Source organism: Yersinia sp. 22-579 (assembly GCF_030433455.1).
GTDB classification, from domain to species: Bacteria; Pseudomonadota; Gammaproteobacteria; order Enterobacterales; family Enterobacteriaceae; genus Yersinia; species Yersinia enterocolitica.
This window is the reverse complement of record NZ_JAUJTZ010000021.1, coordinates 1-57,671: the sequence shown is the minus strand read 5'-3', so window position 1 is coordinate 57,671 and position 57,671 is coordinate 1. Positions and strand designations below refer to the sequence as shown.

The following is a 57,671-nucleotide window of genomic DNA, read 5'->3' as shown; positions in this document are numbered from 1 at the left end:
CTGGTGGCCGAAATTCTTTGGTTTCCACTTACTGAAGATAGGCCATTTGAGTGCTGAAATCGCCAGCGATAAATGCGCTATCTCCCATCAGGTGAATGTAGGGGAGCAGGGCAAAAATATGCAGGTGTTTGCCAGCCCATATCAGTTACCTTTTGCTGAAAAATCGGTAGATGCTTGCTTACTGTCCCATACTTTAGCCTATGCTGCTGATCCACACCGCATTTTACGTGAGGTGGATCGGGTGCTGATTGATGACGGCTGGTTGGTTATCAGCAACTTTAATCCAATGAGTCTCTTAGGGGCAGGGAAGTTGGTGCCGTTATTGCGCCAGCGGCAACCCCATGTTAGCCGCATGTTTACTCAAATGCGCTTATTGGATTGGCTCAGTTTATTAAATTATGAAGTTTTATATTTGTCGCGCTTTCATGTGTTGCCGTGGCATAAAGAAGGTGGGCGCTTTATCAGCACCCATCTACCGGCGTTGGGGTGTGTCAGCTTGATTGTTGCCCGCAAACGCACTATTCCGTTAACGTTTAATCCGATGAAGTTCGGCGCGCGTAAACCGTGGTTCAGCCGAGCTGTTGGGGCAACGAAAAGCTATCGTGATCAACCTTGATGGTGCAGTCACATTAAGGTTGAAAGGTTAATTGGGGTTATAACCGGTATCTTCTAACGTCGGTGAGTTTGCGCCTTCACGGGCCAGTTCATCACAACGCTCGTTTTCCGGATGTCCCGCATGGCCTTTTACCCACTCCCATTGTATTTGATGGGTTTGAATAGCCAGATCCAGTCGCTGCCATAAATCGACATTACGCACCGGTTTGCGGTCGGTGGTTTTCCAGTCGCGCTTTTTCCAGTTATGAATCCACTGAGTAATCCCCTGGCGCACATATTGGCTGTCGGTGCTAAGAGTGACTTCGCAAGGTGAGGTCAACGCTTCCAGCGCCACGATAGCAGCCATTAGTTCCATGCGGTTGTTTGTTGTCAGGAAATAGCCAGCGCTAAAGGTTTTTTCATGCTGTTTGTAACGCAAAATTGCGCCGTAACCACCGGGGCCTGGATTGCCAAGGCAAGATCCGTCGGTGAAAATTTCTACCTGTTTAGTCATCTCTGGTAGACTCTTCCTATCTGATTAAAAGTTAAGTCTGACATAAACGAGCGCTATGAGCACTGGCAATATGCAAGTTACACCGACCAGACAGATTGTTCTGGATACTGAAACCACCGGTATGAATAAGCTGGGCGTTCATTATGAAGGCCATAAGATTATTGAAATCGGCGCAGTTGAAGTGATCAACCGTCGTCTGACCGGCAGAAATTTTCATGTTTATATCAAACCTGACCGTCTGGTCGATCCGGAAGCTTACGGGGTTCATGGTATCAGCGACGAGTTTTTAGCTGATAAACCCACTTTTGCGGATATTGCACCGGAGTTTATCGAGTTTATCCGCGGTGCTGAGTTAGTCATCCATAACGCGGCGTTTGATATCGGCTTTATGGATTACGAATTCCGAATGTTGCAGCAGGACATTCCGAAAACTGAAACCTTCTGTACCATTACCGATAGCTTGTTACTGGCGCGCCGTTTATTCCCAGGCAAGCGCAATAACCTTGATGCCCTGTGCGATCGCTACCAGATAGATAATACCAAGCGAACATTGCACGGCGCGTTACTCGATGCCGAAATTCTGGCAGAAGTTTATCTGGCGATGACCGGCGGGCAGACATCACTGTCTTTCTCAATGGAAGGTGATCAGTCGCAAAATAATTCCTCAGACGATATCCAGCGTATTACCCGGCCAGCATCTGGACTGAAAATAATTTATGCCGCTGAAGATGAGTTAGCCGCTCATGAGTCACGTCTGGATTTGGTGATGAAAAAGGGCGGTAGCTGTCTCTGGCGTATGCCACTAGAGACGGACGACAGCATAAACGCTGAATAAAGTGATATCCAGATGAAAAACTGTGCAAACGGTTTATTTTACTGGAAAAAGTGTTGACGAGATTGTATTGCATACGTAATATTCCACTCGTTCTTAACCGGAACAGCAGCGTGGTGCGGTAGTTCAGTCGGTTAGAATACCGGCCTGTCACGCCGGGGGTCGCGGGTTCGAGTCCCGTCCGCACCGCCAACATTCAGAAGCCCTGAGTTATTGCTAACTCAGGGCTTCGTTGTATCTATGCCCTTCGTACTTGAAGCCGCAGGGGTGTTAGCTACGCTCACTTACCCACATCACTTACCGGTGTAAGCTCATTGGGATGCATTCGCTTGCTGCCTACCTGCAACTCCAATTACTTTAGGTATACCCCTGGTACTTGAAGCCGCAGGGGGAAAAATAATAGAACTCCCCCTTGGCTAACAGCTCAATAAATCCATTTAGAATTTACTGCGTAGCTTTCGTATTACCCGCTTCAGCGGCTGTTTTCACCCAGCCATCAAAGGTTGCCTGATGAGCTTGGATCCAACCATTCACATGACGTTCGATATCGGCATCTGAGGATTCACCGGCATGCATCCGCATGTTCTGAGCATTCACATCATTAATTGATAACTTCATAATGGAGAACAGCTTGGCGGCGGCAGGGTTAGCTTCAGCCCATTTTTTGTTGGCGACAATATGCATCACACTCGGTGGGAAGCCGTAGTTCGCACCGTTAGAAAGCTGGGTGTCGATAGTTTTATCCGGCAGGGAAGAGAACGGCACCTGTAACCACACCACATCACGGCCGGGAACCAGTACGTCGCTGACCCAATATGGCGTCCAGGTGTAATACAGGATTGGCTTGCCTTCTTTGTAGCGCGTGATGGTATCGGCAATCATGGCGGCATAGTTACCCTGATTGTGGGTTACCGTATCGCTGAGGCCATAGGCTTGGATCTGGTGGTTAATCGGAGCTTCACAACCCCAGCCAGGATTACAGCCGGTGAGATCCGCTTTGCCGTCGTTATTGGCATCAAACAGTTTGGCAATTTTCGGATCTTTTAGCTGCTCAATATTAGTAATATGATATTTATCAGCAGTTTTTTTGTCGATCAAATAGCCCTGCGCCAGCCCTTCAATGAAGTTACCCTGACGGTAGAATTTGGCATCGCCACCTGCGGCTGCGTATTGATCATTATGCAGCGGCTCCCAGTTTACGGCCAGATAAGTCGCATCACCTGCGGCAATAGAAGAGTAAGCGACATTGTAATCAACTTCTTTGGTTGGCTGGACGTCGTAACCGAGCTTCTCCAGCGCTTTATTGACCAGCGAGGTCTGGAAGGTTTCTTCCGAAATGGTGCTTTGCAGTGGTTGGACAGTGATGCCTTTGCCCGGTAATTCTGCGGCGGATAACTGAGTGCTTATCAGTGTGGTGAGGGCCAAGGCCCAGATTCCAGTCGTGCGCATAATTTTCCCCTTATCCCCTTCGTCCTTGACACTGCAGCTGTGTTAGCGGCGCTCACGCACCCGAATCACTTACTGATGTAAGCTCATCGGGATTTACTCGCTTGCTGCCTTGCCGCAGCGCCAATGACTTTGGGGATGACATTGAGCGTAATGAATTGAGATTACTTAGTGTTACGGAATGGTTTGGTGATTAGCCCGATAGGGCCAGTGGCATACCAGCGGCCAACGCCTTTGCTGCGGCGGTCACGGCCTAATGATTGGGTCAGGCGGTCAAGGATAATCGCCAAAATTACGATACCGACACCACCGACAGCGGCTAGCCCCATATCAAGGCGACCAATGCCGCGCAGCACCATCTGGCCTAACCCACCAACGGCAATCATTGAAGCAATAACAACCATCGATAATGCGAGCATTAAGGTCTGGTTGACACCCGCCATGATGGTTGGCATCGCCAGCGGTAATTGCACCTTGAACAGCATCTGGCGTGGATTAGCACCGAAGGATTCCGCAGCTTCTATAAGATCTGCTGGTACTTGCTTGATCCCCAAAATAGTCAGGCGAACAATTGGGGGTAGGGCAAAGATAATGGTTACTACGACACCCGGGACATTACCAATACCGAACAGCATGACAATGGGCACCAGATAAACGAAGGCTGGCGTGGTCTGCATCGCATCCAGTAAAGGCCGAATAATTCGTGCAGCGTTATTACTGCGCGCCAACCATATCCCGAGGGGTAGCCCGATAAGAATACAGAAGAACAGCGAAGTCAGAACCAGTGCCAGCGTCACCATCGCTTGCGACCAGGCACCAATCGCGCCGATGGCAATCAGGGAAACCAAGGTTGCCACCCCCATCCCCAGGGTAGAGAACTGCCAGGCGATCAAGGCGAAAACCAGAATCGCCACCGGTGCTGGCATACCCAGCAATAAGTGTTGGAAGCCACTGAGAATGAAATCAACTGGCACGCGAATGCCTTGGAACAGCGGGCGGAAATGCAGCACCACCCAATCAATACCGTGGGTAACCCACGAATCCAGTGGCACCCAGGTGTTATGGAATGGGTCCATCAGACTAAAATGTTCAGGCGCTGCTGCCGGAGCGCTGTTTAGCCAATCGGTACTTTGTGCCGCTTGGCTCTGTACGGCCTGAGAAGCAACCTCATGGCTCGCGCTGCCTGCGGCACGGCTACCCTCGGCCATGCTCGCTCCCCAGGGGTCAGCAGCGGCTGACAAGGTCTGAGTGGCAGAGTCGGTCGCGACCGGTGCTGCTGAAGTTGCTGCATCCGTCGCCCACGGGTTGCTGTCTACGGGGGTGCTACTTTGGATTTGATCACTCATTTGGCGTCTCCTTATCTAAGGCCTGCAACAGCATGGCTTTGGAAATAATACCGATATAGCTGTTGTCTTCACCGACCACAGGAACCGCGCACGGAGCTTGTGCAACCAGTGAAATCAACTCACTGAGAGGCATATCTGCCGGAACCGGTGCTGGATCAGCCAATAGGGCACTATCCAGTGATTGGTTCTCTGCCAATGCTTTTTTCAGTGAATCTATCGATACCACGCCAATAAACTTCTGCCCGCGCTCCAGCACATAGCCGTAATCGCGGTCTTCATCCTGAAGCAGTTTTAACGCTGAACGAGGGCCGAAACCCGGTGTTTTACGGATCAAGGATACCGGACGACGACGCGCGATATCTTTGGCACTAAAGACGTGGCTGATGTCGACACCACGAAAGAAGGTGCGTACATAGTCATTTGCCGGATTATTAAGTATTTCATCCGGTGTTCCGACTTGTACTACTTCGCCGCCTTGCATAATGGCAATGCGATCGCCGATACGCATGGCTTCATCCAGATCATGAGAAATAAAGACAATCGTTCGTTGATGCCTGGCCTGTAGCTTGACCAATTCATCCTGCATTTCAGTACGAATTAATGGGTCGAGTGCTGAGAAGGCTTCATCCATTAATAGGATATCGGGGTTATTGGCCATCGCGCGGGCTAAACCTACGCGCTGACGCATCCCACCTGACAACTCGTCGGGATAAGAATGAGCGTAGCTTTCCAGACTCACCTGGCGTAAGGCTTCCAAGGCTTTTTCATGACGTTCCGCTTGCGGCACGCCAGCTAACTCCATACCGAATGCTGTGTTATCGAGCACATTCAGATGGGGCATTAATGCAAAGGATTGGAAGACCATGCTTATCTTATTTCGGCGTACGGTGCGCAGGGCACTATCAGATATTTTGGCAATATCTTCGCCATCGATGAGCACTTCACCACGAGTGGGTTCTATCAGACGATTGAGAAGGCGTACCAGGGTGGATTTACCGGAACCGGATAACCCCATGATGACGAATATCTCGCCTTCTTCAATGGCCAGATTGGCATCTTTAACGCCAACGGACAAACCAGTTTTGGCAAATATCTGCTCTTTATTCTTACCTGATTCAAGCAGTTTAAAAGCCCGTTCTGGATGCTCACCAAATATTTTATATAAGTTCTTTACTTCGAGTTTAATTGCCATGCAGCTGGTGTATTCCTCTGTCAATTTTGAATTATGTTTATTCGATCAATATTATCCTGATGAAAAAATAGAGCGCCATATACCCTAACACAATGAGAATCTGAGACAACCCTCAATGTTCCTATAATCATTTTTGCAATAGTCCTCATCCCAATATATAAGTTTTTAACTTGTTAATTTACCTGCGTTAATACTATGGTTTTTTACTTTAGATAAATTGGCTAATATTGATAATGAATCTAATGGCTAATTAGAGTGTTAATAGTGTGAATATTGCACATATATAGGCAATATATTTTCTATATTATTGAGAATGTATTTCCTGCAATGAAAGTGCTGAATCCCCCTGATACTCTGGCCTGTAGCCAAATGGGGGATAAGATGAAGTTTTAGATTTGGCTGGGGGAATCTGGCCATCCTGCTCTGGTCGCAAGGGAGGGAGAACTCCCCTTTGTTATATTAGCGAAAAGGGGAGTTTTTGTGAGGTGGAAAAGCTTAGAAATCCCAGTCTTCGTCCTCAGTATTGACCGCTTTACCGATCACATATGACGAACCAGAGCCAGAGAAGAAATCGTGATTTTCATCAGCATTGGGTGATAAAGCTGCCAAAATGGCCGGGTTAACATTAGCCTGACTAGCGGGGAATAGGGCTTCATAACCCAAATTCATTAATGCTTTATTTGCATTGTAATGGAGGAATTTTTTGACATCTTCTGTCCAGCCAACCCCATCATATAGGCTCTCCGTATAGTGCACTTCATTGTCATATAAGTCCTGCAACAAATCGAAAGCGAAATTCTTTATTTCCTGACGGCGATTATTATCTACTTTCTCCAATCCTTTCTGGAATTTATAGCCGATATAATAGCCATGAACTGCCTCGTCGCGAATAATCAGCCGAATAAGATCTGCGGTGTTGGTTAATCTAGCGCGGCTTGACCAATACATAGGTAAATAGAATCCGGAATAGAATAGAAATGACTCCAGAAATACACTGGCAATTTTCTTCTTCAGTGGGTCGTCATTATTATAATGCTGAAGGATAATATCGGCTTTCTTTTGCAGCGGGCCATTCTCCTCACTCCAGCGATAGGCCTCGTCCACATCCGATGTCATACACAGGGTAGAAAATATGGAGCTATAAGAGCGGGCGTGTACGGCTTCCATAAAGCTGATATTGGAAAATACTGCTTCCTCATGGGGAGTGATGGCGTCTTTAATCAGTGCCGGTGCACCCAGCGTATTTTGAATAGTATCGAGCAATGTCAGCCCAGTAAAAACCCGAATAGTCAGTTGCTGTTCATCAGCCGTTAGTTTAGCCCAAGAAGGAATGTCATTTGATAGCGGGACTTTTTCCGGCAACCAAAAGTTAGCCGTCAGGCGGTTCCATACTTCCAGGTCTTTATCGTCTTCAATTTTATTCCAATTGATGGCACTAACGTGTTTTATCGTTTTTGTTGTATTCATATCATCACATCCTTATTAGCCATTTTTATTTATTACAGCGAGCAGGAAACACAGCCTTCAACTTCCGTCCCCTCAAGCGCCATCTGACGCAGTCGGATGTAATAAATGGTTTTAATCCCTTTCTTCCAGGCATATATCTGCGCTTTATTGATATCGCGGGTCGTGGCGGTATCGCGGAAAAACAGAGTCAGCGACAGCCCCTGATCGACATGCTGGGTCGCTTCGGCATAGGTATCGATGATTTTCTCCGGCCCGATTTGATAAGCATCCTGATAATATTCAAGATTATCGTTGGTCATATAAGGCGCTGGATAATACACCCGGCCAATCTTGCCTTCTTTGCGGATCTCGATTGGAGAGACAATCGGGTGGATGCTGGAGGTCGAGTGATTGATATACGAAATAGATCCAGTCGGAGGCACCGCCTGTAAGTTCTGATTATAAATCCCGTGCTCCATCACGGACTGGCGCAGTGCTGCCCAATCTTGTTGATCCGGAACGGAAATACCCGCTTGGGCAAATAGCGCACTCACTTTAGCTGTTTTAGGTTGCCAGCTTTGCTCGATATATTTGGTGAAATAGTGACCCGAAGCATAAGTCGATTGGTCGAAACCTTTAAAGTGGCTGCCGCGTTCTATCGCCAGCTGGTTAGAAGCGCGGATGGCGTGATATGCCACGGTGTAGAAATAGATATTGGTGAAATCCAGCGCTTCTTCTGAGCCATAGAAAATACGTTCGCGCGCCAGATAGCCGTGCAGATTCATCTGCCCGAGGCCAATAGCATGGGATTCCTGATTACCTTTTTCAATTGATGGCACTGAGCGGATATTGCTCATATCAGAGACAGCCGTCAGCCCGCGAATGGCGGTTTCAATCGATTTACCAAAGTCTGGTGAATCCATTGTGTGGGCTATATTCAGTGAGCCAAGATTACAGGAGATATCCTTCCCAATATGGCGATAGCTAAGGTCATCGTTGTATTCGGTTGGTGAATTAACCTGCAAAATTTCCGAACACAGGTTACTCATATTAATCCGGCCTTTGATCGGGTTGGCCCGGTTCACTGTATCCTCAAACATCATATAGGGATAACCGGACTCAAATTGGATCTCTGCCAGTATCTGGAAAAACTCGCGTGCTTTAATTTTGCTTTTACGGATGCGCTTATCATCGACCATCTCGCGGTATTTTTCACTGACACTGATTTCAGACAGAGGAACGCCGTAAACCTGTTCTACGTCATAAGGCGAAAACAGGTACATTTCTTCATTATTCTTCGCCAACTCAAAAGTAATATCGGGGATAACCACACCCAGTGACAGGGTTTTAATCCGTATTTTTTCATCGGCATTTTCGCGTTTGGTGTCGAGAAAACGCAAAATATCCGGATGGTGAGCATGGAGATAGACTGCCCCGGCCCCTTGGCGTGCACCCAGTTGATTGGCATAGGAAAAAGCATCTTCCAACATTTTCATGATAGGGATGACGCCAGATGACTGATTTTCAATACGTTTAATCGGCGCGCCGACTTCTCGAATATTAGTCAATAGGAAAGCGACACCGCCGCCACGTTTAGATAATTGCAGTGCCGAGTTAATGGAACGACCAATGGACTCCATATTGTCTTCAATGCGCAGCAGGAAGCAGGAGACTAGCTCACCGCGCTGTTTCTTGCCGCAATTGAGGAAGGTTGGCGTGGCGGGTTGGAAACGGCCAGTAATGATCTCTTCGACTAAATCTCGCGCAACTTGCTGATTACCCGCAGCTAATGTCAGGGCGACCATACAAACACGGTCTTCATAGCGCTCCAGATAGCGTTTACCATCAAAGGTTTTCAGGGTATAGCTGGTGTAGTACTTAAACGCGCCAAGGAAGGTCGGGAAGCGAAACTTTTTGCTATAGGCTTGTTGGAATAAGCTCTTGATAAAGCTGAAGTCATACTTTTCCAGCACTTCTTTTTCGTAGTATCCCTCTTCCACCAGATAATCGAGTTTTTCCTGTAAATTATGGAAGAACACCGTGTTTTGATTCACGTGTTGCAAGAAATATTGCCTTGCAGCCAGGCGGTCTTTATCAAACTGGACACGCCCATCAGCATCATAGAGGTTCAACATCGCATTCAGTGAGTGATAGTCAAGTTCACTGCTGGATGAATCGGTGATTCTCAGTTCTGTCGTTGCCAAAATTCAGTTACTCCCTTGCGCACGTTTGCCACATCTTCTGCTGTACCCAGTAGTTCAAAGCGATACAGATAAGGAACCTGACATTTTTGGGAAATAATTTTCCCCGCCAGGCAATAGGCGTCGCCAAAATTAGTGTTACCCGCAGCAATCACACCGCGGATCAATGAACGGTTATGGGGATCATTGAGAAATCTAATCACCTGAATAGGCACCGCGCCGACTGGGCTGCCTCCACCATAACTGGGTACCAACAAAATATAGGGCTGCTCCATTCGTAACTTTTCCCGCGCCCCCGCAATGGGAATACGTATTGCCGGTAGCTCCAGCTTCCCGACAAAACGGTGGGTGTTCTCCGAAGAACTAGAGAAATACACCAACGGATTCATTTTTTGACCCTCATCAGGCACTGACTGCCTGAGCCAATGCGCTTATTTTGTCTGGGCGGAAACCAGACCAATGATCCTCACCGGCGACAATCACCGGAACCTGCTGATAACCAAGAGATTTAACGTGGTTTAAAGCCTGTGAGTCTTCAGTTAAATCAATAACCTGATAAGTGATCCCTTGTTTATCGAAAGCGCGATAGGTTGCATTGCACTGGACACAATCAGGTTTACTGTAAATAATAATACTCATGATTCGTATTCTCATCTTATCTTAAGAAAAGGCAGGCTTAGCAGATTGTTGGTGTGTCTCGACCTCCAGCCCCTGATTATCAACCCCGATTTCATTCTCGCGAGTGATAAATTAGATACTATATCTAGTGTTTATTTAATTCAACCACACTATATGTAGTCATTTGCTATGAGTTATGCACATTTGAGAGATGAAGCCGCCAGCACCGGGCTGGCGACAAATTCCAAGGGAATAAAGGGAGGTAAAATATTTTATTGCCGGGCGGCGATGGGGAAGTGCTTACTGACGCAGACTGACCGCTAATCGGTTAAATGCATTCATGATGCTGATAGCGAAAGTTAAATCAGAAATCTGAGCATCAGTAAAATGCGCTTTCAATACATTAAAGGTGCTATCAGGTGTGCCGCTGGTGGTGATATGAGTCACTGCCTCCGCCCAATCTAATGCAGCACGCTCATCTTCACTAAAAAGATTGCTGAGTTTCCAGCCCGCGATGACATCCATTTTAGCGTTATCAAAACCATGGTCGCGCAAGAATTTGCCGTGCATATCCAGGCAAAATGCACAACCGTTGATCTGTGATACCCGCATAAAAATCAATTCTATCAGCGTTTTTGGCAACGAACTTTTATCGAGAGACATAGAGGCGCTCACCAGCGCTTTGTAGGTAGTCGGTGAGAGTTCGGAAAAATACAGACGTTGTTCAACCATGATATGTACCTATGATGTTGGCCCTTCAATAAGCCGCTACTCTAGCAACACCATGACCTATACTATAGGGCCATAAATGACTTATTTTAGTGGGCCATGATGAAGATGTTTTCACATCTGCTTAAGCTGGATCGCCAACATAACGACCCGGTATATCGCCAGATTTATCAGCGTATTAAAGATGCAATTGTGCAGGGCACTTTGCTACCGGATACGCGCTTGCCTTCGGTGAGGGTGCTGGCCAGCGAAGTGGGTGTGGCGCGGGGAACGGTGGAAAATGCCTATGCCCAACTGATTGCTGAAGGTTTCTTGCAAAGCCGCGGGCAGGGGGGGACTTATGTTTCAGCTCAATTACTCGATGCGCCTCTATCACCATTGAAAATTGTAGAACCAGACGAACAACCCGTAGTGATTAATCATTCTCTCTCGGCTGATCGTATGATGGCACGCCCTTTCCAGCTGGGGCTACCCGCGTTGGATGCTTTTCCACGCGCGCAATGGGGGCGACTCATCACCAAACAGGTGCATAATCTGACCATCACCTCACTCGGGCACCCTCCCGCCGCCGGATTACCGGCGTTACGTGAGGCAATTGCCCATTATTTGCAGTTATCTCGTGGTTTCAACTGCCAACCTGAGCAGGTATTTATTTGCTCGGGTTATCAGTCGGTACTGGATCTAGTGGTTAATACGGTATTGAAGCCGGGAGATAGCGGTTGGCTGGAGAACCCCGGATATCCTGCCACTCAGCAATTGATCCGTGAGGCCGGGCTTATTTCGCATCCGGTCAATGTGGACAGCGATGGTATGGATGTGACGGCTGCTATCCATGATTGCCCCAATGCTCGCTTTGCTATTATCACGCCAGCGCATCAAAGCCCGTTGGGGGTGGCACTCAGCTTAGCGCGGCGCATTGCACTGCTGGAGTGGGCTGAGCAACAGCAGTCATGGATTATTGAAGATGATTATGATAGCGAGTTTCGCTATCAGGGGCGGCCGCTTCCCCCGTTAAAGAGCCTGGATAGACATGGGCGAGTGCTGTATGCCGGGACTTTCAGTAAAGTGATGTTTCCGGCACTGCGGCTGGCTTATCTGGTGGTACCGCCTGAGCAAGTGGCTGTTTTTAACCACCGTTGCCAACTGCGTAGCTGTGCCAGCCCGCCACTGATACAGGCCAGTGTGGCGGAGTTTATTGGTCAGGGGCACTTTTATCGCCATCTTAAACGTATGCGTCATTTATATGCTGAGCGCCGTGAAATATTGGCCGCCAGCCTTATGCGGCAACTGGTGGGAGTTGTTGAGGTTGAACAGCAGGCGGGTGGTATTCAATTATTGGCGCGGTTGGATAAGCGTTTTTCTGACAGCATGGTTGCCGCGCGGGCACAACGCCAGGGGCTGGCGATTGAAGCGGTATCAGATTGGGCATTAGAAAAAAATAGCCGGGTGGATAATGCACTGCTGATGGGATTTACCAATTTTATTTCTGAAACCGAGGTCGATAAACAGGTGGCAAAGCTGGCAAAGGTAATTTTAGCGGGGCGTGAAAATGAAAATTATTGAGGTTAATAAAAATCATTTGGCGTTATAAAAACATGGCCCGCAGTGAATATCACTCGGGCCACCGATAAGCAAACAGCAAAAACTACAGTAGACACAGCAATGAGGGAGCTGTCAGTTTATCGGTCTGCGAACAGATATCAGCGGCGGGCCAGCAGCACACCCAGTACCAGGCCTATGGCAGCACCAATACCGACACCTTGCCAAGGTTTGTCATGCACATAATTATCAGCATTACCGGCAACATCACGTGCATGCTGTTTCAAGCTGGTCGAGCCGCTAAAACGCGCTCGTGCATCACGTAATACACCTTCAGCATTGTGGCGCACCTTGGCCAGCTCTTCTTTTGTTTTGTCGCCCGATGAGCGTAAAACATCGTCGAGAGTATCTGCCAGAAGGGTCACGTCCTGATCGAGATCTCTTGCTACTTTTTCTGATTTCTTGAACATTTGACTCTCCGTTTTGCTTGATGAACATTAAGCGTAGACCATCACAGCAAGGGGCAATCAGCTTCAGGAGTAATCCGAATAGACTATAAATAGTCAGAACATGCTTTGTACATTTGGTTACTCAGCGAAACCAATCACTCACGGAAAGAAAAAATCCATTCCTCTATGATTCTTCCAACGGCCCCACCGGGGGCTTAGCGAAACAAACTCTGAGGATTTTAAAATGAAAAAAGTATTAGCGCTGATCGTTGCTGCAACCATGGGTCTGTCTTCTGTTGCTTTCGCTGCCGAAACAACTGCGGCCGCTACAGCAGCACCAGCTGCAACCAGCACTACTGCTGCTCCAGCCGTAGAAAAAGCTGCACCAGCTAAAGCAACTCATCATAAAAAACACAAAGCGACTAAACAAACTACCGAACAAAAAGCACAGGCTGCTAAAAAAGCTGTGAAAAAAGCACCGGCTCAAAAAGCACAGGCCGCTAAAAAAGCAGTGAAAAAAGCCCCAGTTCAAAAAGCACAAGCCGCTAAAAAAGCTGTGAAAAAAGCCCCAGTTCAAAAAGCACAGGCTGCTAAAAAACACGTGAAAAAAGCACCAGCACAAAAAGCACAAGCCGCTAAAAAACACCACAAAACTGCTAAAAAATCAGCTACAGCTCCAGCTGCATAATAACGCCGGAATGCGGGCGACATTGTCCCGCACAGTCTAGCCAATTCCAGGCACCCGGTTAATACCGGGTGTCTTTTTTTGTAGGCTAACCATCATGATCAATCGCTATCTGTTCGAACTGATTTTTAGTGTGATGACTCTGTGTGGTGTATTACTCGCCTGTGCGTTGTTCCTCACTGATTCTGTTATCTAATCTCAATGTAAAATATGTAGTTGCTGAAGGTAAGTGATTATTTGTTGAACCGTCTGCTGATGTATTTTCTCCCTTTCAATTGCCGGTGTTGCACAAATAAAGGCTTCTCCTTCTTCTGCCAAAATAGCTGCCGCCGCCGGTTTACATAGCGGTAGAAAATCAAAATGCCCACTATTGGTTAACGTCACAGCGGTAATACCTGGCTGATTCAGTTGTTTTACCCATGTTGCTCCGCCCAGATTCAGGGATTCACTCGGTGAAATAAAATAGCCGGCGTTGATCAGTAGCAGTGGAGCGCTTAAGTGAAGCAAGCTGCTTTTTTGGTAAAAAGGAATCATCCCCGGATCTAACGCAATCGCAAAACGCAGGCGTTTATCTGCATAATTTCCTTCAAGTTTATCAGCAGACAACTGGTCTAACTTCACGCCTGCACGGGTATAAAACTGGCAATTAGGCTGGTCAGGTTGTTGCTGACAGCTTGCAATAAAATACGGGCGGGAAAGTGTAGCTCCTAATGCCGCGATAGCACTGTAGCCTCCTTTTGAATGGCCTATCACCCCGATAGCTTGCTCATCCAAGGTTGACTTCCAGCGCGGGTCTGACAGTAACGAACTGATGATAAAAGAGATATCTTCAGTTTGTAACCATAATTGAGCTGATTGTGCTGGGATTGAATCTCCGGTGGTACTGCCCGGATGATTAGCGGCTACCACCACCATACCTTGCTGCACCAGTTTATCGGCCAACCACGCCAGGCTGGTATTGTTGCCTCCACTGCCATGACTGAGTACCACCAACGGGAATTTACCCTCAGCAAGGGGAGCGTTGGGTAAAACAGAAATGCCCCGGAAAACGGCAGTATCACTTAGCAAGTGGGTTTCCCCTTGATCAGCCGTGGGGGTGTAAATGATGCTATCAAGTTGTCGATTGCGTTGGAGGTCATGGAATGAAATATGGGTCACTGCTGTTTGCCAGCTGTAACCGGTCAGCGGAAAAAACAGCAGAAAGCAGAGAGACAAAAACGTAGTTTTCATGGTGTAACATCCTGATTGATTGGGTTTCCCATCACCGTAGCGAGTCATAAATTCTGTTGCGACCTCGATCATGATCCAGTCCCTGATCCTGCTTGTTTTCAATCATCTGGCTGTCTACACTGCAAAACAGCTATTCACGATATCTATTTGTTAAGGCAATGGTATGCCGCTGATCCCGGTCTCTTTTCTACTGTCTTTATTATGTTTTGGTCTGTTTTTTTATTTGATTAGAGCCCATCGGCAAGGCGTTTTCCTGCTGTTGCTATTGTTGGTTTGTGCATTACAAAGTGTTCTGATTGGGTTGCGCTATGGTTATCACCTGACTCTGTTTAATGGCCTACAACCGATAGTTGCCATGACTATTCCGCCACTGACCTATTTAGCTTTATTAAGCACCGCGAAAGGGAATGTGGGGATGGGGCAATGGTGGAAACACTGCCTGGCACCTATTGGTACCGTGGTTTGTGTATGGTTGGCACCACAGTGGCTTGATGCGGTTGTGATTATTAGCTATTTGCTATATGGCGCGGCAGTACTGCTTTATTTGCGCCCCGGAGAGGATCGCTTACAACAGGTTTCGTTAGAAAAAAGTTGGCTCAGCTATCGTTTATGGTTACTGATGGCTCTCTTGCTAATGGGGTCTGGGGTGGGCGACATCATTATCAGTGTGGACTATGCCTTTTTTGCCGGAAATCAAGCAGGGGTGATAGTCAGTATCAGTAATTTATTGATTACATTGGTAATGTGCTACACGTTGTTCACCAGCGCTCATCGTGCTGATCCTATCACCGAGGTAGCAGTAAATGGTAAACCGGAGAGCGAACCGCTGGATGAATTGTTCGCAACTATTTTATCGACCTTAAAACACCATAATCTGTATCTGGACAGCCAACTCAACTTATCTAAATTGGCACGTAAAGTCGGGGTACCCACACGAAAAGTATCCCAGGCGATTAATCAGCAAACCGGGCAAAATGTCTCACAATATGTCAATCAGTTACGCATTGAACAAGCTGCGCAGTTATTGGCGACAACCGATCTGCCGGTGATCGATATTATGTTGGAGGCAGGGTTTCAAACTAAATCTAACTTCAACCGTGAGTTTATGCGGGTCAAGGGGATGACTCCGTCACTGTGGCGTGAGCATCAGCAGGCACGGAATAATAAGTAAATAATATTTTATTATACATATTTGATTCAGACTGAAAGCTGATCGGCGTATTGTGAGAACACGTTCTTTTTTGTTTGAGCCCTGTTTATGTCTACTGATTCAGCCCCTGCGGTGGTGAATAGTGCGCCACTTAGTACTCGCCAAATCAATAAACGTATCCTCTCGATTGTTATTTTTACTTTTGTTTGTTACCTGACAATTGGCCTGCCGCTGGCGGTATTACCCGGTTTTGTTCATAACCATTTGGGTTACAGTTCACTGCTGGCCGGTTTGGTTATCAGCGCCCAATATTTTGCCACTTTGGTTAGCCGCCCACATGCCGGGCGATATGCTGATTTATTAGGGCCAAAAAAAGTCGTGTTATTCGGTTTGAGCTGCTGCGGGATTAGCGGGATATTCTGCGGCTTGGCTTTTTGGTCGGAGAACCAGCCATTAATCAGTGTGTTGATGTTGGTAATTGGCCGATTCTTTCTGGGAGTAGGCGAAAGTTTTGCCAGTACCGGATCGACCTTATGGGGCATGGGTGTCGTGGGGTCTATCCATACGGCGCGGGTTATTTCCTGGAATGGCGTGGCAACTTATGGCGCGATGGCGATAGGTGCCCCGCTTGGTGTTTATCTTAATCTACATTGGGGATTAGCGGGTATCGCCTGGCTTATCTGCCTTGCCGTGTTGTTGGCGCTAGTGTTAGCCAGCCGTAAAGCAGCGGTTTCGGTGGTAACGGGCAAACGCATTGCTTTTCGCGCAGTACTGGGGAAGATCTGGCTTTACGGTTTGGGGCTGGGTTTTGGTACCGTGGGTTTCGGGGTGATTGCCACCTTTATTACACTTTTCTATGCCGACAAAGGGTGGGGCGGTGCTGCATTCTCCCTGACTTTATTTAGTGTCGCATTTGTCGGTATCCGCTTGCTATTCAGCAACAGCATTGGCCGCCACGGTGGCTTGAAAGTGACCGCGGTTTCTTTTTTGATAGAAATCGTCGGTTTGTTGCTGATTTGGGGGGCGGGAGCCCCTTGGATGGTTCAAGTCGGTGCATTTCTGGCCGGTGCCGGTTTCTCGCTGGTCTTTCCTGCCTTGGGCGTTGAGGCAGTTAAACAAGTGGAACCGCAGAATCAGGGCACCGCGCTTGGCACCTATTCCGCATTTCTTGATTTGGGGCTGGGGATTACCGGCCCATTGGCGGGGTTGGCTATTGGTCAATTCGGCATACCGGCAATTTATCTGGGGGCCGCCTTGATGGTGGCCTTCGGGGTGTTGCTCACCTTGCGGTTATTACAGCAACAACAGCGTCGGGATAATGCCGCTCGGCTTGATGGCGTGTAGACTATTCCGAAATAGTCGCTTTGAGCCAATAAATACGTGGTTTCCCTTATTTATTACGGTAAGGTCGCTCAATAGTAGTTAAAAAGAGGGGAAATAAATGTATTTACGGCCAGATGAAGTGGCTAGGGTCTTGGAGAATGCCGGTTTTGAGCGGGATTATACTGTTGATCAGGCTTACGGTTATCGGAAAGCGGAGCATTACGTTTATGTCAACCGGGAAGCTCGCATGGGCAGGACAGCATTGGTTATCCACCCGGCGCAAAAAGATAAAAGTTTGTTGTTTGCCACACCGACAGCAACACTTCGCATCAGTGACAAGTATCTGGAGTTTCCGCTTTATCTCGCGGGAGAAACAGAAGATCGCTACGGTATCGCCCACGGATTTAGCTCAAGAGAAATGTTATTGCGCTACCTAAACAGCATGTTCCCGTAAAGTTTTCCCGCCTTTGCCGCCATTAATTTCGTCGCGCCGTAATGCCTTTATCAATGCAATACGGCGTCAGCTTCCTGATTAAATTGCAGATTATAATTGCGGCGAAATTGCGCTAATTCGAAAGCATCCAAATCCAGTTCAGCAAAATAGAACAAAGCCGCTTCAGTATGTTCAGCAGTTAGTATGGGGGAAATATGCGAACGAATGAGCGTATTTCGCCATTGCATCACATTTTCATCGGAAGGATCTTTGATAAAGGTTTGGTAGATAAAAACCAGATAAGCTGCCTTTCTGACATCTTCAGCATAGCCATTGCTGGTGGAGCGAATAAACATTTGTGTTTGACGCTGCCCCATCTCTTGCAGCATGGATTCAATATAAATCGGTTTTATCTTCAGTAAATTAGCTAGTGTATCTACGGCCTTGCGGGTATCTGAAGTCAGTACACGATAACCCACAATAAAAACCACGATCAAAACAGCAATAATTATCCACGTCATGTAGTGTTTCTTTGCGCCATAAAAGGTGAAATTGACAACGTAAAATTATCAGGCTGCTCAGCCGCCGCTATCGATAAATTAACGAAGTGTTTACTGATTATCGCCACTAAAATTATCGCTGTTTTTCTGCTGATTATTCAGATGATGATTAAACGCGGCGGCATCTTTCGCCAATGCATCAAGGTGTGCACCTAGCATTTTGATCTGTCTGACCAGTGAATGTTGTTCAGGCAAGGTATTAGCTGTGTTGAGCTTTCTCAGCAGCATATCATTTTTAGCCCGCAATGCAGCTTCTCGTGCTTTTGACTGTTCCAGTTCATGTTGCAGCGCGTTGTAACTGGCCTGCCATGTCTGATGTTGCTTCTCAAAAGTTGACTGCAATTCGCTCATTGCATTAAGAAACTTTACTTCAATCTCACGCATTGTCATTGCTTTTCCTTTATGACGGCTTCCGATTTTCAGTGGCAGTATAGCGAAATCTGAGCATAACCTCATCCGCTAGAATGTGTCATTTATTGCCGATGTAAGCCATATCAATGTTAGTTTTATCATAATTCGTTTTCATCATTCATTAATGTGCGAAATAAATAAGCCTTGCTATTAATATCTCAGCATGCGTTAATAGCTTCATCGGTTTGTAGTACAGACCTATTTATGTAAGCCATTTAAGTAAAGTAGTTCCTAGTTAAAGCGATATTTTTAGACATCACTTCTCCGACGAATTTCCTTCTTTAGTGCCCCCATAAGTAACTCTTGATAAGCAGACCTCAATTGCCATCTATTGGCACAAAATAATGAAGGAAATACCCTATGTCTAATAAAATGACTGGTTTAGTTAAATGGTTTGATGCTGGTAAAGGTTTTGGTTTTATTTCTCCTGCAGACGGCAGCAAAGATGTATTCGTACATTTCTCTGCAATCCAGGGTAATGATTACAAAACTCTTGATGAAGGCCAGAACGTTGAGTTCAGCATCGAGCAAGGCCAGAAAGGCCCTTCAGCTGTAAACGTAGTCGCACTGTAATTTATACAGTCATAAGAAAACCTCGCTATATAGCGGGGTTTTTTACTTTCTACGGTTTATATAATTTTATTCTTATAAGATAGTGACGCTAATTATATTTAAACTGTCGTCGATATACCGCAGGCGTAATACCCACTATTTGGCGAAATGCATTTCTAAAACCTTCAATCGTCTGAAATCCACAATACTCCGCAATGCCAGCAATATTAATCTGATCCCTTTCCAGTAACGCTTTCGCTTTGTGCATTCTCTCGTGTTGTAGCCATATTTTAGGTGTTTGACCGGTAGTAGCGCAAAAATGTCGCAAAAAGGTTCTTTCACTAAGCGCCAATTCGGCAGCCATTTGGCTGATGGTCCAATTTTGGCCTAACTGCCCACGGACTCGCTCCATCAGTTTTGCCATATCCCGATGGGATGCTTTAGCGACCGGTGTAGGAATAAATTGCTGTTGCCCACCACGGCGTTGTGGAGCCATGACTAATCGCCGTGCTACCTGATTGGCGACTTGAGCACCAAAATCACGGGTTATCAGGTGCAAGCAGGCATCTATTCCGGCACTGCTACCTGCTGAGGTGATAATTTGCCCTTCATCGACATACAGCACATTCGCATCGACATGAATATCGGGATAGCGTTGCGCCAAATAGTCGGTATAGCGCCAATGAGTGGTGGCGCTTTTGCCGTGCAATAATCCCGCCGCTGCCAGCACAAAAACACCGGAACAGATAGATAGAATACGCGCGCCGCGTGCAGCTGCTCGTTGCAAAGCCTCGGTAAGTGCTGTTGGAGGGAGAGCGTCAGGACTGCGCCAGCCGGGGATAACAATAGTTTTAGCTTGTTCCAGTAAAGCCAACCCGGCATCCACGTGAATGTGTAGGCCACCATTGGCCGCAGAAATGTGTTTATCCACACCAACCACTTGATGCTGATACCAAGGGAAATCAAATTCTGGGCGAGCCAGACCGAATATTTCCTGTGCAATACCAAACTCAAACAAGCACAGACCATCATAAGCCAAGGTAGCGACCAGACCTGGCTCTTGTTTCACACTCCCGGTGGCTGAATGATTCATTGGCGTATCTCAGTGGTTTATTGTCATTTCTGCCACTGTAATCGGCTAGCACCATTTCATAAAGTGATGCTTCGGATTATTTAATGGAGAAATCATATGAGTAGTTTAGTTAGTCAGATTCCAGCCGCATCTCCAGGGCGGGCATTGCAGCACTTTTCTCAGCGTTTGGCATTTGAAACGGATTGTTCAGATGTTTACTCCAGTCAGCAACAGGGGACTGTGGACTTTGTTTTGGTGGATGTACGTAGTGAGGCTGCATTTGCATCGGCTCATGTGCCAGGAGCTATCAATATTCCCCATCGATTAATGACGGCAACTTTGCATTCTCATTATCCAATGGACACGCTATTTGTGATTTATTGTGCCGGGCCGCACTGTAATGGTGTTCATCGTGCCGCAATCAATCTATGTCAGCTTGGCTACGCGGTTAAAGAGATGCTAGGAGGGGTGACAGGATGGCGTGATGAGGGGCTACCTTTGGTGGGTTCCACGAATGAAAATGCAGATGTGGTTAGTTGTGGTTGTTCTATTTGAGTTTGGCTTTGTATCCCTCGTATCATTGTTATTACCGCTATTATTCTTGGCACTTATAACGAGTTAGCTGGTAGAGTAATAGCGGTTTTATCCATTGCAGGAATTCTGTATGCGTTCTGTTTATCTGTGGGTGGTCGTGGTCGCCATTGCTGTCACCGCGTTCGTATCGCAGCTCAGTTTCTTCTTTATCGAACCGCAGGCGGCAGTTAGCGAGGGCAAAGTTTTGGTGCTCAAACGAACGCCTAAAATGGGTTTTATTGATAGCCCACGGGGTTATTGCCAGCGCGAATATCCAACTGAAGATTCCACTCGCTGTGAATCGAGGGTTCTTCCCCCGCTATTGGAGAGTACTCATGCTATTTATGAACTGCCATTTAGTGATTATTTTTACGAAATGACGTATCAAACTCCCTAGTGAGCTTTCCGGCAAAGGCCTTGATTCTGACGGATTGGCAGTTGATTAAGATTTTTAATATAAGTCACAGTTAAATAGTTTCACTATTTTAATATTTATAACATAAAGGAGTGGGTTGTGAATTGGACGGAGGTCTTGATATCTGCTGGTGTTGCTGCAGTTTTAGGTCTTATCACCACAGGATTACGTAACAGAAATAAACTGGGCAAGTTAGGCGCTATTTTATGGGTTATTATCCCCATTATTGTTGGGAATATTATTTATTATCATTATATTAATCCTAATGGGCTTCGAAGCACTGATAGAGCGCAGATAGAGCGTTCATTTGAAGGGTATCCTGTCTTCCAAACACTGAAACAGCAAGAGCCAGACCTTTATAATCAGTTGATTGACAACTTCCTAAAATCAAAGAAAGAAGGACATTCTGAGCAACAACTGATTGATGAGATGAAGCAGACTGTCTCAGGCCTAATCGTACAACGAATCCGACATGCACCCGATAAAGACGTTATCGATTATATGAATATTATCCTGGAAGAGTTGCGTTATTATCAGGCCAATAATCGCAGCGAACATCTTTGTTTCAAGGCATTATTTCCACAAGTGAGTGGGGGCGTTAATGCCACAAAAGCTCTACCTAAAGAGTTGCAATTACGTGATTTGGACTCGATTAACCGTCTGTTTAAAGCCTCCTCTGGTGGGATTATAAAACCGAAAAATCAAGAGCATGAGAACAAGCTTAGTATTATTGTGGTGAGAATGCAGCAACAGTATGGAGATGATTTGCAGATGTTCTCAAACCCTGCCAGCCCTGATGTCGATCGTGAAAAGATCTGCGATATGTCTATTGATATGTACAGCCAAATATTGAAACTTCCCCCTGATGATGCAGGCGCTATTTTACGTTCAATGTTGGGTGGTGAATAAAAAACAGTCAATTTAAGATTGGTTATTAAAGACATTTCTATACTCAGGAATGTCTACCTAATCACTCTCTTCTCCCTTCTGTTATGGTAAGTTTCAAGCAGTGGATACTCATCCTCGATTGGGGTTTACCTTATTATTGGCCATTCTTTCTGATTATTTTAAATAAACAATAATATCTAAAGGGATTAAGATATCATTTATCTGCTTGATTAAGCCTACTTAACTAGTAAGCAGCCTAACTAATAGGTTATATCTCTTGGTGAACTCTGACTAATAGGTGATTCTGTTGTTAATCCGCCCTTTAAAGATTATTTCTATCATTTTAATCTCTCTATTTTTTTTAACTTTTATAGATGTAGATCAATTTTATTTATAAGGCATTTTATTTCTACCTTGGTTTTTTTTGATTTGCCTCATCTAAACCTGATATTTGTCACATAAATGCTTTAAATATCTAATAAGTGAGTGGAAAATTAGTCATTAATGCTAAATAAGATGCACATTACCCATATTAATGTTTAGTGCTACGCTTAATTACTTGTTGAATCTTTGTCTGACAGGCAATGCCTTATATTCGCTAGCTAATTTATCAAAGGATGATTCATGTCTAAACGTCTATGGCTCCGAAATACCTTGCTGACAGCCGCTCTATTAAGTGCTTTTTCTGTTCCAGTCAGTGCTGCAACGCCAACTCACACACTACAACTGGCTATTGGTGACGAGCCAACCGAAGGTTTTGATCCCATGCTCGGTTGGAGTCATGGCAGTTATCTTCTGCTGCACAGCCCGTTACTCAAACAAAATGAAGATCTCAGTTGGAATGGTTTTTTACTTAGCGATTATAAAACCAGTGATGACGGCAAAACCTGGACTCTGACACTCAAACCAGACCTCAAATTTTCCGACGGCTCGCCTCTGACCGCCAAAGATGTGGCGTTTACCTACAACAATGCGGCTGCCAGTGGCGGCAAGGTTGATATGGGTAACTTCGTCAGTGCAGAAGTCATTGACCCTCTTAATGTTCGCATTCAATTGAAAGCGCCACAAAGCACCTTTGTGAACGTATTGGGTTCACTGGGGATTGTTTCAGCGGATAAATATGATGCTAAAACCTATGCGCAAAAACCTATTGGTGCCGGCCCATACCGCTTAGTGAGCTTCCAGCCGGGTCAACAAATGATTGTCGAAGCAAACCCTTATTATGCGGGCAACAAAAATGATTTCGACAAGCTGATTTTTGTGTTTCTTGATGAGGACAGCGCTTTTGCTGCCGCGCAAAGTGGGCAGTTAGGCATAGTTCGTATTCCTCCATCAATGGCAGTTGGCCCGGTTAATAACATGAAATTATGGGTCAGACCGAGCGTGGAAAACCGAGGCATTGTGTTCCCGACCGCGCCAGCGGGTAAAAAGGATGCACAAGGTTACCCAATTGGTAATGATGTCACCGCCGATGTCGCGATTCGTCGCGCGATTAACTACGCCATTGACCGCCAACTGCTGGCTGACCAAATCATGGAAGGCCATGCCATCCCTGCCTATAGCGGCGTGCAGGGGTTGCCATGGAATAATCCGGACTCAGCCATCAAAGATGGTGATATTGAAACAGCCAAACAGATACTGGAACAGGCTGGCTGGAAGTTGAACAGCGCGGGTATCAGAGAGAAAAATGGTGTTCCGGCTAAAATCACACTTTGGTATGCCAGCGGTGATACCACTCGCCGCGACTTAGCGCAGGCGGTACGTTCCATGCTCAAACCTATCGGTATTGAGGTTGATTTGAAATCCGGTAGCTGGGAAACGGTAGAACGGAATATGCACGCCAACCCGACCTTGTTTGGTTGGGGCAGCCTTGACCCGATGGAGTTGTATCACCACTACAGCAGCAAAGCTGCGGGGGTGGAATATTATAATCCGGGCTACTACCAGAACCCGGTGGTTGATAAACATCTGCAACAAGCGCTGGATGCCAAAACTTGGGAGCAAGCCGTGCCATTTTGGCAACAAGTGGATTGGGACGGCACCACCGGTACCGGTATTCGGGGCGATGCGGCATGGGCATGGTTACTGAATATTCAGCATACATATCTGGCCAATAATTGTGTCGATTTAGGCAAAGGTGCGCCGGAAATCCACGGCTCTTGGTCACTGCTTAATAGCCTCGATAGCTGGAAATGGACCTGTCAGTAATGAAGGGGATTTCGCTATTTACCCTGCGTTTAGCTTGCCTGCTGCTGGTCACGGCAGTAGGCACCTTTACGCTACTGAGTTTCTCTCCCGTTGACCCAATACGCGCCTATATCGGCAGTGATTTACTGCATGTGCCACCGGAGCAGTATCCACTGATTGCAGCACGTTGGGGACTGGATTTACCTTTGTGGCAGCGGTTCCTACATTGGTTTACCCAAGTATTACAAGGGGATTTCGGTTATTCGATGTTATATAACGCGCCGGTTTCACACGTTATCGGAGAGCGTTTTGCTACCTCGTTCGCGTTACTATTTTCGGCATGGTTATTCTCCGGCATTGTCGGGTTATTACTCGGGTTGACGGCGGGGCGCTATCTTAACCGCTGGCCGGATCGTGTTATCTCAAGTCTGTCCTATTTATTAGCCTCATTGCCGACTTTCTGGATTGGCCTATTACTGCTGTCATTATTTGCAGTGAAACTGAACTGGGCGCCGATTTGCTGTGCGTGGACTCCAGGGAGTAATGCAGAAACAGCCAGTTGGAGTGACAAGCTGCATCATCTTATTTTGCCAATGTTGGCGCTAGGATTACTGGGGGTCGGTAATATTGCGCTGCATACCCGTGCCAGGGTGGCTGAAGTGATGAACAGTGAGTTTATTCGCTATGCACAAGCGCAGGGGGATAAAGGGTGGCCATTGGTCAATTTCCATATTTTGCGCCATGCCATTACCCCCGCGCTGTGCCTGCAATTTGCCTCGGTGGGCGAATTGTTGGGTGGATCTTTATTAGCGGAGAAAGTTTTTGCTTACCCTGGGTTGGGGCAGGCGACCATTGATGCCGGGTTACACGGCGATATTCCGTTATTGATGGGGATTGTGATGTTTTGCGCCATCTTGGTCTTTTGTGGTAACAGCATCGCCAATGCCCTGTTACACCGCTTGAATAGAGGGGCCGCACGGCAATTATGACTTATAACCCAAACCGAGCTTTATTCCGGCTTTTTGTTTCCTTAGCACTATTAGCTACATTGGTCGTTTACGGATGGGCAATATACCCCATTGAAATTCCAATGGATTTAATGGCTCGCCGCCAACCGCCGTCACCCGCTTATTGGTTTGGCACCGACAGTTTAGGGCGTGACCTGTGGTTGCGCTGTTTTCAGGGAATGACTACCAGCCTGCAAATTGGTTTGATTGCTGCCTTTGCCAGTGGCCTGTTGGCGATGCTCACCGCCAGCTTATGTTCAATAAATAAAACACTGGATTATCTGATTCGTGGATTGATTGACAGTATGCTGGCTTTACCGCATTTACTCTTATTGGTACTGATCTGTTTCACTTTGGGAGGAGGGAAGCACGGCGTTATTTTGGCGGTGGCATTAACTCACTGGCCAAAACTTGCCTTGATTTTGCGCGCCGAGATTTTACGTATTCGTGAAACTGATTATGTGATGCTCTCACATCGATTAGGTAATAGTAATTTTTACCGTTGGCGTCATCATCTGCTACCGTTATTACTACCACAATGGATTGTTGGCACGTTGCTGATGTTCCCCCATGCGGTGTTACATAGTGCGGCACTGAGTTTTTTAGGGTTTGGGTTGTCTCCTCATGAGCCGTCATTGGGGATTTTATTGGCCGATGCACTTCGTTATCTGAGCAGTGGAGCATGGTGGCTGGCATTCTTCCCTGGCCTGATTTTGGTCGGGTTGGTACTGATATTTGACCAGTTTGCCCGAGCACTGCAACAACTGTGGGTGAGGATAGCCTGATGCTGAGATTTTCAAGGTTTGCCATTGATGTTGCCCATTATCGCTGGCTAGGTCGGAAAAGCTGGCACCCTTTGCTGAATAATATTTCTTTGGAAGTAAACCCAGGGGAATTGGTCGCGTTGGTCGGGGGGAGTGGTGAAGGGAAGAGCCTGTTACTGCAAAGTGTATTGGGCTTGTTACCAGAAAACATGCGTTGCCGTGGTGAGATTATTCTGGATGGTGAAGTTCTGTGCGCCCAAGATAAAATTGAACGGCGCGGCAAGACCTTATGTTATGTCCCGCAAGGGGTTAGCGCCCTGAATCCTCTGATAAAAGTGGGGTCACAGATGACCCGAGCCGCCCAACTCAGCGGGGTAAAATTGCGGCTGGAAGATGTCGCGCTGCAACTGCAAACCTACAATCTCGCACCGGGGTTGGTTCATGACTTCCCTCGACAACTCTCTGGCGGCATGGCAAAACGGGTGCTGACCAGTTGTGCAACCCTAACTAATGCTCGTTATATTCTGGCGGATGAAGTGACTTCATGGCTCGATGATGAGCATGCTTGCCAGCTACTGACCCATTTACGCGCTTTTTGTCAGCAAGGGCGCGGCATTTTATGGGTCACTCATGACTTAGCTCTGGCGGCGCGCTTTGCCGATAAGATTGCGGTATTACATCAAGGCGAACTACACGAAACGCTAAGCGCTGAAGAGCTGAAAAATAACGGCGGCAGCCCGTGGTTACAGTCACTTTGGGCGGCTTTGCCGGAGCAACAGTTTGTCAGCCAGAAAATGTCACCGGCGGAGGTGGCTGAGTATGTTTAGTGTCGATAATCTGACCATTGATCAAGGGGGAAAACGGCTATGGGATTCGGTCTCATTTTCGTTGAAACAGGGAGAGAGATTGGGAATTTCCGCACCCAGTGGGTTTGGCAAAACCACCTTGGGGCGAGTATTAGCACAATGGCAGTCGGCAACATCTGGGCAAATTCTAATAGGCGGCGCACCACTGGCTAAAAAAGGTTATTGTCCGGTTCAATTAGTGCCACAACATCCTGAACAAAGTTTCAATCCTTACCGGACAACCGGCGAGAGTTTGCACGATGCCTGGCGACCCGATGCACAATGGCTTGAACGAATGGCAGTAAACCCGGTTTGGCTAAAACGCCGACCTGATGAATTATCTGGTGGGGAACTCGCGCGAATTGCTCTGCTGCGCGCCCTGGACCCACGGACCCGCTATTTAATTGCCGACGAAGTCACCGCACAACTTGATGCTCATATTCAGGCTCAAATTTGGCAAGTGTTATTGGAAGAAGCAGCTCGTCGGCCGTTAGGCCTAATTGTTTTCAGTCATAATAAATCTTTATTGGAAAAGGTGTGCTCACGTATATGGATACCTGAGCGAGAAAGTGAAAAACCTCTTTATCCACGGCCAGTGGTTAAGCCTCATCTTGGTTTGGCGATGATAAAAACAGGGTGAATTCAATGATGATTAATTAGAGGTAAATAAAATCTTAACAATAAAATAATAATGTGACGTGATAATAGAACTCTGGGCGAGTAGTTTTTAACTAGTATCATATTATAAATGTATTGATGGAGATTATATTACTTTTAAATAGATAAAAATAGATATTCACCACGTGATGGAATAACCGTTAACACAGCGGGTAGAGAACTTTTCACCGGCAGATGATTGGCTGGTAAATATATCCCTTGGTTAATTTAAACTCATTTTTTGACGTAGTGATGTATTTTTATACACTATTACATAAAGTGAGTGCTCTTGTAATTTGTACTGATTTGTTTTTATTTTATGGTTTTTTTCTGCATAAATTTTCAATGCGAATACGTTATTTACTTTATTTGCGGCAAATATAAACTCTCTTGAAATTAACCATAACTTATTGATTTCACTTTATATTTTACATTTCATGTATTGTTGCATATAGCAATTTTTATTAAATCTGCAATTAATGATGAATTTTTCAGGTTTTGGTCTATATTGATCATAGACGATTTTTATAGCAATCGGTGGATTTAACGGTATCTCTATTACAAAAAAACCTACTGAAGTTAGGTGTTAAATAAAGGGATTCAATAGCTATGGCATTAGCTATAGAACGCAAACGATTAATTAGCTCTTCACTATATTTTTTACTGTGGATAATTGCAGTAATGCTTTTCTATTTTAGTAAAAAAATATTAATAAACACTAATTCACGGTTGCTTGAGATAACTAAAAGCGGTAAAAAATACCTATCCGGAAAAATCATCATACAAATAAACCTAACGGGATAATGCCCTATAGCCTGTCGCGGTCATTTGCGATGGGAAGGGACAGTGGCCGTCGTTTTTAGTCTGTTTCGCGATATTAAAGGTTACAGAATAAATATCTGGCAGCAGATTGATAGTAATAAAAATGTAAAGTCAGAATTCAAACGAAGAATCTCACAGGATATACAGGAGGATACGCTTCAATTCTGAAATATTCTCATTTAACAGGCGTCAAAAACCTACTTTTATCAGCAATAACAAGGGATAACCTTTATAGGCAAGGCAAGTTATAAGGCTAGTAGGTTGTTTTTCTCACTTTCACTTTCTTAACCAGATACAGGAGGGCTTATGCAGCTCACCCCAAGAGAAGTTGAAAAGCTCATGATCTACACGCTGTCTGATGTGGCGTTCAAACGCAAAGCGCGTGGCTTGAAACTCAATTATCCGGAAGCCGTTTCTATTATCACAGTGACTGCAATGGAAGGGGCCAGAGATGGCAAATCCGTAGAGGATGTGATGAAAGAAGCCAGTAAAGTTCTCACAAAAGATGATGTGATGGACGGGGTGGCTGATCTGATTCCGAATGTTCAGGTCGAAGCAATTTTTACCGACGGTAGCCGTTTGGTCACAGTGCACGACCCTATCAAATGAGTGACGGCAACATGCGAGTAAAAACCTGAACTGAATTTTGCAGAGGATCAAAGCATGAGCGCAAAGAAAAGCACTAAAGATAATGCAGAACAAAATACCCCATTGGGTGGTTGCATTTTAGCCGATACACCGATCACCTTTAATGAAAACAAGCCCGTTACCAAAGTAAAAGTTCGCAATACCGGTGACCGGCCAATTCAGGTGGGCTCACATTTCCACTTCTTTGAAGCTAACCGGGCACTGGAGTTTGACCGTGCTGCGGCTTACGGAAAAAGGCTGAATATCTCTTCAACAACCGCCATCCGTTTTGAACCCGGTGATGAAACCGAAGTTCCGCTGATTCCTTTTGGTGGTAAGCAAACACTATATGGCTTTAACAACCTGGTGGATGGTTGGACCGGTGAAGGCGTCGTTCCCAATAGCGAACGTCCGGATAAGCTAGAGGCTATTCGTCGTGCGGCTGAACGTGGTTTCAAATCGTCTAAATGACACCTTACCTAACTAAAAATCATCGAAATTCGCATACGTGTAATTAGCTATAACCAATAGATTTCAAGTTTCAGGAAGGCGGCAAACGAGAGAGTTCCGATGAGCTTACACAGGTAAGTGATTCGGGTGAGCGAGTGTAGCTAACACACCTGCAACTTGAAAGATGAAGGTTACGCGTACCGGAAAAAGAAAGGAGCGACAGATGCCTCAAATTTCTCGGCAAGAATACGCGGGTCTATTTGGCCCAACGACTGGCGATAAAATCCGTTTGGGTGACACCAATCTGTTTATCGAAATCGAAAAAGACCTGCGTGGATATGGTGAAGAGTCGGTTTACGGTGGGGGCAAGTCATTGCGTGACGGGATGGGCGCGAATAACCATCTGACCCGCGATAACGGTGTACTGGATTTAGTCATAACCAACGTCACTATCGTTGATGCTCGTTTAGGGGTTATCAAAGCCGACGTCGGTATCCGTGATGGTAAAATTGCCGGTATCGGTAAAAGTGGTAACCCAGGGGTGATGGATGGCGTGACTCCCGGCATGGTCGTGGGCGTAAGCACCGACGCTATTTCCGGTGAGCATTTGATTCTGACCGCCGCCGGTATTGATAGCCACATTCACTTAATCTCCCCACAACAGGCTTATCATGCGCTATCTAATGGCGTGGCAACCTTCTTTGGTGGTGGGATTGGCCCAACCGACGGTACTAATGGGACTACAGTGACACCTGGCCCTTGGAATATTCGTCAGATGTTGCGCTCAGTTGAAGGGCTGCCAGTCAACGTGGGTATTCTGGGTAAAGGTAACTCTTATGGCCGTGGCCCGCTGTTGGAACAGGCGATTGCCGGTGTTGTCGGCTATAAAGTTCACGAAGACTGGGGCGCGACAGCTAATGCCCTGCGTCATTCATTACGGATGGCGGATGAAATGGATATTCAGGTTTCCGTGCATACCGACAGTTTGAACGAATGTGGTTATGTAGAAGACACCATTGATGCCTTCGAAGGCCGCACCATCCATACCTTCCACACCGAGGGTGCGGGCGGGGGCCATGCGCCGGACATCATCCGTGTTGCCAGCCAGCCTAACGTACTACCAAGTTCGACTAACCCAACCCTGCCATACGGGGTTAACAGCCAGGCCGAACTGTTCGACATGATCATGGTGTGTCATAACCTCAACCCGAATGTGCCTGCTGACGTCTCCTTTGCCGAAAGCCGTGTGCGCCCGGAAACCATCGCGGCAGAAAACGTTCTGCACGATATGGGGGTTATCTCCATGTTCTCCAGTGACTCACAAGCCATGGGGCGTGTTGGGGAAAACTGGCTGCGTGTGATGCAAACGGCTAACGCAATGAAAGCATCACGCGGCAAATTGCCAGAAGATGCGCCGGGTAACGATAACTTCCGCGTCCTGCGCTATGTGGCAAAAATCACCATAAACCCAGCGATTGCACAAGGTGTCAGCCATGTCATCGGTTCAGTTGAAGTGGGCAAAATGGCCGATCTGGTGTTGTGGGATCCACGCTTCTTTGGTGCGAAACCTAAGATGGTTATCAAAGGCGGCATGATCAACTGGGCGGCAATGGGGGATCCGAATGCCTCATTACCAACTCCACAACCGGTGTTCTATCGTCCAATGTTTGGCGCCATGGGTAAAACCATGCAAGACACCTGCGTCACCTTCGTTTCTCAGGCTGCGCTGGATGACGGTGTGAAAGAGAAAGCCGGGCTGGATCGCCAGGTTATTGCGGTTAAAAACTGCCGTACCATTTCTAAACATGACCTGGTGCGTAATGACCAAACACCAAACATTGAAGTGGACCCTGAAACCTTTGCGGTGAAAGTGAATGGCGTACATGCCACCTGTGAGCCTATTGATACAGCGTCGATGAACCAACGCTACTTCTTTGGTTAATAAGAGCTTTGGTTAATAAGGGCTTTGGTTAATAAGAGCTTTGGTTGATAAAGGCTTTGGTTAACGGATAAATCTGGACTCAAATCCAGTTTATTAAGCATTCAGTTTGCTCATGGTAAGTGTCATCTGGTTGTTGGATGGGGCGACCAACGATGGCCGGGATGTGTGGCACAGAAACGGATTTCATTACTGTGGGCAACTGGCTTTTGCCAAAAATACAGGCAAGGAGTCAATACATGATTTTGATAGAGCACATTCTTGGCAATGTGAAAAAAGATCCGGTTTGGCAAGAGAAACTCAAAGACGCCACTTTTGATCTCTTGGTTTTGGATCAACGGGAAGCGCAAAAAAGCCGTTGCCGTAAACTCAGTACGCAGGGGTTAGATCTGGGTATTTCGCTCGACCGACACGTCGTTCTGGCTGATGGAGATGTGCTGGCGTGGGATGAAAAAACCAATGTCGCGGTGGTGGTACAAATCAATTTGCGCGATGTCATGGTTATCGATCTGAGTGAACTGAAAAGCCGTTCTCCGGATGAACTGATTAAAACCTGCTTTGAGCTGGGGCACGCACTGGGTAACCAGCACTGGAAAGCAGTGACGAAAAATAACGAGGTCTATGTGCCTCTGACGGTTGCCACCACCATGATGGATTCCGTGATGAGAACCCACGGCTTCCAGCATTTACCTTTCCGTTTTGTTAAAGGGGCGGAAATTCTACCGTTACTCAGTAATTCTGAAGCGCGCCTGCTATTTGGCGGGGCTGAAGATACCGATACTCATGTGCATGTCGCCAGCCCTTTGGATGAACCTCATGGCTCCGGCTTACATGTTCACGCGATTCATTCCCACGGCGATGGGCATACACATAGCCATGACCACGACCACAGTCATAGCCACGGCGACCACGACCATAAACACTGATTCTGGCAGGGAGGCACCGCAATGAATGCATCAGATCTGATTCGTATCATGCAATTTGGTGATTCCGTACTGCCGGTCGGGGCCTTCACGTTTTCCAATGGCGTGGAGTCCGCCATTCAAACTGGCGTGGTACGCGACGTGCCGACGTTAAAAGGCTTCGTGTTAACCGCCTTAAAACAAGCGGCTAGTTGTGATGGCATGGGGGTAGTTGCTGCCCATCGGGCTGTAGTAGCCGATGATCGTGACGGTATTATCCGTGCTGATTGGGCGGTGAATAACCGCAAACTCAATGAAGAAAGCCGCCTGATGGCAACCCGAATGGGGAAAAAACTGGCGGAGATGTCAATCCATGTGGTGGAGCATCCGCTGATCAGCTGGTGGCTGGAACAGATAAAAAATGGCAATACCGCAGGGACTTACCCGGTTACTCAGGCGGTGGTGATGGCCGCACAGGGGATTGGGCAGCGCGAAGTGGTGGTGATGCACCAATATGGCGTGGCGATGACGATATTAAGTGCGGCGATGCGTTTGATGCGCGTTACCCATTTCGACACTCAGCATATCTTGTTTGAATTAAACCACGACATCGAGAAGTTCTGCGATATTGCCGAAATTGGCGATATTGACCAGATGTCTTCTTATGTCCCTATTGTGGATGTTTTGGCGGCGGTGCATGTGAAAGCGCACGTTCGCCTGTTTAGTAACTGATCGACTACTTAACTGATTGATAAAAATGACTTCTGAGTGCTGGGTGAGTGGGCTCGCTGAGGACAGCCTATTCGCCAACTACTTGGCCAATATCAGATAAAACTAAGAGGATTACCCCGTGAATAGCCATTCAACCGATAAACGCAAAAAGATCACCCGCATTGGTATTGGTGGCCCGGTGGGTTCAGGTAAAACCGCCATTATCGAAGTGATCACCCCTATTCTGATCAAACGGGGTATTAAGCCGCTGATCATTACCAATGACATCGTCACCACCGAGGATGCTAAACAGGTGAAACGTACCCTGAAAGGCATTCTGGATGAAGAGAAGATCCTCGGGGTCGAAACCGGTGCTTGCCCGCATACTGCGGTGCGTGAAGACCCAAGTATGAATATTGCTGCGGTGGAAGAGATGGAAGAGCGCTTCCCTGACAGCGACCTCATCATGATTGAAAGCGGTGGCGACAACCTGACACTGACCTTTAGCCCGGCCTTGGCCGACTTCTATATCTATGTCATCGATGTGGCGGAAGGGGAAAAAATCCCGCGTAAAAATGGCCCAGGTTTGGTTCAGGCGGACATTCTTGTCATCAACAAAATTGACCTCGCCCCTTATGTCGGTGCCAGCCTGGATGTGATGGAAAGTGACACCAAAGTGGTTCGTGGCGAGCGCCCTTATATTCTGACCAACTGCAAAACCGGGCAGGGCATTGAAGAGTTGGTGGATATGATTATGCGCGACTTCTTGTTTACCCATGTGCAGCCACAAGGAGAACATGCATGACATCGCAGAGCCAGAATATCGTGGAAACTCCTTCACGGGTTCGCGCTCACGCATTAGGTCTCAACGCGCCGGAACTCGCGGAATACCAAGATGAACCGGCGCAAATGCGTAGCGGGGCGGTAGGGAAAAGCGGCTATCTTAAACTGAGATTTGCCAAACGTGAACATCGCAGTATTTTGGCCGAAATGGAAAGACGGGTGCCCTCAATGGTGCAAAAAGCGCTGTACTGGGATGAAGAAATGCCCGAACTGCCGTGTGTCACCATGATCTCGACGTCAGGATGCATTTTACAAGGTGACCGTCTGGCCACTGACGTGATTGTGGAGGCGGGGGCTTGCGCCCATGTCACTACGCAATCGGCGACCAAAGTTCATATGATGAATGCCAACTACGCGTCGCAGATACAGAATTTTACGGTGGAAGAGGGAGGGTATCTTGAATTTATGCCAGACCCACTTATTCCACATCGTAATTCGCGTTTTATTACTGATACCACCATTAATATTCATCCTACGGCGACGGCGATTTATTCGGAAGTGCTGATGTCTGGGCGTAAATATCACCATGCGGACGAACGCTTTGGTTTTGATGTTTATTCCTCCCGAGTGGCTGCGCACGTTTTTTTGGGTAAAGAACAGCCAGCAGGTAAAGAGCTGTTTGTTGAGAAATATGTGTTGGAACCGAAGTCAGAAAGTCTTGATGCCATTGGGGTAATGCAATCATTTGATGCGTTCGGCAATGTGATCTTGTTAACCCCCAAAGAGCATCATGATCGCATTCTGGCGCGGGTACCGGCCCACTTTGATATTAAAGGCGGTATTGCCAGTGGGGCAACGCGCTTACCAAATGATTGCGGGCTGGTGTTTAAAGCACTGGGAATCGATAGTGCCGGTGTGAAAAATGAAATTCGACAGTTTTGGAAAATAGCTCGTGAGGAAATTCTCGGTGTGACATTGCCGGAAAAATTCTTGTGGCGCTAGGGTGTTGCTCAAAGTTATTGGCGTTGCAGCAAAACATCGCTGCAACAATAAATAGGTGCAAAGACGAGAGAGTGCAGCTAATACAGCTGTGGCTTCAAGTTAGAAGGGTAAAATAATGAACGCGAAAACGGGCAATCAATCCGGCTGGGCACAACTTAGTGCTTCGAATGTTTTCATTGAATTTATCGATACAACGCTGCGCGGCTGTGCTCAAGTCATGTTCCAGAATAACCCTCTGACTGGGTTATTCTTTTTTATCGCAATATTTGTCGGAGCCTATGGCGAAGGGAATCCGGCAGTGGCTTACGGTTGTGTGCTGGGAACAGTAGTGGCAACACTCACCGGGCTAACGATGCGCGACCGTAAATCATGGCGCTCAGGGTTATACGGCTATAACGGGTGTTTGGTGGGGGCGGCATTACCGACATTTTTGGTTGCCACACCGATAGTCTGGGCGTGTATTGTTTTAGGTAGCATCGTGTCGGTCATTGTTATGGTTTGTATCGCCGATATTTTAAAAACCTGGAAAGTTGCGGCATTAACTGCACCTTTTGTTCTCACAACCTGGATGATCTTGCTGGCTAGTTACGCCTTTGCCGGTTTACATAGCAGTGGATTACCTACTCCGGCTCTACCTCATCCGTTGGTTTTAGATAGTGGAGCAACTGCGGGGGGTAATCTTTTCGTCAGCATGTTCAATGGTGTTTCTCAGGTATTTTTATTCAGTAGTTTGATTGGCGGCATTCTTTTTATCATCGGTCTGGCGGTTGAATCGCTCTGGGCCGCCGTATTTGCCGTAGGTGGTTCACTATTGGCGCTTTTCACCGCTATATTCCTTGGGGCAAACCCGAGCAGTATTGATGCCGGACTTTATGCATTCAGTGCGGTATTGACGGCGATCGCTTTAGGTTCGACATTTAACAAGCCCAGTTGGCGCGTTTTGGCTTATACCATCGTCGGTGTTATTTTTACGGTCATCGTGCAGGGCGCTTTGAATATTCTATTGTCCCCTATCGGTATTCCAACCTTGACGATGCCATTTGTTCTCGCTTCATGGTTATTCCTGGTTCCTAATAAAGATGTGATGCCAGCACATAGACAATAGCGATTTTATTCTGGAGTATGAATATGACGACTGGAATAGAGAAACGTAGTGCATTTGGCAACCAGCAAACTAAGCGTCGCGCCATTTACTTATTGATTGGCTTACTGGTGATTAATGGGCTGGCATGGGTTTGGGCTTTTACCGAATTTAATGATAATGCAGTGTTAATGGGGATGGCATTTCTGGCTTATAGTTTTGGTTTGCGTCATGCCGTAGATGCTGATCATATTGCCGCTATTGATAATGTAACTCGTAAATTGATGCAACAGGGGAAGACCCCGATTGCGGTTGGGACATTCTTCTCCCTTGGTCATTCGACTATTGTCATATTAGCGTCACTGGCTATCGCAGCAACCGCCATGGCATTTAAGAATAATATGGCGTGGTTCCACGAAACCGGCGGTTTGATTGGTACGTTGGTTTCGTCACTGTTTTTATTGTTGTTTGGTTTTCTTAATTTAACCATTCTGATTTCAGTATATAAAAAGTTTAAACAGGTTAAAGCAGGGCATGTCTATAAAGACGAAGAACTTGATCTATTGGTGACCAATAATGGCGGTTTCCTGGCCAGAATATTCAAACGTGTGTTTAACATGGTGAATAAAAGCTGGCATATGTACCCTGTTGGTTTTTTATTCGGTTTAGGTTTTGATACTGCTACCGAAATTGGGGTGTTAGGGATCTCAGCGGCTAGTGCAACTCACGGCATGAATTTGTGGTCAATTATGGTTTTCCCTATTTTATTTGCTTCCGGGATGGCTTTGATCGACTCACTCGATAACTTTGTCATGATTGGTGCTTATGGTTGGGCCTTTTCAAAACCGGTACGGAAATTGTATTACAACATTACTATCACTGCGGCTTCAGTTATCATTGCATTCTTTATTGGTGGAATTGAAGCATTAGGGTTAATTGCGGATAAACTTAATTTGACTGGCGGTATTTGGACACCAATAAATAATATCAGTGAAAACTTAGGTGAGATAGGTTACTGGATTATTGGTATGTTTATACTATGTTGGATAATTTCTGCGGTTAATTATTATGTTCGTGGTTATGATAAATTGAGTATTACCCGTTAGTTATTATTCAATAAAATAAAAAGGCGCTTATTAAGCGCCTTTTTCATAAGGTAGACATTTACACGTTACATATGTTTTTTAGCAAAGCCTAAAATATCCTGTTTAATTTCAGAGAGTTTGCTTTCAGGTGCTTTCTTGCAGACTTCGACTACTTTCGGTGTCACGATAGTGTCAGTCTCGTGCAAGTCAACATAATCACCTTTCTTATATTGAGTATCATCATTTAATACCCAATAAACAACCGGAGTAAATGACTTCGGATTCAGATCCAGGAACTCTTTGCAGGTCATATCACTCGGGGTAGTCGCCGTTGCGCTAGTAGTTGCTGCAAAGCTTGTTGCGGCAGCGGAAAGTAATAAACCAGTCAATGCAATATTACGAAGTGATTTGTAGGACATGCTTATTTCCTTATTTATCTGTTAAATATGATGAAATATTTAAGACACTTAAATTAAGGGTGATAGATATCACTCAAGTCTACGAACGCTGGCATTTCCGATATGCCAGTGAACCTATATATTATTAACCAAAATGATATTAATGCAACTATAGGATTATTATTTTATTCATTATTGAGTATGGATAACTTTACAAAATGTAAAATGGCCAGAGTGATGTTGTCCTTATAGTAATAACCGAATTATCATTTGATTTTAGTCAAAAATAATCATATTTGACCATGATTTTTATCGTTTTTTATCTATACTTGATTCACCTATAACAATTTTAGTCACTCTATTGATGAAAATATTACAGGAAATTAAAACTAAGGTTTCAATACCGCTTTTGTTGGCTATTTTGGTGGCCATTAATGGGTATCTGGTGTTAAGCCCTGTGCTTTTCCGGGCACTATCTCATTCAACAGATGCGATAAACAATTTCAGTACTTGGAAGGAGGCGCTAAGTTTTCTTGAATTATTTGAAATTCCAAGATTTATGATCGGTCTGCTATTGATATTAATGGCATTTTCAGTTGCGATGAAAATCCGTACTGCATGGTTTCTTACAGTGTTATTGCTGTTTACACTCGTTGCTATCAATATCTTTATTCTGAAAGATCAAGATAAACTGACCACTTATTCCCTTATTGTCCTTGTTGCATTGCTATTTTATTGGCGTGAGTTTGATCATTACAGTCTTGGGAGTGCAACATTCTTTGCGATCGCAAGTATTTGTTCATTAATCGTCTATAGCATGCTGGGCACACTTTACATGGGGGATGAGTTCGCACCGGTGGTGACCGATTTACCTACAGCGTTCTATTTCGCGATTGTTTGTATGTCGACAGTGGGCTTCGGGGATATTATTCCGCATACCACTGTGGCGAGAATGTTCACTCTTACGGTGATTATTGCTGGCATTACAGTCTTTGCTACTTCGATTGCTTCTATTGCCGGCCCGATAATCAGTAATAATATTAAACGCATTGTTAAAGGTAGGATTTCTCACGTGGAACGTAAAAATCATTTTATTATTGTCGGTTCCAGTTCTTTGGCGCTGAATGTTTATAACGGTCTGCGTGACCGGGGTGATGATGTTACTGTGGTTTGCGCAGTTGGCAGCCAACACGGTTTTCCTCCACATGCAGATGTTATTGAGGGGGATCCCTCTTCGGTCGAAACACTGAAATTAGCTGGTGCCGCCAGGGCAAAATATATTATCGCATTGTGCAACAATGATGCCGATAATACCTTTACCATTCTGGCAGCAAAAGAGATTGCCGGTGAGGGTACGAAAACACTAGCTCTGGTTAATGAAACGCAAAATATGCAAAAAGTTAAACGTGTTAACCCTGATATGGTGTTCTCATTGCCATTGTTAGGTAGCGAACTGCTGGTCAGAACCTTAAATGGCGATACGATTAATAATTCTCTTATTACCGAGATGTTCTTTGGTAATTGCCAGAAATTAGATTAAATCTATTGATCAAGTCGAATGAAGGGGAATCGTGCCGTTGGGGTCGTAACGGCGTAAGCCGTCGGAGTGCCCCGAGGTGCGGTAACCCCTTCACTCACTGAGTTATCAATAGTTTTTCTATTAACCTTACACCCTCATGGTGAGGGTGTTTTTTATGCCTTAAGATATTACTGCATTTTCTTATTGCGTGGCAGTTTGTGAGTCTTTAGGTTTCTCTTTTGGTCCCACCATTAAACCCAATTCAACAGCAATAAAACCAACAATCAGGCTGATAACCAGGTAACAAATTGAGACTAAAACCTCTCCGGGGGTTTTCATCATTTCAACGGCACCAAATACGAAACTAGAAAATGTTGAAAGACCACCCATAATACCGGTACCTACCATCAGATGGACATATTGATTAATTTTACCGTTTTTAAAGAAAGAGGTGGCTAACCCTAATAAAAATGCGGCGATGATATTGGCTATAAAGATATCCATTGGGAAACCATCTGCCAGTCGTGGAACTGATAACATAATAAATTCACGACACATGGCACCAAAAGCCCCACCCACAAAAACTAAAATAATAAGATTCGGCATAACAACTTTCTCCTATTAATAACGTTCTCCGATTAACAACGCTCTCCGATTAATAACATTATCCGGTTAATAAATTGTCCCTCTGATTAATAGGCCAGCCATGCACCCAATGCGGCTGCAGCTAAACCGACTAATACAGAAATAATCAGATATCCAGCAGCAATAGCTCTGCCCCGGGCTGTAGATAGTTTTGCCGCATCTAATTGCATGCTACTAAAGGTGGTATAACCGCCTAAAATACCGGTTAACACGGCGGCATTCATGAGATCGCCATAGCGATCGCGCCAGTCGACACTAAAAAGAATGCTTAGATAACCAATTACAAATGCACCCGAAATGTTAATTAGAAAAGTGCCGAGGGGAAAATTACCTTTATATATCTTGCCGACACCGAGTCCTATCCACCATCGTAATAATGAGCCAATCCCTCCACCTAGCCCAACCCACATTACATCGATTGCAGTCATAAAAAGCCCTCCATAGTTATTCACTAGAGTGGTAATAATTGTAGTACAAATAAGTTATAGGATCATTCTGATAGCAGAAATATAGAGTAAGAATTTTTGCAATCAGAGGGGTTTACTTGCTGTGGTGGAGGATGGCACGGCTCGAGCCTACAAGGATACTTGTTTTAACAAAAGAAGTACGGCATCTTTACGATCTACCTGTTTTCACCGTTACGAGCACTTTGTCATTAACCTCAGCCGGAATATTATCCGGCTTTTTCTTTGGAAATTTGTGGCTACTAAGCTAATTATTAGTCGCAAGACCGACTTTGAGTAGCTTACCGTCGCTCTCGTCCGTCAACAGATAAACATAGCCGTCAGGCCCGATGCGTACATCGCGGATTCTTTCACCACGATCACCCAACAGGCGCTCCTCCGCCATGACTTTATCGCCATCCAGTTGTAAACGAATCAACTCTTTTTGCGCTAATGTGCCGATAAATAGCGAGTCCTGCCAGCCAGGGAATCGGTCGGCATCATAAAAGGCCATCCCACTGATACCTGGTGATTTTTCCCAGTAATAGACGGGCTGTTCAGTCCCATCTACATGAGTACCTTTCGCTTCAGGGATCGGCAAACCGGAATAGTTCACCCCGTGTGTTGCCAGTGGCCAGCCGTAGTTTTTTCCCGCTATTGGGATGTTTATTTCATCGCCGCCTTTCGGCCCATGTTCATTGGACCACATCAAGCCACTCCATGGATTAAGCGCCAACCCTTGTGGATTACGGTGGCCATAAGACCAAATTTCGGGTCTTGCCGGTGACTGATTGGCAAAGGGATTATCTTTCGGCACTTTACCATCTGAGGTTAGACGTACAATTTTACCCTGGTGCAAGCTCAGATCCTGAGCGGTCAGGCGCTGATTATTCTCACCCAAAGTGATAAAAAGATCCCCTTGCTTATCAAAAGCTAATTTGCCGCCAAAATGGTTGCCGGTTGATAACTTGGGCCGTTGGCGGAAGAAAACGGTGAAGTTTTCAACAGCAGTGCCTTGCGGATTAAGGCGACCATAGCCCACCGCAGTACCGGCTTTTCCGTTCTTTCCCTCTTCAGCAAAACTAAGGTAGACGCGCCTGTCTTGGGCAAATTTAGGTGATAATGCGACTTCCAATAAGCCACCTTGCCCCTTGGAATACACTGCGGGCACGCCTTTCAAGGGTTCTGACAGCGGTTTTCCCTGTTGCCATAACCTAAGTTGCCCGGATCGTTCGGTGATCAAAATCCCCTCATTATCCGGTAGAAATGCCAGTGACCAGGGGTGATCCAACCCATTTTGTAGCTCAGTTATCGTCACTGTGGAGGTTGGGGCGGCGATGGCCGATGCGGAGATAAACACACTCAGCAAAAGTAATTTTAATAGTTGAAAATACAGTCGAGAGGCTGGTGTTTTATTTTCTAATAACGTCATTAGTCACTCCATAAATAGGCAAGCACCTGTTAACTTTAGAGTATTAAGTCGGAATCGGCTATTTTTGCCCCTAAAGGACTGTGTATTGGCTGTATGTGGAGGAGGACGGCGGCCATGCTCTTCGCTTCACGAATAAAGCTGTTGCGCTGAACCTGCCGAAAAAGTGAGAAAGTTTGGATGAAACGATTATCAAACCAATAAGATTTCCTAATTTATTCTTTTATCGATTTCAATCGATTTTATTGTAGTGCCTCGCTGTTCCAAAATCAGCTAATAATAACTAACTATATGAAATGAAAATGAATTAAACTTAATTCGCCGAGCAAAAAAATAATCATTTTGCGATAACCATCACATTGTAATAACTGAGAAATGTGAAGGCTATCAATGTGAAAAGTCAATATTAGACGATTATTGCTATGCTTGAATTACTGGATTGGCTGTCAACTCCGTATACTGCCGACAACCAGAAACAATGGGGCTGGGCAAGGGGCACGATAAAGTACAGGTAAACGGAATTCACCATTGCACTGGCATATGAATAACTTGTGTCTTTTGAACATCAAAAGGTGTTGGGTATGGAAAAGAAAAAAATTTATCTATTTTGTTCTGCCGGTATGTCTACCTCATTACTGGTTTCCAAAATGAAAGTACAAGCAGAGAAGTATGAAGTGCCAGTGATTATCAATGCTTACCCGGAAGCACTGGCCGCGCAGCATGGGATTGAAGCCGATGTGATCCTCTTAGGGCCACAGATTGCTTATATGTTGCCTGAAGTCACCAAAATGTTCCCTAACAAACCCGTCGAAGTGATTGATTCTATCCTGTACGGCAAGGTCGATGGTTTAGGGGTATTAAAAGCTGCTGTTGCCGCAATAAAAAAAGCAAAACAATAAGGGGAGCACTGTGAGCGCATTTATTAATTCTCTGGAAAGGGCCATATTGCCCTTCGCCATTAAAATTGGCAAACAGCAACATATTAATGCCATCAAGAATGGGTTCATTCGGCTGATGCCGCTAACCCTGACGGGTGCTATGTTTGTACTTATCAATAACGTTTTCTTGAGTTTTGGTGAAGGGTCATTCTTTTTCTCGATGGGTGTTCGGCTAGACGCCGATACCATCACCACGCTCAATGGTTTTAAAGCGATAGGCGGCAACGTTTACAACGGTACTCTCGGTATCATGTCGTTAATGACGCCATTCTTTATCAGTATGGCTCTGGCTGAAGAGAAAAGAGTCGATCCGCTGGCTTCAGCACTGCTGGCGATTGCTGCCTTTATGACCGTGACCCCATACAGTGTTGGCGATGCCTATGCGGTTGGTGCCAACTGGTTAGGTGGTGCAAATATTATATCCGGTATCATTATCGGCTTGGTGGTGGCAGAGGTCTTCGCCTTCATCGTGCGCCGTAACTGGGTTATCCGCCTGCCAGACAGTGTCCCGACTTCAGTTTCCCGTTCTTTCTCTGCACTGATTCCTGGTTTTATCATTCTGTCCATCATGGGGGTGATTGCCTATGCCCTTGGATTACATGGCACCAACTTCCACCAGATCATTATGGACACCATTTCAGCTCCTCTGTCTAAGATGGGCAGTGTTGTAGGATGGGTGTATGTGATGTGCTCTTCACTACTGTGGTTCTTCGGGATACACGGTGCGATGGCATTATCTGCATTGGAAAGTGGCATTATGATGCCATTTGCATTGGAAAACGTGGCGACATATACCCAATATGGTTCGGTTGCTGCGGCCTTGGCTGCTGGCAAAGAATTCCATATGTGGGCCAAGCCTTTTGTTGATTCCTATATCTTCCTCGGCGGAACCGGGGCAACACTGGGGCTGGTTATTGCTATCTTTATTGGTTCTCGCCGTGAAGATTATCGTCAGGTGGCAAAACTGGGTGCTCCAGCCAGTATCTTCCAGATTAACGAACCAATTCTGTTTGGTTTACCGGTTATTATGAACCCGCTGTTCTTTATTCCGTTTATCCTGGTTCAACCGGTATTAGCCATTATCACTTCAATTGCGTATTACACCGGTTTTATTCCGCCAATCACCAATATTGCACCTTGGACCATGCCTGTCGGATTAGGGGCTTTCTTTAACACCAACGGCAGTATTGCGGCGATGCTATTAAGTTTGTTCAACCTTGGTATTGCCACAATGATTTATCTACCCTTTGTGATTATTGCCAATAAAGCACAAAACGCGATAGACAGTGAAGTTCAAAGCGAAGAAGAAATAGCAGATAGCTTGAAATTCTAAGGGTAAAACCCATTTAACGTATGAGGTTGGAGGCTGGAATGAAATATCAATTTCCCGAGAATTTTTGGTGGGGTAGTGCCACTTCTGCAACCCAATCTGAAGGGGCGTCATTGCGGGATGGTAAAAGCCAGAATATCTTTGATTATTGGTATGACATCGCACCAGAACGTTTTCATGGCCAAGTTGGCCCGGAAAACACCTCCACCTTTTACGATAATTATCAGCAGGATATTTTGCTGTTAAAAGCATTAGGTCATAACACTTTCAGGACATCGATTTCATGGTCGAGACTGATCCCAACCGGTGACGGCGAGCTTAATCCTAAAGCCGTCACCTTTTATAACGCGGTCATTGACGCCTTACTGGCAAATGGCATCACGCCATTTATCAACCTCTACCATTTTGATATGCCATTGTGCATGCAAGAGAAAGGCGGCTGGGAAAGCCGTGCGGTGGTTGATGCTTATGCTCGCTATGCCAAAATCTGCTTTACCTTGTTTGGTGACCGGGTAAAACACTGGTTTACCTTTAACGAGCCAGTGGTGCCGGTTGAAGCTGGCTATCTGAACGACTTACATTATCCTTGTGTGGTAGATTTTAACCGAGCGGTAACTGTGGCCTACCATAGTGTCCTGGCACACGCCAAAGCCGTTGAAAACTATCGGGAACTGAAGCAGGGGGGTGATATTGGCATCATTTTGAACCTCACCCCAACCTATCCTCGCTCTGATAGTATTCCCGATAATGTGGCTGCAAATCACGCCGATCTGCTACTTAATCGTAGCTTTCTCGATCCCGTCACTAAAGGTACTTACCCTGACGAACTGATTGCATTGTTGCGTGAGCATGACTTGCTACCCAATATCGAACCCGGCGATTGCCAACTTATTACTAACGGCGTCGTTGATTTATTAGGCGTTAACTATTACCAGCCAAGAAGAGTCAAGGCGAAAGATATTACAACCCCTATGGGCCAGGTGAAAACGCCAGAAGACTTGTTTAGCTTTTATGAGATGCCGGGGCGGAAAGTTAATCCGCATCGTGGCTGGGAAATTTATGAAAAAGGGTTGTATGACATTCTGACCAACCTGAAACAGAATTATGGCAATATTCCCTGCTATATCTCTGAGAATGGTATGGGGGTTGAGGGCGAAGAGCAATTTATCACCCCATCTGGCCGGGTTGAAGATGAATATCGCATTGAGTTCATTCGCGAGCATCTAAAATGGTTACATCGAGCCTTGGAAGAGGGCTGCAATTGTAAAGGCTATCATCTGTGGACTTTTATTGATTGCTGGTCTTGGCTTAATGCTTATAAAAATCGTTATGGATTAGTGCGATTGAATATCGCAGATCAATCGCGGGTCATAAAGAAAAGTGGTTATTGGTTTGCGGATGTTGCCAGGCAAAACGGCTTTAATTAACGGCTTTAATTTACGGAGTAGCAACAGTATGTTTGATTTAGATAAAATCGTTGATGATGTGCAACCTACCGATGAACTGGAAGATGTGGTCATGGGGTTGATTATCAACGCAGGGCAAGCCCGGAGTTTGGCCTATAAAGCATTGAAACATGCCAAAACAGGTGATTTTGCCCAAGCAGAAGAGCTGATGGCACAATCGCGCAAGGCATTGAACGAAGCGCATCTGGTACAAACTCAGCTTATTGAAGCAGATCAAGGTGAGGGTAAAACCCGAGTCACGTTGGTATTAGTGCATGCCCAGGATCATTTGATGAATGCGATGTTAGCCCGAGAGTTGATTTCAGAACTCATTGAATTACATCAAAAAATAAGCTAATCGCTACAAATGGCTGTTGGTTTTTAAAATAAAAGAGTGAAGGTAAATAAGATGGAAGTCAGATTAGTACGTGAAAAAGACTTTTTTAACGGAAAAGAATTCCATCTGTTTATTTATAACAAAACGGAGAGCGCGACAGGCTTACACCAACATGATTACTATGAATACACCCTGATATTAACCGGTATGTGTTATCAGGAGATTAATGGTAAGCGCGTTTTTTTAGAACGTGGCGATTTTGTTTTTATCCCCATGGGTTCTCATCATCAAAGTTTCTATGATTTTGGTGCCACGCGAATATTAAACGTTGGGATCAGAAAATCTTTCTTTGAAGAGCACTATTCCCATCTACTCTCCCGGCCTATTGTGGCTTCGCAGGCTTATCGCCTGAAAGGTGATTTTCTTTCTTATATTGAATCAGCTATTTCTGCGCCACATTTTAGGGAAGATGAGCTGACAGAATTAGTCGAACTGCTGACATTCTATGTGACTAACCGTATCAGCCATTATAAAGAGACTGAAACTAACGATGACATACCGCAGTGGTTAAAAAACAGTATCGACAAAATGCATGATAAATCGATGTTTGGTGAGAAAGCCTTGGTAAACATGATTGCGCTGTCGGGAAAAACGCAAGAATACCTGACTCGTGCCACTCGGCGTTATTATCAGAAAACGCCAATGCAGATTATTAATGAAATCAGAATTAATTTTGCCAAAACCCAGCTCGAAATGACGAATTACTTTGTTTCCGATATTGCTTTCGAAGCGGGATACAGTGATACCACGTTATTTATCAAAAACTTCAAGAAATTGACCTCTTTTACGCCGGGAAATTACCGCAAGAAATTCAACTGCGTCAGAGATGGATTATCCGATTAGTTTCCGGTTTTATATTTTATCCCGGAATAGACCGATAAGGCACCCTCAATGGAAAAGTTACTTATTGTTAATGCTGATGATTTTGGTCTATGCAAAGGCCAAAATTACGGAATTATTGAAGCATTTCGGCATGGTATTGTTTCATCAACCACTGCAATGATGAATTGTGCAGATATCTATCATGCGGCGGAACTGAGCAAGCAAAACCCTGCATTGCCAGTAGGTATGCACTTTGTTCTGACTTACGGTCGGCCCTTAACTGCCATGCCTTCATTGGTGGATGCCAAGGGTGAACTGGGTAAATGGCTATGGGCTCGGGCCGAAGCGGGTGAGTTAAATTTGGATGAAATTGCCCAAGAATTGACTGCGCAATTTAACAAATTCGTCGCTGTGTTTGGCCGCCCACCAACTCATATTGATAGCCATCATCATGTCCATATGTTGCCCCAGATTTATCCGTTGATTGAATCTTTTGCCCACGAAAAATCACTACCATTACGTATTGATCGCCATGAGGCGCAACAGCAGGGCATGGTGCTGAATAATCCCCGTAGCACCGAGTGGTTTGATGCCGGATTTTATGGCGAGAATCTGACAGAACAGTCTTTTTTGCAGTTGTTAGCAACCGCGGATCAAAATGGAATTAATACCATTGAGGTGATGTGCCACCCTGCCTTTATAGACAAAATTCTGATGACCAGCGGTTACTGCTATCCACGACTTACTGAGTTGGAAGTATTGACGTCGCCAGCATTAAAGCAATCGATTGAACAGCTTGGCTATAGATTAGGGTCGTATTCGGATTGCTGATAACCATGGTATGTAGTTAAACTCAGCCCACCATCAAGGTGGGCTGCTGTAGTCAATGTCGTTACCTCAAATTTCCGCTGAGACGGCTATGAAAATCACTGCTGCGCGTATCTAATCCTTCAATAATGACTTTTGCACCATATCTTTGATAGCGGTACTCGATGCCATCCAGCGCGGCTACCGTGGAGGCGTCCCAAATCTGCGCATGTGTAAGGTCAATGATGACTCGCTTAGGATCGTGCGCATAGTCGAAGTGCTCGAACAAATCATTACTGCTGGCAAAAAATAAGGGGCCGTGTACGGTATAACGAACACTTGCGCCATCATTACTCAGGGTTCGCTCTGCATAAATCACATGTGCGATACGGCGAGCAAACAGGATCATGGCAACAATAACGCCTGCCAATACACCCAACGCAAGATTGCTGGTCCAAACTGTAACCAGAACGGTTAACACCATCACCAGCGTTTCAGACCACGGCATTCGTTTAAGTGTGGCCGGTTGCAGGCTGTGCCAGTTAACGGTTTTCATTGCGACAACCATCATGATACCTGCTAGCACGACCATTGGGATTTGTGCCAGCAACTTGCTTAGACCAGTAACCAAGACCAGTAACACCACCGCGGCTGCTACTGTGGATACCCGGCTACGAGCTTTACCTAATTCCACATTGACGATAGTTTGACCAATCATTGCGCAACCCGCGATACCACCATAGAAACCCGCGAGAATGTTGCCAACACCGAGACCCCAAGATTCCCGGCGTTTACTGGATTGCGTATCGGTAATGTCATCGACCAACTTTGCTGTTAACAAAGACTCCATCAGACCGACGAAAGCGACACTTAACGCGGTGGGCCATACTATTTGGAAGGTTTGCCAGTTGAGCGGAACAAGTAACTGAGTGAAGCTGGGCAAATCGGCACTCATTGCTCCTTCGTCGCCCACATTGGGTAATCTATAGCCCATCAGAATAGCTACCAGGGTAACAACGATGATGGCTATCAGTGGTGAGGGTACACTTTTCACTATGCGTGGGAGCAGTAAAACAATGATAAGGGTAACGGCAAACATAACCCATACCAGACTTGACTGGCCCCAGATATGCGGCACCTGAGCAAAAAATATCAGAATACCGAGCGCATTAACGAAGCCTATCATGACCGAACGAGGAATATAGCGCATCATGCGCGACAGGCCTGTCAGGCCGAAAAGTATTTGAACTATCCCCGCCAAAATTACCGCAGGCAATATGTATTCTACGCCGTGTGCGTGAACCATCGGGCCGATCACCAAAGCAACCGAACCCGCCGCCGCGGATACCATTGCAGGGCGGCCTCCAAGGATAGAAAGCGTGAAACAAAGGACGATGGAGGCGATCAAACTCACTTTAGGATCGACTCCTGCAATGACTGAAAATGAGATAACTTCCGGTACCAGTGCCAACGCTGTCACAACACCGGCGAGACATTCGCGGGTCATAAGTTTTGGTGATTTTAAAACCTGCCACACGCGTAATTCATTATTCGACTCTGCGGGGTTAGGAAGGTTATGAGTATTATTCATAAAGTCTCTTATTATTCATGCTGAAGTAAATATCAACTGGGAGCTGGGTGATGAGATAAACGGTCAAAGCTCTGATATTGCCGGGTCAGCACTAACCCCGACACATTTTGTTTGCCTATATTGGCATTGAACAAGAAAGCGATATGCATGCGATAGTAAGACCGGTCAGAAGATTACATGATGAATAGCAATAATCATAATTCGGTAAAATTCCTATATCTGGTCACTCCATACCGTACCTATTACTTTCACTCTGAATGCGCCAAAGCGGCTAAAACCCATAGGTTGATAGATACAAAAATATCCATACTTCTATAGTGGATAAGAGTTTGAGATTCAGGCAATGAAAGCAAAAACAGGAGATAAATCTTGTTTTAGTTGTTCATCGTATTGCCCTAACCGGATAAAAAATAAAATATATCTCCGGCAAGGAACCGGACTACGACGTTTGATGAAAAGAAAGAGCAGACTTATTGACCATAAAATGTTCGAAGATAATTGGGATACAGTAGATATCTAAAATCAGAGTATGCCAATCAAGGACGGACAGATCACCAGTCGCTCACTACTTGCAGGCTTGATCGCGACCTATGAAGTCTCAGAAAATACTGAAGAAATACGAAATACTGCCGATACCGAAATACAATGTTAAACATCATTGAAGAAAATACGGAATGAATACTTTATTTTCCTGGAAACCAAATAAAAATGCGTATTGAGACGCTTCGAGGCCTCATATTTACTACGCAACTTTCCGAAAACGGACTGTCCCTATGTCGGTAAAAATCACCTAATTTCTGCCGCAGACAGATTTATTTTTTTTATAATTAGATATCGCTGCGACTTTTTATATTTTAATAAGGATATATCATGAAGTGTTTAAACTATCTTTTAATTCCTGTAGTGCTGAGTATTTCAGGCTGTAGTACTTTTTTCCCTGAACCAACTCAGTATATCCCACCTAGTGATAGTCCAGACGTTGCTAAAATTCGCCTCATTGGTCCACCAATGAGCTATGCCTTATATCAAACTGATAAGTTGGGTAAAGAAAGTGGTGGCTGGGTTTTAAAGCATAACCGTTATTTAAATCCTTTTTTAGGTTCTACAAAGGACATTGGAATGCCTAAAGTGACAGGGAAAGAGTATAAGCAAGACTATTTCGAAACATTACTTGTGCCAGAAGAAAAGACAACGATTCATCATTCTTTATATCAGGGTTGCAGCGTGAATTTACCATTTACACCAGAAAAGAAAAAAATCTACGAAGCTAATATTAGTTATGGCGATAAAACTGGGTATTGTGTTCTTTATCTAAAGGAAGTTGTGCTGGATAGTACTAATGGGATCTATGTTGAAAAGGGTATTTCAAAATGAATCGAGGGAAGCTAATTAGTATTGCATTAGTTTGTGCGTTGATTACATCTTGCGCTTCAAATATTGACAGCACAAACAAGACACGTTTATCAGAGTATTCAGAGAATGAAATCAAGCAGAAACTTATACCTACAGTGACAAGCCGTAAAGATGTACTTATTAATTTTGGAGTGCCAATAAATACGGAAAATTACAATAATACAAAGCATTGGGATTATTACTCTAAAATCGTAGATCGGCACATCTATCTGATTATCCCAGTTATTAATGATAGGGAACAATTTCTGGCTGTCGATTTTTCAGATGAAGGGGTAGTGACTAGTTATCACTATTCTGAAAAGTGATTTCGTTATCTGAATTAAATGGGCTGGGGGACGTTGAATAGGTTAATCAATGCGTTGTTTTTATTGGTGAAAATTGAGTTCAACTTTGTTTTGTATACCTAAACGTATACCAATGCAGGAAAGTGACACACCAATAAGCATGTTTTCCTAATATTCACTATCACTGATATGACGATTTGGTATTCAGGCAATGAAAGTAAAAGCAGGATACAACTCTTGTTTCAATAGTTCTCTGTATCGCCCAAACCGGATAAAAAAGAAAACATATGTTCGGTAAGTATTTCGGGCTATGACGTTTGACGAAGAGAAAGAACAGATATTGAAACTAATGGAAGAGAAAAAAATGTGGCGAAAGTCTCAGGGCGTGAAGCTGACCTTGTAGCTTTTACAAGCTGATACAGGATGACTATCACTTGGCCGGTATTGTGTAAGCAGTCATAACATATGCATAATAACTTTCTTCAGCGACTAAAGGTTCATCACGGAAAGTCGATATTTTCGCAGAGGACAGGTATTTCTGGTCATATTGTGACAACAGGGAAAATGAAAATGAGATTTATAACACTGTTAACAATGCTTTTCGCTATTTCCCTCCATGCTGAAGACCATGATTATGGGCCGCCCATCTCTATATGCCTGAACAAACATACTATTCCATATATCAACACGACGATTCCTGCTGAAAATATTGTTAATGATGCTTATAAGGCATGTGAGGATATTGTTCATGAATGGAATAATGAGCGTGCATCCTTGCCCAAGGAAATGGTAATCAAGCAGGATAAAGAATTTAGAGATATGTATGTAAGGATGATTAATATCCGCAGAAAAGTAGATGCTAACAAAAGATGAAAGCTTTTTTGCCCTTTATTATATGGCCTAGTGGTATCGGTCTGCTGAGAGCGAAAAGCGAACCTTATTGTACAAAGCATGTAGCCAGCAGTGAAGCCACTGATTGACAAGTGAGTCAAACCAGACAAGCAGCCAATGAAACAAAACTTCGCCAACTTAACCAAATCTGGATAACTGATCGGTTCATGAGGACAAAAAATAATGTCATTCAATAATAAAAAACTGTTAATTACTCTCTTATCCCTCTGCACATTTCAGACTTATGCAGCACAATGCACTGCGGAAATCTTCGCTAAAAACAAGCTGAACAACTTCATCCTTCTGAGCCAGCCGACAAGAACTGAAATTCCCAAATCTGTATCAATCACTATTGATAGTCCTGATGGGTATCTTCGCACATCGGTTCATAGCAACTTTAGTCAATGCGGTGAGTTAATTGGCGGCCGTATGAAAGAGGTCAAAACCTCAACAGGCCAGAAAGCAGTTTTCACGGCAACCTCTGAAATTCAGTTGAACAAAACGGAATTTGGCTGGCGCATCCAGGTGAACTCAAACGGGGTCATAGCCGATAAAAACAGTCAGAAAACCACGCAGGCATATCGGCAGACTCTTGAGGGAATTTACCTGCTTAACGATAAAGGAATTATCAGCCGTGCAGTTAATCGTTCGGTTATCGAGGCCACAAAACCGGAAGATAAAGATAAAACCGTAGTAGGCACAATCGACTACGACTTCAATTCATCAGGATTACTGGAAAGCGCGGTAAGCAAAGGAAGTATGGCGATAGATAATAATACGATTGTATATAGTTATGATGGCAATCATCGCCTGATCAAAACTCAATCACCCTCAACCATAGAAGAGTATGGCTATGATAACGAGGGCCGTGAGTTGACCCTGAGCAAGACCCAGACGTATTTCACTATCGAAAAAAATCTGACCACCTGCGAGGAGTGGAACTCACATGGAGAATGCACACGCGCCAATATGGATATCACAATTACCCCAACTGATCGGGCAGGTAAACAGTATGTGGACAAACATAACGCCGTAATGACGGCGAAATATGAATACTGGAACTGACCATTTCACCTGCTACATAAGAAAAGAAGTCCAAATGGTATTGGATCCGCATCTGGATCCTTTATTTCATCCAGATTCTGAGCTGAACCGCCCCGGTATAGCTTGGTCGAGAGCCGACATGAGCCAATACGGCTGTAAGTATCCCTGCAAACGAACCATCAATTTTTAGAGGGCCTCTGGCACTCCAGCTTCCGCTCCTGGCACTAAGCAACCAGGCTGAATTGCTGTCCGGTCTGCTATGAGCGTGAAGTGGACAATAAATAGAACGAGAAGGGATTAATAAATCTCGCTACTTTATTAAGGCCAGCCACCTGGTTCAGCTGGCCTTCATTTGAAACGTTGTTATATGGGAAGTGGTCAGGTCAGCGCGACCCTCACCTTTAGTCCAATAATGAGCGTGGCAAAAAGCATTATGCAACCAGCGGTGATGAAAACACCTGTTACGCCGCTGATACTAAAGAGTAATCCCCCCAACGCAGCACCAGCAGCAATTGAGGACTGAACTGCTGCGACTACCATGCCGCCAGCGGTTTCAGCCTGATCGGGAACGGAACGTGCTACCCAGTTTGACCACGCAACGGGTACGCCCCCAAATGCCATCCCCCACAACGCGACGAACAACATCAACCCTTTTTCCTCTAGTGGCAGCAAAATCATGCCCAATGCCGCTAAACCGACAAGCGCTGGCATTAGTATCAGAGTAAGACGCAGGCTTCTCTCCATCAGCCATCCAGCCAGCAGCGTACCGATAAAATTAGCGACGCCGAATCCGAGTAGTATCAAAGACAAACGATCCACATCAAGTTGGGCAATATTTTCAAGAGCCGGACGAATATAGGTAAACAGCGCATACTGGCCAGTATGGGCAATCACACACCCCGTCATTCCCATCGCAATACCGGGGCGGCGGAGTAAATCCATGACAGATGCCGTTATCATCATTTTACGCGGAGCCATACCAGGAAGAGTAAATAGCTGGAAGAGCAGTGTCAGCACGCCGACTAAACTTGCAGCGAGAAACGCACTACGCCAGCCATAAAGCCCACCTAAATAGCTCCCCAGCGGGATCGAAACTACAGTACCGACAGCAATGCCGCTAAAAATAATGGAGAGAGCACGTGGGACACTTTTAGCAGGGACCAGCCGCATAGCGACGGCAGCAGCCATACTCCAGAAGCCTCCCAGCGCGATGCCCAGCAAAATGCGCATGACTAACAGAACAGCCAGACTGGATGAAAGTGCGACAAGCAGGTTGGAGGCAATCATCAGCATGGTAAAACCAAGCAAAACATTTCGGCGATCATAATTACGCGTCAGGCGGGGAACCATCAGACCAGCAAACAGGGCCACCACAGCCGTTACCGTCACAGCTTGACCAGCAAGAGCTTCGGTCACACCGAGATCGGCGGCCATGGGTGTCAACAGGCTGGCAGGAAGATATTCCGCAGTTAGCAAGCCAAACACGCCCATCGTCAGTGAAATAACGGCCATCCATGCGGATGCTTTGGGTTCCGAACTATTCAAACTAGCGGATATAGCTTCAGTTGCTTCATTTCTCATAACACACTCTTCTTGGGGAAAAATTACAGCTCCAAGTGTAGAGTTGAGCAGCTGGACGATCTATGATGCCATATCCTGATTTTTTACCCGAAACTCTGAATATGCATGTGAATAAACATTTTGCCCTGTCATCCGAGCTCATCAGTGAATTGCTGCTGGAAATGCGCCTGCGTGGCGTGCAGTATCGCCGTTTACAGACTGGCTCTGAGTTTGGCGTCGGTTTTAGCAACAGGCCGGGACATGCCTATTTTCATTACATCGCTGTGGGCACTGCTCTGCTTCGTACACACGACGGTACGTTGTACGAACTGAAAGCCGGAAGCATGGTATTCATGCCGCAGGGTGAGGATCATCAGCTTGTATCGGATGTCAGCTGTTCATTTCAACATATCGATACATTAGGCTCTGCTCCTTTAGGCGAGGCCGTTAGCGGAATCAATACTTGCCCGAGTTCGCATCCGACACCCAGCACGGTTCTGTTTTATGGCTGTATGGAGTTCGATCTCGGTGGCATGCAGGGGCTTGGTAAACTGATGCCGCAAGCCATAGTGGTTGAGGCAAATGAACAGATTTATCCGGGGCTGGTTCCCATTCTGGGCGCGATGAAATTTGAAATCTGTTCCGGACGAGCTGGCTTCGCGGGCATTCTGGCACGCCTCGCAGAAGTGGCGGCTGCCATGATTGTGCGTGGATGGATCGAAAACGGCAGCGAGAACGCTGCTGGCCTGATCGCTGCGTTACGTGATCCACGACTTGCCCGTGCTATTCTGGCCATTCATCGCGATACGAGTCGGGAGTGGTCTGTTGCTGAGCTTGCTGCCCAGTCGCATGTGTCACGTTCTGTTTTTGCTGAACGCTTCAAATCAATCATCGGCATACCTCCCCTTCGCTATGTAAGGGAGGTGCGAATGCGCATCGCAGGTCACTGGATTATTCACGATAAGATCTCAATTGACACCGTTGCACTACGCCTCGGCTATGCCTCACAGGCAGCATTTAGCAGAGCGTTTAAGCGCATCAATGGATATCCGCCGGGCGCTATGCGTCAGCGACCAGCGAGAGGCGTTAATACAGTAAATGAGTGAATGTTATCTTTATCATTTGCTGGATTAACTGTAGGAGGCCGCTCTCAATATTAAAAACTGAGCGGAAACGACTTTCATCATTCAAAGTATCGCAATTTCCTTACCTTAATGTCCGCTCCTGGCACGGAGCAGCCGAAGCAACATCAGGGGACTGACTGCTGCTATGAGCGAAAGCGGACATCCTAGCCTATTAGCTTGAGTGATGGGCATTCCACTCATCACGAGTAATCTCCCACAACTCTGAGTCCAGAAGGCCGCTGACAAACTCTTTCTTTTCCGTTCTTATTAGGCGCATGCCGCTACTGACTGAAATGCGCTGAGAACGTATATTTTCAGTTGCTTTTGGAGCACGCAATACTGCCCTGTTCAAAGTGTTAAACCAGTAATCTGTCGCGGCAATACTGGCTTCGCGCATTAATCCGTGCCCCTGACATTCAGGAACCAGCCAGAAACCACGATTATTATCTTCCTCATCATCCAGGCAGATAACACCTATTAAATTGTCAGGATTATCCCGGTGCCGTATGGTCCAAACCCAGGCGACTCCTTTTGCCATAGCTGGCAGCACGACGTTATTAACATAGTGTGCTGCGCCATCGTCAGGATAGGGCCAGGGAACCGATGACACCATATAACGGACAATTTCCCAGCGTGGATAGCGCTCTTGAATTTGTGATGCATCTTCGGCAACTATTGGCTTTAACAGTAAACGCTCTGTTTCTAGCATGGGTATTTGCATGGATCTTCTCCTTACTGGTTAACATATCCATTACCATTTTTTACTGGTTCAATATTTACTGTGATTTATTTGGATGTACAGAAGATATTCAGGTAATCGGACGGTAGACCAGCTGGGAAGTTGGCTTGATACTTATTGAATATAAATGTAATGGACAGTTATAAACTGTCTGCTTCTTGGCACAAAGCGGAGGTTCACGCATAGCCCACTCCCGTAGGGAAGCTAACTCAACGGTGAATTATGTAACCTTGAGGCAGGTCTTATAGCTCTTGTTTACTACTGGCCAGCTCCATTACCTGATTATTATAATCAATATTAAACATCTGCCGTGAATTTAGAACACCTAAACAGCGAAAATGGAGCTTCATTTTAGCGCTCGATACAGATTTACAGGCGTACCACCAGCCGCACAGCCCGATTAGCCCGGAATTTTTAAAGGTACGATGGGGCTATTTCCTGAAATGAAATAGTTATCACAGGCGAAACATGGCGACCGGTACGATTACAGCCACGCGTTTTTAGAGGGATGACGCGACGAGTAATGATAGTTTGCCACAAACATAGTGAGTTTGAGCAAACTGCCCACAGCCATGCACGCGGCGACGGTTGCCCCGTTGCCATTGCGATACGCAGTATTTAACCTAGTCGCCGTATCAAAGGGCTCCAAAGGAGAATAACTAGGTATGAAAAAAGTAATGATGACCACACAAGATTTTATAGACCAGTGGGCGACAGCATACTACCGGCGGCGTGATTTGATTCTACCCGTCTGGAGCCAGCGCAAAGCGTATACCCGCGAAATGATAAACGTATTGGCTGAGATCGCCGCCGCTAATCAGCTGGGGATGAACACGGAATACTATTCCACAGACGGCATTTTGTTCTGGCCTGAAGATGCACACTCCGAGCGAAATAGGTTTTATATTATTAACCCATGTATCGTTTTTGAGCATGAAAACGATAGCGATTCGATCACTGATGAAGTGGCGCATCATCTGCTTTTAGATGCTGATTTGTATGCCACGGTAAGTTATTACCACAACCGCATAAACGATCACTATTTAGATTATCTACATAGTATCATTAGCAAATCACGTAAGGCGGTCAGCCTGGCAGAGCGTGGAAACTTTCTAATTATCTTGGGTGCAGATGACTACTGGAGAGAAACAGACTATTGGCGCGGCTTTATTTATCGCGCTGACCATTGGGAAGAACTGAAGCCGAACGAGCGAACTGAATGACCAAAGCGGCTAAAACCGATATCGAGTTGATCCGCGCGTCCAGAACCAGTTCAACGAACACTGTGAATAACTTACCCGCCAAATCAGCCAAAAGGATGTTGTGGACTCCGCTTCTTATGCCGCGCCGGTGATGCCAACGCCGAACCTCCACTTTAGCTCGAACGCTGCAAATACGAGGTAGGCTTCGCTGCTCCCGTTCGTGCTACCTAAATGATTAACTATCGTTCTTACCGTCGTTTCGCCGCTCAATATTAGCGGTAAAGCCATCCAGACCGCCGCGACTTCTCACTGCGAACAGCTTTGCTGGTACCCTTGTACCCGCTGCGAATTTAGCCAAGTGCTTTTCACCACGAAGTGAACAGGCAAACACTCGTGAATACGAGTGAACTGTTTACTCTAGGTTCTTACATTCCTGATGATAGTGCCCAAGGTTTTGTCCAATTCCCGAGGCCATCGCGACATTGGTAGGGAGAAGACTTATGTCTGCTATGAGCTGTGAGTTCAACCGATGGATGCAACACATTGGTTAAAACGCTCTGCGGGTGATTCATAGTCTAGCGTTTTTCTTG

Annotated in this window: 59 protein-coding genes and 1 tRNA gene (1 of these 60 running past the window's edge); 39 read left to right on the top strand and 21 right to left on the bottom strand. The window is 45.7% G+C overall.

The features are described from left to right. Positions 1-616: the 3' portion of a class I SAM-dependent methyltransferase gene (locus QSV56_RS20195; protein WP_019083855.1), read on the top strand. 104 nt of this gene lie to the left of the window's left edge; only the last 616 of its 720 coding nucleotides appear in the window; its start codon lies off the left edge, out of view; the stop codon is at positions 614-616. Between the two features lie 27 nt (positions 617-643). On the opposite strand, the gene rnhA is transcribed toward QSV56_RS20195, so the two are convergent. Continuing rightward, a complete protein-coding gene (gene rnhA / locus QSV56_RS20190) occupies positions 644-1,108 on the bottom strand; it encodes a ribonuclease HI (RefSeq protein ID WP_019082105.1) in 465 nt (154 codons plus the stop codon). Positions 1,109-1,178: 70 nt separating this feature from the next. Here rnhA and dnaQ point away from each other — a divergent pair, with 70 nt between their 5' ends. Then, the gene (gene dnaQ / locus QSV56_RS20185; protein WP_019083854.1) at positions 1,179-1,943 is read left to right on the top strand and encodes a DNA polymerase III subunit epsilon; all 765 of its coding nucleotides are present in this window, start codon (positions 1,179-1,181) and stop codon (positions 1,941-1,943) included. A gap of 112 nt (positions 1,944-2,055) precedes the next feature. Beyond that, a tRNA-Asp gene (locus QSV56_RS20180) sits at positions 2,056-2,132 on the top strand. A gap of 252 nt (positions 2,133-2,384) precedes the next feature. Here the strand turns inward: QSV56_RS20180 and proX are convergent. The 8 genes from proX to QSV56_RS20140 form a co-directional block, all read right to left on the bottom strand. Next, positions 2,385-3,389 (bottom strand): glycine betaine/L-proline ABC transporter substrate-binding protein ProX, encoded by a 1,005-nt coding sequence (proX, locus tag QSV56_RS20175; RefSeq protein ID WP_019082107.1) that lies wholly within the window; start codon positions 3,387-3,389, stop codon positions 2,385-2,387. A 161-nt stretch (positions 3,390-3,550) separates the two neighbouring features. Next, on the bottom strand, positions 3,551-4,732 hold the full coding sequence (gene proW / locus QSV56_RS20170) for a glycine betaine/L-proline ABC transporter permease ProW (RefSeq protein ID WP_019082108.1): 1,182 nt from the start codon (positions 4,730-4,732) through the stop codon (positions 3,551-3,553). Further along, positions 4,725-5,924: a glycine betaine/L-proline ABC transporter ATP-binding protein ProV gene (gene proV, locus QSV56_RS20165; protein WP_019083851.1), complete on the bottom strand. Its 1,200-nt coding sequence runs from the start codon at positions 5,922-5,924 to the stop codon at positions 4,725-4,727. Before proV ends, proW begins: the two co-directional genes overlap by 8 nt. Positions 5,925-6,419: 495 nt before the next feature. Further along, the gene (gene nrdF, locus QSV56_RS20160; protein WP_019082110.1) at positions 6,420-7,391 is read right to left on the bottom strand and encodes a class 1b ribonucleoside-diphosphate reductase subunit beta; all 972 of its coding nucleotides are present in this window, start codon (positions 7,389-7,391) and stop codon (positions 6,420-6,422) included. 32 nt (positions 7,392-7,423) lie between these two features. Beyond that, the gene (gene nrdE, locus QSV56_RS20155) at positions 7,424-9,574 is read right to left on the bottom strand and encodes a class 1b ribonucleoside-diphosphate reductase subunit alpha (RefSeq protein ID WP_046694643.1); all 2,151 of its coding nucleotides are present in this window, start codon (positions 9,572-9,574) and stop codon (positions 7,424-7,426) included. Next, positions 9,556-9,960: a class Ib ribonucleoside-diphosphate reductase assembly flavoprotein NrdI gene (nrdI, locus tag QSV56_RS20150; protein WP_005164331.1), complete on the bottom strand. Its 405-nt coding sequence runs from the start codon at positions 9,958-9,960 to the stop codon at positions 9,556-9,558. Before nrdI ends, nrdE begins: the two co-directional genes overlap by 19 nt. Positions 9,961-9,973: 13 nt before the next feature. Continuing rightward, positions 9,974-10,210, bottom strand: coding sequence for a glutaredoxin-like protein NrdH (gene nrdH, locus QSV56_RS20145; RefSeq protein WP_019082113.1), 237 nt, complete (start codon positions 10,208-10,210; stop codon positions 9,974-9,976). Positions 10,211-10,489: 279 nt separating this feature from the next. After that, the gene (locus QSV56_RS20140; protein ID WP_019083848.1) at positions 10,490-10,921 is read right to left on the bottom strand and encodes a carboxymuconolactone decarboxylase family protein; all 432 of its coding nucleotides are present in this window, start codon (positions 10,919-10,921) and stop codon (positions 10,490-10,492) included. Positions 10,922-11,017: 96 nt separating this feature from the next. Here QSV56_RS20140 and QSV56_RS20135 point away from each other — a divergent pair, with 96 nt between their 5' ends. Beyond that, on the top strand, positions 11,018-12,481 hold the full coding sequence (locus QSV56_RS20135) for a PLP-dependent aminotransferase family protein (protein ID WP_076707441.1): 1,464 nt from the start codon (positions 11,018-11,020) through the stop codon (positions 12,479-12,481). Between the two features lie 137 nt (positions 12,482-12,618). Here the strand turns inward: QSV56_RS20135 and QSV56_RS20130 are convergent, their stop codons facing one another. Continuing rightward, positions 12,619-12,927, bottom strand: a complete 309-nt coding sequence (locus tag QSV56_RS20130; protein WP_019082116.1) for a YqjD family protein — start codon at positions 12,925-12,927, stop codon at positions 12,619-12,621. A 223-nt stretch (positions 12,928-13,150) separates the two neighbouring features. Here QSV56_RS20130 and asr point away from each other — a divergent pair, with 223 nt between their 5' ends. Then, entirely contained in the window at positions 13,151-13,594 is a 444-nt protein-coding gene (gene asr / locus QSV56_RS20125) for an acid resistance repetitive basic protein Asr (protein WP_019082117.1), read from the top strand. 195 nt (positions 13,595-13,789) lie between these two features. On the opposite strand, the gene QSV56_RS20120 is transcribed toward asr, so the two are convergent. Then, on the bottom strand, positions 13,790-14,893 hold the full coding sequence (locus QSV56_RS20120; protein WP_074010684.1) for a hypothetical protein: 1,104 nt from the start codon (positions 14,891-14,893) through the stop codon (positions 13,790-13,792). A gap of 91 nt (positions 14,894-14,984) precedes the next feature. Here QSV56_RS20120 and QSV56_RS20115 point away from each other — a divergent pair, with 91 nt between their 5' ends. From QSV56_RS20115 to QSV56_RS20105, 3 genes are all read left to right on the top strand, one after another. Further along, the gene (locus QSV56_RS20115; RefSeq protein WP_301213497.1) at positions 14,985-15,992 is read left to right on the top strand and encodes an AraC family transcriptional regulator; all 1,008 of its coding nucleotides are present in this window, start codon (positions 14,985-14,987) and stop codon (positions 15,990-15,992) included. Between the two features lie 87 nt (positions 15,993-16,079). Next, entirely contained in the window at positions 16,080-17,315 is a 1,236-nt protein-coding gene (locus QSV56_RS20110; RefSeq protein WP_046694647.1) for an MFS transporter, read from the top strand. Positions 17,316-17,412: 97 nt separating this feature from the next. After that, on the top strand, positions 17,413-17,748 hold the full coding sequence (locus tag QSV56_RS20105) for a DUF2002 family protein (RefSeq protein ID WP_005173008.1): 336 nt from the start codon (positions 17,413-17,415) through the stop codon (positions 17,746-17,748). A gap of 50 nt (positions 17,749-17,798) precedes the next feature. Here the strand turns inward: QSV56_RS20105 and QSV56_RS20100 are convergent, their stop codons facing one another. Together QSV56_RS20100 and QSV56_RS20095 are read right to left on the bottom strand one after the other, a co-directional pair. Continuing rightward, positions 17,799-18,248, bottom strand: a complete 450-nt coding sequence (locus QSV56_RS20100) for a DUF1198 domain-containing protein (RefSeq protein ID WP_019082121.1) — start codon at positions 18,246-18,248, stop codon at positions 17,799-17,801. A 90-nt stretch (positions 18,249-18,338) separates the two neighbouring features. Beyond that, positions 18,339-18,677, bottom strand: a complete 339-nt coding sequence (locus QSV56_RS20095) for an MbeD/MobD family mobilization/exclusion protein (RefSeq protein WP_005164311.1) — start codon at positions 18,675-18,677, stop codon at positions 18,339-18,341. 381 nt (positions 18,678-19,058) lie between these two features. On the opposite strand from QSV56_RS20095, the gene cspA reads away from it, so the two are divergent. Continuing rightward, on the top strand, positions 19,059-19,271 hold the full coding sequence (gene cspA / locus QSV56_RS20090) for an RNA chaperone/antiterminator CspA (RefSeq protein WP_002212220.1): 213 nt from the start codon (positions 19,059-19,061) through the stop codon (positions 19,269-19,271). An 88-nt stretch (positions 19,272-19,359) separates the two neighbouring features. On the opposite strand, the gene ftrA is transcribed toward cspA, so the two are convergent. Next, the gene (ftrA, locus tag QSV56_RS20085; RefSeq protein WP_301213493.1) at positions 19,360-20,343 is read right to left on the bottom strand and encodes a transcriptional regulator FtrA; all 984 of its coding nucleotides are present in this window, start codon (positions 20,341-20,343) and stop codon (positions 19,360-19,362) included. Between the two features lie 96 nt (positions 20,344-20,439). Between ftrA and QSV56_RS20080 the strand changes: the two genes are divergently transcribed. The 17 genes from QSV56_RS20080 to QSV56_RS20000 all read left to right on the top strand — a co-directional run bounded on the left by QSV56_RS20080 (position 20,440) and on the right by QSV56_RS20000 (position 37,081). Beyond that, on the top strand, positions 20,440-20,877 hold the full coding sequence (locus tag QSV56_RS20080) for a rhodanese-like domain-containing protein (protein WP_046050380.1): 438 nt from the start codon (positions 20,440-20,442) through the stop codon (positions 20,875-20,877). A 109-nt stretch (positions 20,878-20,986) separates the two neighbouring features. Beyond that, the gene (locus QSV56_RS20075; protein ID WP_019082124.1) at positions 20,987-21,292 is read left to right on the top strand and encodes a hypothetical protein; all 306 of its coding nucleotides are present in this window, start codon (positions 20,987-20,989) and stop codon (positions 21,290-21,292) included. Positions 21,293-21,409: 117 nt separating this feature from the next. Continuing rightward, a complete protein-coding gene (locus QSV56_RS20070) occupies positions 21,410-22,219 on the top strand; it encodes a DNA gyrase (RefSeq protein ID WP_301213489.1) in 810 nt (269 codons plus the stop codon). 603 nt (positions 22,220-22,822) lie between these two features. Next, positions 22,823-24,406, top strand: a complete 1,584-nt coding sequence (locus QSV56_RS20065) for an ABC transporter substrate-binding protein (RefSeq protein WP_019082126.1) — start codon at positions 22,823-22,825, stop codon at positions 24,404-24,406. Then, positions 24,406-25,374, top strand: a complete 969-nt coding sequence (locus tag QSV56_RS20060; protein ID WP_019082127.1) for an ABC transporter permease — start codon at positions 24,406-24,408, stop codon at positions 25,372-25,374. The genes QSV56_RS20065 and QSV56_RS20060 overlap by 1 nt, the downstream gene beginning before the upstream one ends. After that, on the top strand, positions 25,371-26,177 hold the full coding sequence (locus QSV56_RS20055; protein WP_019082128.1) for an ABC transporter permease: 807 nt from the start codon (positions 25,371-25,373) through the stop codon (positions 26,175-26,177). Before QSV56_RS20060 ends, QSV56_RS20055 begins: the two co-directional genes overlap by 4 nt. Further along, on the top strand, positions 26,177-26,983 hold the full coding sequence (locus tag QSV56_RS20050; protein ID WP_005172992.1) for an ATP-binding cassette domain-containing protein: 807 nt from the start codon (positions 26,177-26,179) through the stop codon (positions 26,981-26,983). The genes QSV56_RS20055 and QSV56_RS20050 overlap by 1 nt, the downstream gene beginning before the upstream one ends. Next, positions 26,976-27,641 (top strand): ABC transporter ATP-binding protein, encoded by a 666-nt coding sequence (locus QSV56_RS20045; RefSeq protein ID WP_019082129.1) that lies wholly within the window; start codon positions 26,976-26,978, stop codon positions 27,639-27,641. The genes QSV56_RS20050 and QSV56_RS20045 overlap by 8 nt, the downstream gene beginning before the upstream one ends. Positions 27,642-28,786: 1,145 nt before the next feature. After that, complete coding sequence (locus QSV56_RS20040) at positions 28,787-29,089, top strand: urease subunit gamma (protein ID WP_002215288.1); 303 nt, start codon at positions 28,787-28,789, stop codon at positions 29,087-29,089. 54 nt (positions 29,090-29,143) lie between these two features. Continuing rightward, the gene (locus QSV56_RS20035) at positions 29,144-29,578 is read left to right on the top strand and encodes an urease subunit beta (protein WP_019082131.1); all 435 of its coding nucleotides are present in this window, start codon (positions 29,144-29,146) and stop codon (positions 29,576-29,578) included. Positions 29,579-29,780: 202 nt separating this feature from the next. Continuing rightward, complete coding sequence (locus QSV56_RS20030; RefSeq protein ID WP_019082132.1) at positions 29,781-31,499, top strand: urease subunit alpha; 1,719 nt, start codon at positions 29,781-29,783, stop codon at positions 31,497-31,499. Between the two features lie 236 nt (positions 31,500-31,735). Further along, the gene (gene ureE, locus QSV56_RS20025) at positions 31,736-32,422 is read left to right on the top strand and encodes an urease accessory protein UreE (RefSeq protein WP_046694650.1); all 687 of its coding nucleotides are present in this window, start codon (positions 31,736-31,738) and stop codon (positions 32,420-32,422) included. A gap of 21 nt (positions 32,423-32,443) precedes the next feature. Further along, complete coding sequence (locus tag QSV56_RS20020) at positions 32,444-33,130, top strand: urease accessory protein UreF (protein WP_005164256.1); 687 nt, start codon at positions 32,444-32,446, stop codon at positions 33,128-33,130. Positions 33,131-33,248: 118 nt separating this feature from the next. Continuing rightward, positions 33,249-33,914 carry an urease accessory protein UreG gene (ureG, locus tag QSV56_RS20015; protein ID WP_004390399.1) on the top strand — a complete coding sequence of 222 codons (666 nt, stop codon included), beginning with the start codon at positions 33,249-33,251 and terminating at the stop codon, positions 33,912-33,914. Then, a complete protein-coding gene (locus QSV56_RS20010; protein WP_019083837.1) occupies positions 33,911-34,894 on the top strand; it encodes an urease accessory protein UreD in 984 nt (327 codons plus the stop codon). Before ureG ends, QSV56_RS20010 begins: the two co-directional genes overlap by 4 nt. A 115-nt stretch (positions 34,895-35,009) precedes the next feature. After that, a complete protein-coding gene (gene yut / locus QSV56_RS20005; RefSeq protein ID WP_019082135.1) occupies positions 35,010-35,999 on the top strand; it encodes an urea transporter in 990 nt (329 codons plus the stop codon). A 23-nt stretch (positions 36,000-36,022) separates the two neighbouring features. Continuing rightward, positions 36,023-37,081 (top strand): HoxN/HupN/NixA family nickel/cobalt transporter, encoded by a 1,059-nt coding sequence (locus QSV56_RS20000; RefSeq protein WP_019082136.1) that lies wholly within the window; start codon positions 36,023-36,025, stop codon positions 37,079-37,081. Between the two features lie 65 nt (positions 37,082-37,146). Here QSV56_RS20000 and hdeB read toward each other — a convergent pair whose 3' ends face one another. Further along, positions 37,147-37,479, bottom strand: a complete 333-nt coding sequence (hdeB, locus tag QSV56_RS19995; RefSeq protein WP_005164238.1) for an acid-activated periplasmic chaperone HdeB — start codon at positions 37,477-37,479, stop codon at positions 37,147-37,149. 343 nt (positions 37,480-37,822) lie between these two features. Here hdeB and kch point away from each other — a divergent pair, with 343 nt between their 5' ends. Continuing rightward, the gene (gene kch / locus QSV56_RS19990; RefSeq protein ID WP_019082137.1) at positions 37,823-38,998 is read left to right on the top strand and encodes a voltage-gated potassium channel protein; all 1,176 of its coding nucleotides are present in this window, start codon (positions 37,823-37,825) and stop codon (positions 38,996-38,998) included. A gap of 180 nt (positions 38,999-39,178) precedes the next feature. Here kch and crcB read toward each other — a convergent pair whose 3' ends face one another. The 3 genes from crcB to QSV56_RS19975 form a co-directional block, all read right to left on the bottom strand. Beyond that, the gene (gene crcB, locus QSV56_RS19985; RefSeq protein WP_046694651.1) at positions 39,179-39,583 is read right to left on the bottom strand and encodes a fluoride efflux transporter CrcB; all 405 of its coding nucleotides are present in this window, start codon (positions 39,581-39,583) and stop codon (positions 39,179-39,181) included. Between the two features lie 86 nt (positions 39,584-39,669). Then, positions 39,670-40,050, bottom strand: coding sequence for a CrcB family protein (locus tag QSV56_RS19980; RefSeq protein ID WP_019083836.1), 381 nt, complete (start codon positions 40,048-40,050; stop codon positions 39,670-39,672). Between the two features lie 283 nt (positions 40,051-40,333). Then, a complete protein-coding gene (locus tag QSV56_RS19975; RefSeq protein ID WP_263816262.1) occupies positions 40,334-41,497 on the bottom strand; it encodes a PQQ-dependent sugar dehydrogenase in 1,164 nt (387 codons plus the stop codon). A 578-nt stretch (positions 41,498-42,075) separates the two neighbouring features. On the opposite strand from QSV56_RS19975, the gene QSV56_RS19970 reads away from it, so the two are divergent. The 6 genes from QSV56_RS19970 to chbG are packed head-to-tail and all read left to right on the top strand — an operon-like array spanning position 42,076 to position 47,257. Further along, positions 42,076-42,393, top strand: coding sequence for a PTS sugar transporter subunit IIB (locus QSV56_RS19970; RefSeq protein WP_005166429.1), 318 nt, complete (start codon positions 42,076-42,078; stop codon positions 42,391-42,393). A 10-nt stretch (positions 42,394-42,403) separates the two neighbouring features. Further along, on the top strand, positions 42,404-43,765 hold the full coding sequence (gene chbC, locus QSV56_RS19965; RefSeq protein ID WP_005172943.1) for a PTS N,N'-diacetylchitobiose transporter subunit IIC: 1,362 nt from the start codon (positions 42,404-42,406) through the stop codon (positions 43,763-43,765). A 38-nt stretch (positions 43,766-43,803) separates the two neighbouring features. Beyond that, positions 43,804-45,189 carry a glycoside hydrolase family 1 protein gene (locus tag QSV56_RS19960; protein WP_301213472.1) on the top strand — a complete coding sequence of 462 codons (1,386 nt, stop codon included), beginning with the start codon at positions 43,804-43,806 and terminating at the stop codon, positions 45,187-45,189. A gap of 28 nt (positions 45,190-45,217) precedes the next feature. After that, on the top strand, positions 45,218-45,565 hold the full coding sequence (gene chbA, locus QSV56_RS19955) for a PTS N,N'-diacetylchitobiose transporter subunit IIA (protein ID WP_005166426.1): 348 nt from the start codon (positions 45,218-45,220) through the stop codon (positions 45,563-45,565). Between the two features lie 36 nt (positions 45,566-45,601). Further along, entirely contained in the window at positions 45,602-46,447 is an 846-nt protein-coding gene (chbR, locus tag QSV56_RS19950; protein ID WP_255265352.1) for a transcriptional regulator ChbR, read from the top strand. A 48-nt stretch (positions 46,448-46,495) separates the two neighbouring features. Next, positions 46,496-47,257, top strand: coding sequence for a chitin disaccharide deacetylase (chbG, locus tag QSV56_RS19945; RefSeq protein ID WP_050162395.1), 762 nt, complete (start codon positions 46,496-46,498; stop codon positions 47,255-47,257). A gap of 61 nt (positions 47,258-47,318) precedes the next feature. On the opposite strand, the gene QSV56_RS19940 is transcribed toward chbG, so the two are convergent. After that, a complete protein-coding gene (locus tag QSV56_RS19940) occupies positions 47,319-48,824 on the bottom strand; it encodes a SulP family inorganic anion transporter (protein ID WP_050335418.1) in 1,506 nt (501 codons plus the stop codon). A gap of 870 nt (positions 48,825-49,694) precedes the next feature. On the opposite strand from QSV56_RS19940, the gene QSV56_RS19935 reads away from it, so the two are divergent. From QSV56_RS19935 to QSV56_RS19920, 4 genes are all read left to right on the top strand, one after another. Then, positions 49,695-50,198: a hypothetical protein gene (locus QSV56_RS19935; protein WP_080343442.1), complete on the top strand. Its 504-nt coding sequence runs from the start codon at positions 49,695-49,697 to the stop codon at positions 50,196-50,198. Further along, complete coding sequence (locus QSV56_RS19930; protein ID WP_046694655.1) at positions 50,195-50,542, top strand: hypothetical protein; 348 nt, start codon at positions 50,195-50,197, stop codon at positions 50,540-50,542. Before QSV56_RS19935 ends, QSV56_RS19930 begins: the two co-directional genes overlap by 4 nt. Before the next feature lie 549 nt (positions 50,543-51,091). Further along, on the top strand, positions 51,092-51,394 hold the full coding sequence (locus tag QSV56_RS19925) for a hypothetical protein (RefSeq protein WP_050122172.1): 303 nt from the start codon (positions 51,092-51,094) through the stop codon (positions 51,392-51,394). A gap of 201 nt (positions 51,395-51,595) precedes the next feature. Further along, the gene (locus tag QSV56_RS19920; protein ID WP_046694656.1) at positions 51,596-52,477 is read left to right on the top strand and encodes a hypothetical protein; all 882 of its coding nucleotides are present in this window, start codon (positions 51,596-51,598) and stop codon (positions 52,475-52,477) included. Positions 52,478-52,834: 357 nt separating this feature from the next. Here QSV56_RS19920 and QSV56_RS19915 read toward each other — a convergent pair whose 3' ends face one another. Further along, positions 52,835-54,037: an MFS transporter gene (locus QSV56_RS19915; protein ID WP_046050396.1), complete on the bottom strand. Its 1,203-nt coding sequence runs from the start codon at positions 54,035-54,037 to the stop codon at positions 52,835-52,837. 62 nt (positions 54,038-54,099) lie between these two features. Here QSV56_RS19915 and QSV56_RS19910 point away from each other — a divergent pair, with 62 nt between their 5' ends. Continuing rightward, positions 54,100-55,122: an AraC family transcriptional regulator gene (locus QSV56_RS19910; RefSeq protein WP_050880816.1), complete on the top strand. Its 1,023-nt coding sequence runs from the start codon at positions 54,100-54,102 to the stop codon at positions 55,120-55,122. A 190-nt stretch (positions 55,123-55,312) separates the two neighbouring features. On the opposite strand, the gene QSV56_RS19905 is transcribed toward QSV56_RS19910, so the two are convergent. Beyond that, entirely contained in the window at positions 55,313-55,861 is a 549-nt protein-coding gene (locus tag QSV56_RS19905; protein ID WP_019082179.1) for a GNAT family N-acetyltransferase, read from the bottom strand. A gap of 683 nt (positions 55,862-56,544) precedes the next feature. Between QSV56_RS19905 and QSV56_RS19900 the strand changes: the two genes are divergently transcribed. Further along, entirely contained in the window at positions 56,545-57,102 is a 558-nt protein-coding gene (locus tag QSV56_RS19900; protein ID WP_019082178.1) for a hypothetical protein, read from the top strand. Positions 57,103-57,671 lie beyond the last annotated feature (569 nt).

Coding starts and splice junctions, on each gene's coding strand:
- kch (WP_019082137.1), top strand. CDS start 37,823: ATGAAAATATTACAGGAAATTAAAACTAAGGTTTCAATACCGCTTTTG.
- QSV56_RS20115 (WP_301213497.1), top strand. CDS start 14,985: ATGCCGCTGATCCCGGTCTCTTTTCTACTGTCTTTATTATGTTTTGGT.
- asr (WP_019082117.1), top strand. CDS start 13,151: ATGAAAAAAGTATTAGCGCTGATCGTTGCTGCAACCATGGGTCTGTCT.
- QSV56_RS19940 (WP_050335418.1), bottom strand. CDS start 48,824: ATGAATAATACTCATAACCTTCCTAACCCCGCAGAGTCGAATAATGAA.
- QSV56_RS19935 (WP_080343442.1), top strand. CDS start 49,695: ATGAAGTGTTTAAACTATCTTTTAATTCCTGTAGTGCTGAGTATTTCA.
- chbG (WP_050162395.1), top strand. CDS start 46,496: ATGGAAAAGTTACTTATTGTTAATGCTGATGATTTTGGTCTATGCAAA.
- QSV56_RS19975 (WP_263816262.1), bottom strand. CDS start 41,497: ATGACGTTATTAGAAAATAAAACACCAGCCTCTCGACTGTATTTTCAA.
- rnhA (WP_019082105.1), bottom strand. CDS start 1,108: ATGACTAAACAGGTAGAAATTTTCACCGACGGATCTTGCCTTGGCAAT.
- proV (WP_019083851.1), bottom strand. CDS start 5,924: ATGGCAATTAAACTCGAAGTAAAGAACTTATATAAAATATTTGGTGAG.
- QSV56_RS19970 (WP_005166429.1), top strand. CDS start 42,076: ATGGAAAAGAAAAAAATTTATCTATTTTGTTCTGCCGGTATGTCTACC.
- crcB (WP_046694651.1), bottom strand. CDS start 39,583: ATGCCGAATCTTATTATTTTAGTTTTTGTGGGTGGGGCTTTTGGTGCC.
- QSV56_RS20080 (WP_046050380.1), top strand. CDS start 20,440: ATGAGTAGTTTAGTTAGTCAGATTCCAGCCGCATCTCCAGGGCGGGCA.
- hdeB (WP_005164238.1), bottom strand. CDS start 37,479: ATGTCCTACAAATCACTTCGTAATATTGCATTGACTGGTTTATTACTT.
- QSV56_RS20020 (WP_005164256.1), top strand. CDS start 32,444: ATGAATGCATCAGATCTGATTCGTATCATGCAATTTGGTGATTCCGTA.
- ureE (WP_046694650.1), top strand. CDS start 31,736: ATGATTTTGATAGAGCACATTCTTGGCAATGTGAAAAAAGATCCGGTT.
- QSV56_RS20110 (WP_046694647.1), top strand. CDS start 16,080: ATGTCTACTGATTCAGCCCCTGCGGTGGTGAATAGTGCGCCACTTAGT.
- proW (WP_019082108.1), bottom strand. CDS start 4,732: ATGAGTGATCAAATCCAAAGTAGCACCCCCGTAGACAGCAACCCGTGG.
- QSV56_RS20120 (WP_074010684.1), bottom strand. CDS start 14,893: ATGATCGAGGTCGCAACAGAATTTATGACTCGCTACGGTGATGGGAAA.
- QSV56_RS20045 (WP_019082129.1), top strand. CDS start 26,976: ATGTTTAGTGTCGATAATCTGACCATTGATCAAGGGGGAAAACGGCTA.
- QSV56_RS19900 (WP_019082178.1), top strand. CDS start 56,545: ATGAAAAAAGTAATGATGACCACACAAGATTTTATAGACCAGTGGGCG.
- dnaQ (WP_019083854.1), top strand. CDS start 1,179: ATGCAAGTTACACCGACCAGACAGATTGTTCTGGATACTGAAACCACC.
- yut (WP_019082135.1), top strand. CDS start 35,010: ATGAACGCGAAAACGGGCAATCAATCCGGCTGGGCACAACTTAGTGCT.
- QSV56_RS20075 (WP_019082124.1), top strand. CDS start 20,987: ATGCGTTCTGTTTATCTGTGGGTGGTCGTGGTCGCCATTGCTGTCACC.
- QSV56_RS19910 (WP_050880816.1), top strand. CDS start 54,100: ATGATGCCATATCCTGATTTTTTACCCGAAACTCTGAATATGCATGTG.
- QSV56_RS20010 (WP_019083837.1), top strand. CDS start 33,911: ATGACATCGCAGAGCCAGAATATCGTGGAAACTCCTTCACGGGTTCGC.
- QSV56_RS20140 (WP_019083848.1), bottom strand. CDS start 10,921: ATGGTTGAACAACGTCTGTATTTTTCCGAACTCTCACCGACTACCTAC.
- QSV56_RS19915 (WP_046050396.1), bottom strand. CDS start 54,037: ATGAGAAATGAAGCAACTGAAGCTATATCCGCTAGTTTGAATAGTTCG.
- QSV56_RS20065 (WP_019082126.1), top strand. CDS start 22,823: ATGTCTAAACGTCTATGGCTCCGAAATACCTTGCTGACAGCCGCTCTA.
- QSV56_RS20060 (WP_019082127.1), top strand. CDS start 24,406: ATGAAGGGGATTTCGCTATTTACCCTGCGTTTAGCTTGCCTGCTGCTG.
- QSV56_RS20100 (WP_019082121.1), bottom strand. CDS start 18,248: ATGACGTGGATAATTATTGCTGTTTTGATCGTGGTTTTTATTGTGGGT.
- nrdH (WP_019082113.1), bottom strand. CDS start 10,210: ATGAGTATTATTATTTACAGTAAACCTGATTGTGTCCAGTGCAATGCA.
- QSV56_RS20135 (WP_076707441.1), top strand. CDS start 11,018: ATGATGAAGATGTTTTCACATCTGCTTAAGCTGGATCGCCAACATAAC.
- QSV56_RS20105 (WP_005173008.1), top strand. CDS start 17,413: ATGTATTTACGGCCAGATGAAGTGGCTAGGGTCTTGGAGAATGCCGGT.
- QSV56_RS19925 (WP_050122172.1), top strand. CDS start 51,092: ATGAGATTTATAACACTGTTAACAATGCTTTTCGCTATTTCCCTCCAT.
- QSV56_RS20095 (WP_005164311.1), bottom strand. CDS start 18,677: ATGACAATGCGTGAGATTGAAGTAAAGTTTCTTAATGCAATGAGCGAA.
- cspA (WP_002212220.1), top strand. CDS start 19,059: ATGTCTAATAAAATGACTGGTTTAGTTAAATGGTTTGATGCTGGTAAA.
- QSV56_RS20055 (WP_019082128.1), top strand. CDS start 25,371: ATGACTTATAACCCAAACCGAGCTTTATTCCGGCTTTTTGTTTCCTTA.
- QSV56_RS20030 (WP_019082132.1), top strand. CDS start 29,781: ATGCCTCAAATTTCTCGGCAAGAATACGCGGGTCTATTTGGCCCAACG.
- chbA (WP_005166426.1), top strand. CDS start 45,218: ATGTTTGATTTAGATAAAATCGTTGATGATGTGCAACCTACCGATGAA.
- nrdI (WP_005164331.1), bottom strand. CDS start 9,960: ATGAATCCGTTGGTGTATTTCTCTAGTTCTTCGGAGAACACCCACCGT.
- QSV56_RS20040 (WP_002215288.1), top strand. CDS start 28,787: ATGCAGCTCACCCCAAGAGAAGTTGAAAAGCTCATGATCTACACGCTG.
- QSV56_RS19930 (WP_046694655.1), top strand. CDS start 50,195: ATGAATCGAGGGAAGCTAATTAGTATTGCATTAGTTTGTGCGTTGATT.
- QSV56_RS19920 (WP_046694656.1), top strand. CDS start 51,596: ATGTCATTCAATAATAAAAAACTGTTAATTACTCTCTTATCCCTCTGC.
- QSV56_RS20130 (WP_019082116.1), bottom strand. CDS start 12,927: ATGTTCAAGAAATCAGAAAAAGTAGCAAGAGATCTCGATCAGGACGTG.
- QSV56_RS19960 (WP_301213472.1), top strand. CDS start 43,804: ATGAAATATCAATTTCCCGAGAATTTTTGGTGGGGTAGTGCCACTTCT.
- QSV56_RS19980 (WP_019083836.1), bottom strand. CDS start 40,050: ATGACTGCAATCGATGTAATGTGGGTTGGGCTAGGTGGAGGGATTGGC.
- nrdF (WP_019082110.1), bottom strand. CDS start 7,391: ATGAATACAACAAAAACGATAAAACACGTTAGTGCCATCAATTGGAAT.
- QSV56_RS20035 (WP_019082131.1), top strand. CDS start 29,144: ATGAGCGCAAAGAAAAGCACTAAAGATAATGCAGAACAAAATACCCCA.
- QSV56_RS19905 (WP_019082179.1), bottom strand. CDS start 55,861: ATGCAAATACCCATGCTAGAAACAGAGCGTTTACTGTTAAAGCCAATA.
- QSV56_RS20000 (WP_019082136.1), top strand. CDS start 36,023: ATGACGACTGGAATAGAGAAACGTAGTGCATTTGGCAACCAGCAAACT.
- QSV56_RS20050 (WP_005172992.1), top strand. CDS start 26,177: ATGCTGAGATTTTCAAGGTTTGCCATTGATGTTGCCCATTATCGCTGG.
- ftrA (WP_301213493.1), bottom strand. CDS start 20,343: ATGAATCATTCAGCCACCGGGAGTGTGAAACAAGAGCCAGGTCTGGTC.
- proX (WP_019082107.1), bottom strand. CDS start 3,389: ATGCGCACGACTGGAATCTGGGCCTTGGCCCTCACCACACTGATAAGC.